52 protein-coding genes and 1 pseudogene (1 of these 53 running past the window's edge) are annotated in these 56,798 nt (G+C 63.7%); 26 read left to right on the forward strand and 27 right to left on the reverse strand.

Features of this window, described 5'->3' with window-relative positions:
* Positions 1-99: 99 nt before the first annotated feature.
* Positions 100-1,092, reverse strand: coding sequence for an adenosine kinase (locus FJV77_RS20350; RefSeq protein WP_142868426.1), 993 nt, complete (start codon positions 1,090-1,092; stop codon positions 100-102).
* A gap of 308 nt (positions 1,093-1,400) precedes the next feature.
* Between FJV77_RS20350 and FJV77_RS20355 the strand changes: the two genes are divergently transcribed.
* The gene (locus tag FJV77_RS20355; RefSeq protein WP_142868427.1) at positions 1,401-2,303 is read left to right on the forward strand and encodes an EamA family transporter; all 903 of its coding nucleotides are present in this window, start codon (positions 1,401-1,403) and stop codon (positions 2,301-2,303) included.
* A 97-nt stretch (positions 2,304-2,400) separates the two neighbouring features.
* Complete coding sequence (locus FJV77_RS20360) at positions 2,401-3,102, forward strand: sulfate transporter family protein (RefSeq protein WP_142868428.1); 702 nt, start codon at positions 2,401-2,403, stop codon at positions 3,100-3,102.
* Positions 3,103-3,107: 5 nt separating this feature from the next.
* On the opposite strand, the pseudogene FJV77_RS20365 reads toward FJV77_RS20360, so the two are convergent.
* The 6 genes and pseudogenes from FJV77_RS20365 to FJV77_RS20390 all read right to left on the reverse strand — a co-directional run bounded on the left by FJV77_RS20365 (position 3,108) and on the right by FJV77_RS20390 (position 7,629).
* A pseudogene (locus FJV77_RS20365) lies at positions 3,108-4,105 on the reverse strand (proline racemase family protein).
* Positions 4,106-4,116: 11 nt separating this feature from the next.
* Positions 4,117-4,920: an oxaloacetate decarboxylase gene (locus FJV77_RS20370; RefSeq protein ID WP_142868429.1), complete on the reverse strand. Its 804-nt coding sequence runs from the start codon at positions 4,918-4,920 to the stop codon at positions 4,117-4,119.
* 78 nt (positions 4,921-4,998) lie between these two features.
* Entirely contained in the window at positions 4,999-5,853 is an 855-nt protein-coding gene (locus tag FJV77_RS20375; protein WP_142868430.1) for a hypothetical protein, read from the reverse strand.
* Between the two features lie 74 nt (positions 5,854-5,927).
* Positions 5,928-6,587, reverse strand: coding sequence for an HAD family phosphatase (locus FJV77_RS20380; protein WP_142868431.1), 660 nt, complete (start codon positions 6,585-6,587; stop codon positions 5,928-5,930).
* Entirely contained in the window at positions 6,588-7,073 is a 486-nt protein-coding gene (dut, locus tag FJV77_RS20385) for a dUTP diphosphatase (protein WP_142868432.1), read from the reverse strand.
* A gap of 85 nt (positions 7,074-7,158) precedes the next feature.
* On the reverse strand, positions 7,159-7,629 hold the full coding sequence (locus FJV77_RS20390) for an Lrp/AsnC family transcriptional regulator (RefSeq protein WP_142868433.1): 471 nt from the start codon (positions 7,627-7,629) through the stop codon (positions 7,159-7,161).
* A 115-nt stretch (positions 7,630-7,744) separates the two neighbouring features.
* Between FJV77_RS20390 and FJV77_RS20395 the strand changes: the two genes are divergently transcribed.
* From FJV77_RS20395 to FJV77_RS20405, 3 genes are all read left to right on the forward strand, one after another.
* A complete protein-coding gene (locus FJV77_RS20395) occupies positions 7,745-7,999 on the forward strand; it encodes a DUF6356 family protein (protein ID WP_142868434.1) in 255 nt (84 codons plus the stop codon).
* A 15-nt stretch (positions 8,000-8,014) separates the two neighbouring features.
* Complete coding sequence (locus FJV77_RS20400; RefSeq protein ID WP_142868435.1) at positions 8,015-8,809, forward strand: class II glutamine amidotransferase; 795 nt, start codon at positions 8,015-8,017, stop codon at positions 8,807-8,809.
* 303 nt (positions 8,810-9,112) lie between these two features.
* Complete coding sequence (locus tag FJV77_RS20405; protein ID WP_142868436.1) at positions 9,113-10,486, forward strand: amidase; 1,374 nt, start codon at positions 9,113-9,115, stop codon at positions 10,484-10,486.
* Here the strand turns inward: FJV77_RS20405 and FJV77_RS20410 are convergent.
* Positions 10,480-11,547 (reverse strand): FAD-binding oxidoreductase, encoded by a 1,068-nt coding sequence (locus tag FJV77_RS20410; protein WP_142868437.1) that lies wholly within the window; start codon positions 11,545-11,547, stop codon positions 10,480-10,482. The two genes, FJV77_RS20405 and FJV77_RS20410, sit on opposite strands and share 7 nt — an antisense overlap.
* Before the next feature lie 112 nt (positions 11,548-11,659).
* Here FJV77_RS20410 and FJV77_RS20415 point away from each other — a divergent pair, with 112 nt between their 5' ends.
* From FJV77_RS20415 to FJV77_RS20425, 3 genes are all read left to right on the forward strand, one after another.
* Positions 11,660-12,253 carry a TetR/AcrR family transcriptional regulator gene (locus FJV77_RS20415; protein WP_142868438.1) on the forward strand — a complete coding sequence of 198 codons (594 nt, stop codon included), beginning with the start codon at positions 11,660-11,662 and terminating at the stop codon, positions 12,251-12,253.
* A complete protein-coding gene (locus tag FJV77_RS20420) occupies positions 12,253-13,173 on the forward strand; it encodes a haloalkane dehalogenase (RefSeq protein WP_142868439.1) in 921 nt (306 codons plus the stop codon). Before FJV77_RS20415 ends, FJV77_RS20420 begins: the two co-directional genes overlap by 1 nt.
* Before the next feature lie 93 nt (positions 13,174-13,266).
* The gene (locus tag FJV77_RS20425) at positions 13,267-14,859 is read left to right on the forward strand and encodes a peptide chain release factor 3 (protein ID WP_142868440.1); all 1,593 of its coding nucleotides are present in this window, start codon (positions 13,267-13,269) and stop codon (positions 14,857-14,859) included.
* A gap of 178 nt (positions 14,860-15,037) precedes the next feature.
* Here FJV77_RS20425 and FJV77_RS20430 read toward each other — a convergent pair whose 3' ends face one another.
* Positions 15,038-15,505, reverse strand: a complete 468-nt coding sequence (locus tag FJV77_RS20430) for a VOC family protein (protein WP_142868441.1) — start codon at positions 15,503-15,505, stop codon at positions 15,038-15,040.
* A 271-nt stretch (positions 15,506-15,776) separates the two neighbouring features.
* Here FJV77_RS20430 and ilvD point away from each other — a divergent pair, with 271 nt between their 5' ends.
* On the forward strand, positions 15,777-17,621 hold the full coding sequence (gene ilvD, locus FJV77_RS20435) for a dihydroxy-acid dehydratase (protein WP_142868442.1): 1,845 nt from the start codon (positions 15,777-15,779) through the stop codon (positions 17,619-17,621).
* 190 nt (positions 17,622-17,811) lie between these two features.
* Here ilvD and FJV77_RS20440 read toward each other — a convergent pair whose 3' ends face one another.
* Positions 17,812-19,566 (reverse strand): ABC transporter ATP-binding protein, encoded by a 1,755-nt coding sequence (locus FJV77_RS20440; RefSeq protein ID WP_142868443.1) that lies wholly within the window; start codon positions 19,564-19,566, stop codon positions 17,812-17,814.
* Positions 19,567-19,718: 152 nt separating this feature from the next.
* On the opposite strand from FJV77_RS20440, the gene FJV77_RS20445 reads away from it, so the two are divergent.
* Positions 19,719-20,999: an amidohydrolase family protein gene (locus FJV77_RS20445; protein WP_142868444.1), complete on the forward strand. Its 1,281-nt coding sequence runs from the start codon at positions 19,719-19,721 to the stop codon at positions 20,997-20,999.
* Between the two features lie 72 nt (positions 21,000-21,071).
* Entirely contained in the window at positions 21,072-21,995 is a 924-nt protein-coding gene (locus FJV77_RS20450; RefSeq protein ID WP_142868445.1) for a DMT family transporter, read from the forward strand.
* 1 nt (position 21,996) lies between these two features.
* Here FJV77_RS20450 and FJV77_RS20455 read toward each other — a convergent pair whose 3' ends face one another.
* A complete protein-coding gene (locus FJV77_RS20455) occupies positions 21,997-22,899 on the reverse strand; it encodes a phosphotransferase family protein (protein ID WP_142868446.1) in 903 nt (300 codons plus the stop codon).
* Between the two features lie 106 nt (positions 22,900-23,005).
* Between FJV77_RS20455 and FJV77_RS20460 the strand changes: the two genes are divergently transcribed.
* Entirely contained in the window at positions 23,006-23,638 is a 633-nt protein-coding gene (locus FJV77_RS20460; protein ID WP_142868447.1) for a class I SAM-dependent methyltransferase, read from the forward strand.
* A gap of 8 nt (positions 23,639-23,646) precedes the next feature.
* Here FJV77_RS20460 and FJV77_RS20465 read toward each other — a convergent pair whose 3' ends face one another.
* Together FJV77_RS20465 and FJV77_RS20470 are read right to left on the reverse strand one after the other, a co-directional pair.
* On the reverse strand, positions 23,647-26,100 hold the full coding sequence (locus tag FJV77_RS20465; protein ID WP_142868448.1) for an FAD-dependent oxidoreductase: 2,454 nt from the start codon (positions 26,098-26,100) through the stop codon (positions 23,647-23,649).
* On the reverse strand, positions 26,097-26,981 hold the full coding sequence (locus FJV77_RS20470) for a phosphotransferase family protein (protein ID WP_142868449.1): 885 nt from the start codon (positions 26,979-26,981) through the stop codon (positions 26,097-26,099). The genes FJV77_RS20465 and FJV77_RS20470 overlap by 4 nt, the downstream gene beginning before the upstream one ends.
* Positions 26,982-27,406: 425 nt before the next feature.
* On the opposite strand from FJV77_RS20470, the gene FJV77_RS20475 reads away from it, so the two are divergent.
* The 10 genes from FJV77_RS20475 (at position 27,407) to FJV77_RS20530 (ending at position 37,380) form a co-directional block, all read left to right on the forward strand.
* Positions 27,407-28,171 (forward strand): DeoR/GlpR family DNA-binding transcription regulator, encoded by a 765-nt coding sequence (locus FJV77_RS20475; protein WP_142868450.1) that lies wholly within the window; start codon positions 27,407-27,409, stop codon positions 28,169-28,171.
* Between the two features lie 266 nt (positions 28,172-28,437).
* Positions 28,438-29,037, forward strand: a complete 600-nt coding sequence (locus tag FJV77_RS20485) for an rRNA adenine N-6-methyltransferase family protein (protein ID WP_142868452.1) — start codon at positions 28,438-28,440, stop codon at positions 29,035-29,037.
* A complete protein-coding gene (locus FJV77_RS20490) occupies positions 29,034-29,645 on the forward strand; it encodes a DedA family protein (protein ID WP_142868453.1) in 612 nt (203 codons plus the stop codon). The genes FJV77_RS20485 and FJV77_RS20490 overlap by 4 nt, the downstream gene beginning before the upstream one ends.
* 81 nt (positions 29,646-29,726) lie before the next feature.
* Positions 29,727-30,638 carry a LysR substrate-binding domain-containing protein gene (locus tag FJV77_RS20495; protein WP_142868454.1) on the forward strand — a complete coding sequence of 304 codons (912 nt, stop codon included), beginning with the start codon at positions 29,727-29,729 and terminating at the stop codon, positions 30,636-30,638.
* A gap of 267 nt (positions 30,639-30,905) precedes the next feature.
* Positions 30,906-32,060, forward strand: a complete 1,155-nt coding sequence (locus FJV77_RS20500) for an ABC transporter substrate-binding protein (protein WP_142868455.1) — start codon at positions 30,906-30,908, stop codon at positions 32,058-32,060.
* Positions 32,061-32,235: 175 nt separating this feature from the next.
* Positions 32,236-33,234: an ABC transporter ATP-binding protein gene (locus tag FJV77_RS20505; RefSeq protein ID WP_142868456.1), complete on the forward strand. Its 999-nt coding sequence runs from the start codon at positions 32,236-32,238 to the stop codon at positions 33,232-33,234.
* A gap of 247 nt (positions 33,235-33,481) precedes the next feature.
* Entirely contained in the window at positions 33,482-34,444 is a 963-nt protein-coding gene (locus FJV77_RS20515) for an ABC transporter permease (protein WP_142868457.1), read from the forward strand.
* The gene (locus tag FJV77_RS20520) at positions 34,434-35,249 is read left to right on the forward strand and encodes an ABC transporter permease (protein ID WP_142868458.1); all 816 of its coding nucleotides are present in this window, start codon (positions 34,434-34,436) and stop codon (positions 35,247-35,249) included. The genes FJV77_RS20515 and FJV77_RS20520 overlap by 11 nt, the downstream gene beginning before the upstream one ends.
* Positions 35,250-35,421: 172 nt before the next feature.
* Complete coding sequence (locus tag FJV77_RS20525; RefSeq protein ID WP_142868459.1) at positions 35,422-36,849, forward strand: gamma-aminobutyraldehyde dehydrogenase; 1,428 nt, start codon at positions 35,422-35,424, stop codon at positions 36,847-36,849.
* 45 nt (positions 36,850-36,894) lie between these two features.
* Positions 36,895-37,380 carry an ester cyclase gene (locus tag FJV77_RS20530; RefSeq protein WP_142868460.1) on the forward strand — a complete coding sequence of 162 codons (486 nt, stop codon included), beginning with the start codon at positions 36,895-36,897 and terminating at the stop codon, positions 37,378-37,380.
* A 183-nt stretch (positions 37,381-37,563) separates the two neighbouring features.
* Here FJV77_RS20530 and FJV77_RS20535 read toward each other — a convergent pair whose 3' ends face one another.
* The 11 genes from FJV77_RS20535 to FJV77_RS20585 form a co-directional block, all read right to left on the reverse strand.
* Positions 37,564-37,878 carry a hypothetical protein gene (locus FJV77_RS20535; protein ID WP_142868461.1) on the reverse strand — a complete coding sequence of 105 codons (315 nt, stop codon included), beginning with the start codon at positions 37,876-37,878 and terminating at the stop codon, positions 37,564-37,566.
* Between the two features lie 10 nt (positions 37,879-37,888).
* Entirely contained in the window at positions 37,889-38,251 is a 363-nt protein-coding gene (locus FJV77_RS20540) for a nuclear transport factor 2 family protein (protein WP_023688799.1), read from the reverse strand.
* 77 nt (positions 38,252-38,328) lie between these two features.
* On the reverse strand, positions 38,329-38,808 hold the full coding sequence (locus FJV77_RS20545; RefSeq protein WP_142868462.1) for a carboxymuconolactone decarboxylase family protein: 480 nt from the start codon (positions 38,806-38,808) through the stop codon (positions 38,329-38,331).
* A 109-nt stretch (positions 38,809-38,917) separates the two neighbouring features.
* Positions 38,918-40,471: an alpha/beta fold hydrolase gene (locus FJV77_RS20550; protein ID WP_142868463.1), complete on the reverse strand. Its 1,554-nt coding sequence runs from the start codon at positions 40,469-40,471 to the stop codon at positions 38,918-38,920.
* A 189-nt stretch (positions 40,472-40,660) separates the two neighbouring features.
* Positions 40,661-40,975, reverse strand: coding sequence for a formate dehydrogenase subunit delta (locus FJV77_RS20555; protein ID WP_142868464.1), 315 nt, complete (start codon positions 40,973-40,975; stop codon positions 40,661-40,663).
* Entirely contained in the window at positions 40,965-41,795 is an 831-nt protein-coding gene (gene fdhD, locus FJV77_RS20560) for a formate dehydrogenase accessory sulfurtransferase FdhD (protein WP_142868465.1), read from the reverse strand. The genes FJV77_RS20555 and fdhD overlap by 11 nt, the downstream gene beginning before the upstream one ends.
* A 2-nt stretch (positions 41,796-41,797) precedes the next feature.
* Positions 41,798-44,710, reverse strand: coding sequence for a formate dehydrogenase subunit alpha (gene fdhF, locus FJV77_RS20565; protein WP_142868466.1), 2,913 nt, complete (start codon positions 44,708-44,710; stop codon positions 41,798-41,800).
* 10 nt (positions 44,711-44,720) lie between these two features.
* Positions 44,721-46,277, reverse strand: coding sequence for an NADH-quinone oxidoreductase subunit NuoF (locus tag FJV77_RS20570; RefSeq protein WP_142868467.1), 1,557 nt, complete (start codon positions 46,275-46,277; stop codon positions 44,721-44,723).
* Positions 46,274-46,753 carry a formate dehydrogenase subunit gamma gene (locus FJV77_RS20575; RefSeq protein ID WP_142868468.1) on the reverse strand — a complete coding sequence of 160 codons (480 nt, stop codon included), beginning with the start codon at positions 46,751-46,753 and terminating at the stop codon, positions 46,274-46,276. Before FJV77_RS20575 ends, FJV77_RS20570 begins: the two co-directional genes overlap by 4 nt.
* A gap of 135 nt (positions 46,754-46,888) precedes the next feature.
* Entirely contained in the window at positions 46,889-47,788 is a 900-nt protein-coding gene (locus FJV77_RS20580) for a LysR family transcriptional regulator (RefSeq protein WP_142868469.1), read from the reverse strand.
* Positions 47,789-47,849: 61 nt separating this feature from the next.
* Positions 47,850-48,227: a VOC family protein gene (locus FJV77_RS20585; RefSeq protein ID WP_142868470.1), complete on the reverse strand. Its 378-nt coding sequence runs from the start codon at positions 48,225-48,227 to the stop codon at positions 47,850-47,852.
* Positions 48,228-48,407: 180 nt separating this feature from the next.
* On the opposite strand from FJV77_RS20585, the gene FJV77_RS20590 reads away from it, so the two are divergent.
* Positions 48,408-49,583, forward strand: coding sequence for an Mrp/NBP35 family ATP-binding protein (locus FJV77_RS20590; protein WP_142868471.1), 1,176 nt, complete (start codon positions 48,408-48,410; stop codon positions 49,581-49,583).
* Between the two features lie 177 nt (positions 49,584-49,760).
* Here the strand turns inward: FJV77_RS20590 and FJV77_RS20595 are convergent, their stop codons facing one another.
* Positions 49,761-50,210, reverse strand: a complete 450-nt coding sequence (locus tag FJV77_RS20595; RefSeq protein ID WP_142868472.1) for a carbon monoxide dehydrogenase subunit G — start codon at positions 50,208-50,210, stop codon at positions 49,761-49,763.
* Between the two features lie 145 nt (positions 50,211-50,355).
* On the opposite strand from FJV77_RS20595, the gene FJV77_RS20600 reads away from it, so the two are divergent.
* Both FJV77_RS20600 and FJV77_RS20605 read left to right on the forward strand, forming a co-directional pair.
* Complete coding sequence (locus FJV77_RS20600) at positions 50,356-52,161, forward strand: IlvD/Edd family dehydratase (protein WP_142868473.1); 1,806 nt, start codon at positions 50,356-50,358, stop codon at positions 52,159-52,161.
* Between the two features lie 136 nt (positions 52,162-52,297).
* Positions 52,298-52,696, forward strand: coding sequence for a hypothetical protein (locus FJV77_RS20605; RefSeq protein WP_142868474.1), 399 nt, complete (start codon positions 52,298-52,300; stop codon positions 52,694-52,696).
* A gap of 16 nt (positions 52,697-52,712) precedes the next feature.
* On the opposite strand, the gene FJV77_RS20610 is transcribed toward FJV77_RS20605, so the two are convergent.
* Positions 52,713-54,317, reverse strand: a complete 1,605-nt coding sequence (locus FJV77_RS20610) for a trimethylamine methyltransferase family protein (RefSeq protein WP_142868475.1) — start codon at positions 54,315-54,317, stop codon at positions 52,713-52,715.
* A 218-nt stretch (positions 54,318-54,535) separates the two neighbouring features.
* Positions 54,536-56,029, reverse strand: coding sequence for a PLP-dependent aminotransferase family protein (locus FJV77_RS20615; RefSeq protein WP_142868476.1), 1,494 nt, complete (start codon positions 56,027-56,029; stop codon positions 54,536-54,538).
* A 436-nt stretch (positions 56,030-56,465) separates the two neighbouring features.
* Between FJV77_RS20615 and pgi the strand changes: the two genes are divergently transcribed.
* Positions 56,466-56,798, forward strand: partial view of a glucose-6-phosphate isomerase gene (gene pgi / locus FJV77_RS20620; RefSeq protein WP_246691316.1) — the beginning only. Its footprint extends 1,275 nt past the window's final position; only the first 333 of its 1,608 coding nucleotides appear in the window; the start codon lies at positions 56,466-56,468; its stop codon lies off the right edge, out of view.

Genomic DNA, 56,798 nt, shown 5'->3' on the forward strand with positions numbered 1-56,798 from the left:
TCTGCTTCACAGCCATTGTGATTCCCTCCGAACTTCCGTCTCAGAGAATCACAACCAGCCAACTACGCAACAGGCCCACAAGGGGAGAGGTAAGAGGCGCTACAGCAGCCCGGCCAGTTGGGCCGCGCTGCGCAGATTCTGCCGCGGCCGCGGACCGAGCTGCTGGATCACCAGCCCGGCTGCCAGCGAGCCAAGGTCGCCGCAATCCTTCAGGCTGCGCCCGGCCGTATAGCCGTAGAGGAAGCCGGCGGCGTAGAGGTCGCCGGCGCCGGTGGTGTCGACCAGTTCGCGGATATTCGTCGCCTGGATGGTGACGGTCTCGTCGCCGCGCACGATGACCGAACCTTTTTCAGAGCGGGTGACTGCGGCTATTCTGCAGTCCTTGCGGATAGCCTCCAGCGCTTCGTCGAAGGACTTGGTCTGGTAGAGCGATTTGATCTCGTGGCTGTTGGCAAAGACGATGTCGACGGTGCCCGACCGCATCAGCTCGAGGAACTCGTCCCGGTAGCGGTCGACGCAGAACGAGTCCGACAGCGTCATCGACACTTCGCGTCCGGCGGCGTGCGCCAGCTTCGCGGTCTGCCGGATCGCCTCCTTGGCGCGCGGCGGATCCCACAGATAGCCCTCGAAATAGGTCACCTTGGCGCCGGATGCCTTGTCGGCCTCGACGTCTTCCGGCCCGAGTTCGACGCAGGCGCCGAGATAGGTGTTCATCGAACGCTCGCCGTCGGGGGTGACGAAGATCATCGAGCGCGCCGTCGGCGGCTGGCCTTCGAGCGGTCTGGTGTCGAAGGCAACGCCCTGGGCATGGATGTCATGGGCATAGATTTCGCCGAGCGGATCGTTCGACACCTTGCCGAAGAAGGCGGCGCGGCCGCCGAAACTGGCGACGCCCGCCGCCGTGTTGCCGGCGCTGCCGCCGGAGGCCTCGATCGCCGGGCCCATGCGGCTGTAGAGCAGCTCGGCGCGCCTGGTGTCGATGAGGTTCATCGCACCCTTGATGATGCCGTTGGTTTCGAGAAAAGCGTCGTCGCACTGGGCGATGATGTCGACAATGGCATTGCCGATGCAAAGCACGTCATAATCCGGCATCAATGTCTCCGCCTTGGAATCTGCCGGCTTTCTGCCACGCCGGCCGGGCGCGGGTCTAGACCATGATCCCGAAAAGTGGAACCCGGTTTTCGGACAAGATCATGGTCAAACAAAAATAGGACCCCCGTCCCGATGTGATCGGGACGTATCAGGCTTCTCGATTTGGAAGGGTTTTGCCTAGCCGTCAAATCGAACTGGACCATGCGCACTGCCGTGATGTGCGGCTACAGTTGTGTCGTCATCGAAGCATTCCTCCCCTCAGCGGATTAGAGGAACTTCGATCACAGCAGCTGAGGGCGCTCACAGACATGCAAGCAAAGACCGACATGACCACCGAACTGGCGCTGCTTGGCCTGCTGGCCGCTCTGTGGGGCGCGTCCTATACGTTCATCAAGATCGGCGTCGAGACGATCCCGCCGATAACCTTCATCGCCGCCCGGACCCTTGTCGCCGGCGGCATCCTGCTCGCGCTGATCCGCTGGCGCGGCCTCGCCATGCCGAAGGACGGTGCGACCTGGTGGCGTTTCATGGTCCAGGCCTGCCTCAACAGCGTCGTGCCGTTCACGCTGATCGCCGCCGCCGAGCGCTCCATTGACGCCGGCCTTGCCACCATCCTCAACGCGACGTCGCCGATTTTCACCTTCCTGCTGACCGCGCTCATCACCCGCCACGAGCAGGTGACCGCACGCAAGCTGTTCGGCGTGGGCGCAGGCATTGCCGGCATTTGCCTGATCGTCGGCACACAGGCGCTTGGCGGGCTCGGCCATCAATTGTGGGCGCAGCTTGCGGTTGTCGCGGCGACCGTCTGCTATGCCGGCGCCGCCATTTTCGGCCGCGGCTTCAGGGGACTCGACCCGATGCTGCCGGCCGCCGGCTCGATGCTGTGCGGCGCGGTCATCCTCGTCCCCTTGAGCCTGGTCTTCGACCGCCCCTGGACGCTGTCGCCGTCGATGGCTTCGATCGTGGCCTTGCTGGCATTGTCGGTGTTCTCGACGGCGCTGGCCTTCTGCATCTTCTTCCGCCTCATCCACACGCTGGGTTCGGTAGGCACCACGTCACAGGCCTATCTGCGCGTGCCAATCGGCGTCGGCATCGGCGTCGTGTTCCTCGGAGAAAGCCTGGGGCCGACGGCGTTCTGGGGCATGGGCTTCGTCGTCGCCGGCGTTGCGGCGATGACCATCCCCGCCCGTTCGCCGGCGCTGGCGCGCTAGTTTCTGTCCGGAATTGCGTCCGCTCCAGCAGGCTTGCGGCTGGCCGGGTCTCCGCCTATGTCGGAGATATCAGTTTGTCCCCGGGGGTGGAAACGCCGTGATCTCCAACGCTGCCCACGCCGCCTTCAGCCGGCTGTTCTCTCCCGAATTCCGCGCGGTTTTCCTGAAAACGCTGGGCTTGACCGTGCTGGCGCTCGTGGCCGTGTGGTTTGCTCTCACCGGGCTTGTCGATTGGCTGGCCCTGCCGTGGATTCACTCCCTTTTACCCGGCCTGCCGTCCTGGGCCGGATGGCTGAGCGGCACCATCGCGGCCCTCGCGCTTGCCTTTGGGATGGCGCTGCTGATCGCGCCGGTGACGGCAATCGTAGCTGGCCTGTTTCTAGACGACATCGCCGAAGTGGTCGAGCGCACCGACTTTCCTGGCGACCCGGCCGGCAGGGCCATGCCGGCGCTGCGCTCGCTGGTGCTGTCGGTGAAGTTCCTCGGCGTCGTCATCCTGGGCAACATCGTCGCCCTGCTGCTGCTTCTGGTGCCGGGCATCAACATCGCCGCCTTCTTCATCGTCAACGGCTACCTGCTGGGCCGCGAATTCTTCGAATTCGCCGCCATGCGCTTCCGCCCGGAAGGCGAGGCGAGAGCGTTGCGCAGGAAATATGCCGGCACGGTGTTTCTGGCCGGACTGCTCATCGCCGCCTTCCTCGCCGTGCCGCTGCTCAACCTTTTGACGCCGCTCTTCGCCGCCGCCATGATGGTCCATCTGCACAAGGCGATCGGCGCGCGGGAGAGCGCCAGGCGATAGGCCTTTCAACGCAGAAGAAAACCCCGCCCCAATTCGTCATCCGGCTCGACAGTGAACTCGGCTCGCCCCGAATAATAGGCGCGGCCGCCGACACGGGCGATGATGGCGTCATGCGGGCCGGCCTTGGTCGTGCGCGCTACCGCGCCGGAGAAGCGCGAACCGGCGATGCTTTCGAATGTCCGCTCCTGACCAAGATCGATCTTGCCCCTGGCGCACATCGCCGCCAGCCGCGCGGTGACGCCGGAGCCGGTCGGCGAACGGTCGACCTCGGCATCGGCAAAGACGCAGACATTTTTCGTCGCTTCGCCGGAAAACGCATCGCGCCCGTCGGTCAGGATGGTGCCGTAAAGGAAAGCGAGATCGGGATGATCGGGATGCGACAGCGGGAACTCGGCCTTCAGCTGCTCGGTCAGCGCCGTTGCCGCGTCGACGAAATCGCGCACCCGGCTGCGGCCGAATTCCAGCCCGAATTGATGCAATCGGCCAGCGCATAGAAGGCGCCGCCATAGGCAACGTCGAAACGGATCTTGCCGTATCCTGCCAATTCGATTTTCTGGTCGCGGGCAAACAGGAAGGCCGGCACGCTTTCGAACGACACTGAGCCGGCCTTGCCATCCCTGACCTCGACTGAGGCGACGACCAGCCCGCACGGCGCCTCGATGTTGACGGTCGTGATTGGCTCCTGTTTCGCCACCAGCCCTTCATCGACGGCGTAACGGCCAAGCGCGATGATGGCGTGGCCGCACATCGTCGAGTAGCCCTCATTGTGCATGAACAGAACGGCGAGGTCGGCGCCGGGCAGGTCGGGCTCCACCAGCAGCGCGCCATACATGTCGTAATGGCCGCGCGGCTCGAATATCAGCAGCTTTCGCAAATGGTCGAGGTGGTCGCGCACATAGCCGCGCTTTTCCAGGATCGTACCCTTGGGGATCTCGGGATAACCGCCGGTGACGATCCTGAGCGGCTCGCCGCCGGTGTGCATGTCGACGACGGTGAGCGTCATACGCAGGCCCTTTACTCGGAGGGTTTTGAAAACAGCGCCTGCAGCTTGCTGAACGGCATGGCGGCGCGGGTGAAGCCGAACGTGCCGTCCTGCTGGATCTCGTGCGCCGCTGTTTCCAGCATGCCGAAGGCGAAATTGGTCAGCCACGGCCCAAGCGAGATGCGCTTGACCCCGGCCATGGCGAGGTCGGCGATGGTGAAATCCGGCAGTGCCATGACATTGACCGGCCGGCTCACCGCCGAGCAGACTTTCCGGATCGTTTCGACATCGTTGAGGCCAGGCGCATAGAGCACATCGGCGCCGGCCTTCTCGAAAGCCTGCAGCCGCTTGATCGTGTCGTCAAGGTCCGGCTTGTCCCACAGGAAATTCTCGGCCCGGGCGGTGAAGACGAAATCATGCTTGAGCGCGCGCGCCGCCTCCGCTGCCGCGGCGACGCGCTCGACGGCATGCGAAAACTCATAGATCGGCTTGTCCGGATCGCCCGTGTGGTCCTCGATCGAGCAGCCGGCAAGGCCGGCGGCCTCAGCGGCGAAAATGGTCTCGGCGGCACTGGTTGCGCTGTCGCCCTTGCCTTTCTCGAGATCGGCGGAGACTGGCAGGCAGGTTGCCGCCGTCACCTCGCGGCAATGGTGGATCATCGCCTCGAATGTCACCGCGCCGTCGGGCAGGCCGCGCGAAAAGGCAAAGCCGGCGCTGGTCGTCGCCAGCGCCTTGAAGCCGAAGGACGCCAGAAGCTTGGTCGTGCCGACGTCCCAGGGATTGGGCAGGACGAAGGTCGAGGCGTGCAGGTCGCGAAAGATCTTGCCCTTGTCCATGGTGCTTCCCTTCAGATGCGGAGATGTCAGCGAGATTCTATCGTGCCGATTTGCGCCGGGCAAACGAATGCGGTTGGCTCAGAAGCGTTTGGCGTTCTCTCCTGCCAATTTGTCCAGCGCGTCGGAATCCTTGGCGTAGTGTGACGTCTTCTTGTCCCAATGATAGGTGACGGAAATCGCGTGAGATTCAGGCTCGGGCGACGGGTCGTCGCAGCTTTCACCGTTCGGCGCGGTGGCGTCGGTGACCGTCACCTTGATCGCGGCATACGGCTGCCCGTCAGCGATCGTCTGGAAAGCAACGTCCTGCTTGCGGCTGTAGGCGCAGAGGTTCTCGTCGAACGTATAGATCATGTCGACCAGTTCGAACTTGTCGTCGCGCACCATTATCAGCGGCGTGATCACATAGCCTTGGCTCGAATTGAAATGGGTGCTCATGGTGGTGAGGACATCATCGTTTGCACCGACGGAAAGCTTGCCCGGATCGCGAAAGTAGGTGCTGCGGTCGACGGCGACATTGACCGCGTCGAGCAGTTTCAGCTTGCCGGTGACGTCGTAGAGCGCCAGCACGGCATAGCCTTCGGCGCTGTCGGGAGAGTCGCCGAGGTCATAGAGCATCACCAGCCGGTCCTTGCCGCCGGCTTTGACCGCAAGCACGCCGGCGTTGGAGAGGCCTGACGTTTCGGGTGGCGAGCCGCCGCTATCCGGGCCCTCGATGTGGCGCATCTCGATCGGCAACCCGCCCTTATAGAAGCCGTCACTGTCACCGGTCAGGTCGGGAATGGCCATCCTGGCGAGGTCGAGATAAGTGACATCCTTGTGGTCAGGGATGGCACTGCCGAACTCCGGGAAGCTGACGGCCTGCGCGCCCGCCGCAGTCCACAGCCATGGCAGCAACACTAGGGCGAGGATGAAGCGAAGCAGGTTGGTTGGCATGGACGCCTCAGGCTGTCGGGCGCGCGGACCGTAGCACAGCCTCCCAAAGCGTCCAGCCTGGCAAACTGCCCGCTTCAGTGGATCGGCACCAGCCCCGCCAGTTCGCGCATGTCGTCGAACAGGACGCCGCCGGCATTGGCCAGGCCATCGCGGTCGGAATAGGGATCGCCATGATAGGAATAGACGCGCATGCCGGCGGCAATGCCGGCCTGCGTGCCGGCGACGCTGTCCTCGATGACGATGCAGTCGGCGGGCGCAAAACCCATGGTCTTTGCCGCATGCAGGAACAGGTCCGGGAACGGCTTGCCGCGGGCGACCATGGTTGCGGAGAACATTGCATGCTCGAACAGCGGCAGCAGCCCGGTCTGGCCGAGCGTGATGTGCATCTTCGAGATGCGCGCCGACGTGGCGACGCAATAGGCGACGCCGGCCGCGCGCACCACTTCGATGAAGTCACGGACGTAAGGGATCGCCTCGACGCCGTGCGAGAACAAATCCGGCAGGCCGGCGTTCCAGCGATCGACGAAATCGGCGCCGAGCCGGGCATCGGTCGAAGCTTCGATCTCTTTCTGCACCGAGGTCATGCTGCGGCCGGAGAAATGCTTGCGGCAATATTCGAATGTGGTGGGATAACCGGCGGCAGTCAGCCACTCGGCAAGCCGCCGGTTGGCAAGGTTCTCGGTGTCGACCAGAATCCCGTCGCAGTCGAAGATGACCAGTTTTGGTATGCTCATTCAGGCGGTGCCGGTCGATCCGAATCCGCCCGCGCCGCGCGCTGTGCCGCCGGCCAGGCTGCGCTCCTCGACCGTCGCCTGCGTTACCGTGGCAAACACGATCTGGGCAACGCGCATGCCGCGCGTCACCGCGAAATCCTCGTCGCCAAGGTTGACCAGCAGCACCTTGACCTCGCCGCGATAATCGCTGTCGACCGTGCCTGGTGAATTGAGAACGGTCAGCCCGTGCTTGAAGGCTAGGCCGGAACGCGGCCGCACCTGGCCTTCCATCCCCTCGGGTATTTCCAGGATCAGCCCGGTCGGCACCAAGGCGCGCTTGCCCGGCAGGATCAGCAGCGGCCGGTCGTCCGGGACCGCGGCGCGCAAATCCATGCCGGCGGCGCCGGTGCTTTCATAGGCGGGGAGGGGAAGTCCTTCACCATGCGGCAACCTGACGAAGCCGACAGTGGGACCAATGACGGAGGAGGTGTGGAAGGCTGCGCGCATAAAATCGATCCTATCGGCGCGAACCGCGATTCGGTCAACTCGCCCGCCACGCTATTAACGGCTTTCTTTGCGGCGTCACGATGACCTAGCGCAGTTCCACGGGCACGACCGTCGTCTCCTTGATCTCTTCCATGACGAATGAGGCCGAAACATCGGACAGCGCCACCTTGGCGATCAGCCGCTGGTAGAGCCGGTCATAGGCCTTCACATCGGCGACGCGGGCGCGCAGCACATAGTCGAGGTCGCCGGACATGCGGTAGACCCCGGTGATCTCGGGAAAACCGGTCACCGCCGCGCGGAATTTCTGCAGCCAGTCTGGATCGTGGTTGGAGGTGCGGATCAGGATGAACACCGAAAGCCCAAGCCCGAGCTTGTCGGCATCGACCAGCGCCACCCGGCCGGTGATGACGCCGTCCTCCTCCAGCCGCTTGACGCGCCGCCAGCAGGCGTTGCGCGACAGCGCCACTTTTTCCGAGAGCTGGTCGACCGACAGCGTGCCGTCGCGTTGCAGCTCGGCCAGCAATCTTCGGTCTATTTCATCGAATTCAAGCGCCATGTTGGGATGAATGTCCCGAACTACAGCGTTAGGCAAGGACAAATTGAGACCGATGAACCTTTCCCCTGTGGCAAGATACCCAGCATCGGGGCTTATCCCGGCTGGAGGGATCATCATGACGACGCTGTTTTCGAAGCTTTTCACCTCGCACCCGGCCAAGGTCGGCGAAACCTATTTCAGCCACATGGCTTTTGCCGCCTGGTTCTCCTCGCGCCTCCTGATGGCTGCCGGAGCCGCGCTTGTTCACGCTTTCTTGCCATTTCTCTTCGAGACTACGGCAAGCCGAATCGTTCGCGAACTCTATGAGCGGACGCACAACAGAGGCTCACACGCGGCCAAAGAGCCCCAGGCTCTCTTGGATCGCGCCTAAGGAACGGTCAAAGCGATGTGCCGTTGGGCGGCCTATCTTGGTGAATCAGTCTTCCTCGAAGACATCGTCACCGCGCCCTGTCATTCGCTGATCGCCCAGAGCCATTGCGCCCAGGAAGCCAAGTCGCCGACCAATGGCGACGGCTTCGGCCTCGCCTGGTATGGCGACCGGCCCGAACCCGGCCTTTACCGCGACATCCTGCCGGCCTGGTCGGACCCCAATCTGAAAAGCCTGTGCCGGCAGATCAAATCCGGCCTGTTCCTCGCCCATGTCAGGGCATCGACCGGCGGCGCCACCAGCCGCATGAACTGCCATCCCTTCATCTCCGGCAACTGGTCGTTCATGCACAACGGCCAGATCGGCGGTTTTGAAAAAATCCGCCGCGCGCTTGAGAATTCGCTTTCCGATGCCGTCTTCGACCAGCGCGAAGGCACCACCGATTCCGAACTGTTTTTCCTGCTGATGATCGACGAGGGTCTCACCAGTGACCCGCAAGGTGCCGTGTCGCGCGCCACGGCCCGCGTCATCGAGGCTTCACGCCGCGCTGGCCTTGAGCCGGCTTTGAAACTCACCGCCGCCTTTTCCGATGGGCAGGCGCTGTATGCCGTGCGCTACGCGAGCGACGCCCACGCACCGACGCTTTACACCTCGATCCGCATCGGCGGCCGCTGCATCGTTTCGGAGCCCTTCGACCGCGAAGGCGGCGACTGGCAAGCGATCCCGCCGGCGAGTTTCGTTACTATTACAGGTGATGGCATGGCGATTCGGCCGTTCATGCCGGCGTCGACAAGGTTGGCGCTGGTCGTCTAAGCCAATCTATGCCGCATTCCTTCGCGCCCCCCTCTGTCCTGCCGGACATCTCCCCCACGAGGGGGGAGATTGGACGTCGCCGCGGCTTTCGCCAGTTTCCAACGTTTGACAGCGAGCGCCGTCAGCGAAGCTGCTGATCTCCCCCCTCGTGGGGGAGATGTCCGGCAGGACAGAGGGGGGCGCCATAGAGCGCCGACCTCTACCGAACCGGCAAGCGCAATTCCGATCAAGCGCTACCTGTCCTAGAAATGCTGAACTTGACTTGAAACCGTCATACCCGTGGCAGCAGCCGGAGCATTCGTCATGGACCTCGTCTTCTCCTCGACCACCGACCTCGTGGCCGCAATCGCTGCGCGAAAAATATCCGCCGTCGAAGCGCTTGACGCGCATCTGGCGCAGATCGACCGGCACAACGAAGCCGTCAACGCGGTCGTCAATCTCGACCGGGAAGACGCCCGCGGGCGCGCAAAAGAGGCCGACGCGGCATTGGCGCGCGGTGATGTGCTCGGCCCGCTGCATGGCGTGCCCTTCACCTTGAAGGACATGCACGAAACGGCAGGCATGAAGACCACCGTCGGGTTTCCGCCTTTCGCCGACTATGTCGCGCGGCACGACAGCCCGGTTGTGGCACGGCTCAAGGCTGCCGGCGGCATTCTGGTCGGCAAGACCAATGTCGCGACCATGCTGGGCGACTGGCAGTCGGACAATCCGCTGTTCGGCCGCACCAGCAATCCGTGGGATCTCTCGCTCACGCCCGGCGGCTCCAGCGGTGGCGCCGCGGCAGCGGTGGCGACCGGGATGACGCCGTTCGATGTAGGCACCGACATGCAGGCTTCGATCCGCCTGCCGGCAGCCTTTTGTGGCGTCTATGGCTTGAAGCCGACCGAGCACCGTGTGTCGCTGGCCGGCGCCTTTCCCGATCCGGGCGGCGCGGCGCGCAGCGTGCGGCTGATGTCCTGCCTCGGCCCGCTGGCGCGCTCCGTGGACGATCTGGCGCTGATCTACAAAATCATCGCCGGCCAGGATGGCGTCGACACCGATCTCGCGCCGGTGCCGGTCGAGGCCATGCCAGAAATCAATCTCAAGACATTGCGCATCGCCGTTGCGCCGTCCTTTCCCGGCTTTCCTGTGGCCCGAGACATCAGCACTGCCCTCGACGCTCTGGCGAAGCGACTTCAGGCGGCAGGCGCGACCGTTGAGCCGGCAAAACTACCGAAGCTCGAGCTGCACGACGATCTGGAGCAGGGCGGCGCGTTGATCGGCATGATGTTGGAGGCCGCGCAGCCAGAGCCGCCTGAAAACCCGACACCGGTCTCCCTCTGGTTCGAGGCGCTCGCCCGCCGTGACGTGTCCATCCTCGCCTGGGACAGGTTCTTCGAAAATTGCGATGCCTTGCTGTGCCCGGTCGCCATGACCACGGCCTTCCCGCATTGCGAACCCGGCGCGCCGATCGAGGTCGACGGCCAGGAGCAAAGCTACTGGATGCTGCCGGCCTATGGCGCGGTCTTCAACTATTCCGGCCACCCGGCGCTGACGATGCCCTGCGGACAAGATCGCGACGGCCTGCCCATCGGCTTGCAACTGGTCGGCGCGCGCTGGTCGGAATCACGGCTGCTCGGTATCGCCAGAGCAATCGAACCGCTCACCGGTGGCTTTCGCCGGCCGCCGGGCTATTGAGCGAAACGCTCCAGCCCGTAGGGCGCCAGCAGCGGGTCGCGCTCGCCATCGAGGATTTCGCGTGTGGTGAAAAGTCCAACCGCCGGCGCCAGCGTGATGCCCGAATGCATGACCGCGACGTAAAGGCCATCCATGCCCTCGGCGCGGCTGACGATCGGAAAGCCATCGGTCGGCGTCGGCCGGTAGCCGACCGTGTGGAAATCAAGCTCCAGCCCATCGCCGCCGCGCAAGGCTGCCTTCGCTGCCGCAAACAGTTCGCGCGCCGTGAGGTCAGGGTTCTCGCCTGGATCGCCGCCGGCAAAATCCGAGCCGGCGATGATGCGGCCCTCGGCGGTCTGGCGCATATGCAGCTTTTCGGCATGCACCAGCCCGCTGAGCAGCTTTTTGTATGGCCGCGAGTGGACAATCAGACCGGGCGGCGCCTCGAGCGGCAGTTTGATGCCGGCGGTGGCGGCAATGGCCGGGGCGCCGGTGCCGGCCGCGATCACCACTTCGTCGGCGACAATCGTCTCACCCGAAACAACCACGCCGGTCACCTTGCCGTTGACCAGAGCGAGCCTGTCGACCGTGCCCGCAACCACCGTCGCGCCGTGCCGTTCAGCATCGGCCAGCAGCGCCTTGGCCGCCGCAACCGGCTCGGCCACGCCTTCCTCAGCGACATAGACAGCGAATTCAGGCGGCTCGACCAGATTGGGCTCGATTCGCGCGGCTCGCTCGCGGCCTACGCGTTCGATGCTGTAACCCCATAAGGAGTGCTCGGTGGCATAGGCTTCGAGCCTGTCGGCAGGCAGATCCCAACATAGCCCGCCGCACCAGCTGAGCGGCAGCCCCGGCAGATCGTTTGCCAGTCGCTTCCACTCGACCATGGCGCGGGTGCGCAGCCGGAAATAGATTTCGGGATTGCCCCAGCTTGCGTTGATCCAGGCAAAGGAATTGGGTGTGGCGACACCGCCGGCGCCGCTCTCGGAAACGATGGTTACTCGTGCGCCGGCCTTTGTCAGATGCCAGGCGATCGAAGCGCCGATAATGCCCGCGCCGATGACGACGACTTGCTTCGCCACGCTAACCTCCGTGCTGTTGCCGATGAGATCTCCCACCTGCCATTTTGTGGCGGCTTTTGCCAATGCAAACTTGCGTGCTTGACATAAATACGTACGTACGTATTATATCGCTATGGCTAGACAATCACTCCGCGAAAACCTCCTCCAAGCCGGCTTTCAGACCATCTGGAATGCGGGCTATACCGCAGCCGGCGTCCGTGACATCGTCGCGGCGGCCGGCGCAAGGCCGGGTTCCTTCACCAACCATTTCGCCTCGAAGGAAAACTTCGCCGGCGAGGTGCTGGAACGCTACTTCGCCTATGTCGGCGGCTTGGTGGAAAATGCGCTGGCGCAGGACGGCACGCCGCCTGTCGGCAGGCTGCGCCGCTATCTCGATGTCATCACCTCGAAGCTCGAGGCGCATGACTGGGCGCGCGGCTGCATGATCGGTAATCTCAGCCTGGAAACGGCTGTCCACAGCGAGCCGCTGCGGCTCAGGCTGGTCGATATTTTCGAGCGCTGGCGCCGGCCCTTCGCGGCCTGCATCGCCGAGGGCCAGGCGACGGGCGAGATCACAAAAGCCTTCGATGCCGAGGACCTTGCCGATTTCCTGCTGTCGTCCTGGCAGGGCGCGATGCTGCGCATGAAGGTCGAGCGCAGTCCGGAGCCGCTCGAGCGGTTCAAGAAAGTCATCTTCAGCACGGTATTTGCGAAGGAGACAGCGTGATGAATACGACGACCGACGGACAACAGGCCACCTTGCGGCGTTCAGAGGCGGCGGTACTGGATTCCACCATGTCCTATCTGGAGGCCGGATCGCATGGCCCGACCGTGCTGTTCCTGCACGGCAACCCGACCTCCTCCTACATATGGCGCAACATCATCCCGCATGTCGCGCCGTTGGGTCGCTGCATCGCGCCCGATCTGATCGGCTATGGCCAATCGGGCAAGCCGGATATCGATTATCGCTTCTTCGATCAGGTCCGTTATCTCGACGCCTTCATCGACGCGCTCGACCTCCAGGACATGGTGATCGTCGCTCAGGACTGGGGCACCGCGCTCGCGTTCCATTTCGCGGCGCGCCGGCCGCGGCGGGTTCTGGGCCTTGCCTTCATGGAATTCATCCGGCCCTTCGAGCGCTGGGAGGACTTCCACCAGCGGTCGCAGGCGCGCGAGCTGTTCAAGGCGTTGCGCACGCCGGGCGCCGGCGAGAAGCTGGTGCTGGAGGACAATATCTTCGTCGAAAAGATCCTGCCGGCCTCGGTCCTGCGACCGATCAGCGAGGAGGAAATGGCCGCTTACCGGGCGCCGTTCCCGACGCCGCAGTCGCGCAAGCCGGCGCTGCGCCTGCCGAGGGAATTGCCGATCGAAGGCCTGCCGGCCGATGTTGCCGCAATCAGCGCGCACGACCACCGGGCGCTGCGGCTCTCGACCTATCCGAAACTGCTGTTTGCCGGCGATCCAGGCGCTCTGATTTCAGCGCAGGCGGCAAAGGAATTCGCGGCGGGGCTGAAGAACTGCGGCTTCATCGATCTGGGGCCGGGCGCCCATTATCTGCAGGAAGACCATCCCGACACGATAGGCGCCGCCATTGCCGGCTGGCTTCCGCAGGTCGTTGCAGCAAGCAGCGTGAGGGAATTGGCCTGAGCGAGCCATCGGCGGCTCCTGAGCCGCCGCACCGGTCGACAGCCCGACACTGCGCTGCTAGAAGCCCGGCCTGTCACACGGAAATCCCAGAGAATGCCTGAAGCAATACAAGAGGAAGTGGCGCGCCGCCGCACCTTCGCGATCATCGCGCACCCTGACGCCGGCAAGACCACGCTCACCGAAAAGCTGCTGCTCTTCGGCGGCGCCATCCAGCTTGCCGGCGAGGTCAAGGCCAAGAAGGACCGCATCCAGACGCGCTCCGACTGGATGAAGATCGAGCGCGAGCGCGGCATCTCGGTCGTCACCTCAGTGATGACCTTCGAATATGAGGACAATGTCTTCAACCTGCTCGACACGCCCGGCCACGAGGATTTCGCCGACGACACTTATCGCACGCTGTCGGCGGTGGACTCGGCTGTCATGGTCATTGACGCCGCCAAAGGCATCGAGCCGCGCACGCTGAAACTGTTCGAGGTCTGCCGGCTGCGCGACATCCCGATCATCACCTTCATCAACAAGATGGACCGCGAAAGCCGCGACCCTTTCGAGATTCTCGACGAGATCGAGCAGAAGCTGGCGCTGGACACCGCCCCCATCACCTGGCCGATCGGCCGCGGCAAGACGTTTGCCGGCACCTATCACCTGGCGCTGAATGCGGTGCGCAAGGGCGACGCGGAGAAAGAGCGCACGCCGGTCAACGGTCCCGATTCCAACCGCGTCGCCGGTCTGCTGTCGGAAAACGAGCGCGAGGCCTTCATCGAGGAACTGGAGCTGGCGCGGGAGGCATGCCGACCTCTTGATATTGACGCGTTCCGCGAGGGCCATCTGACGCCGGTCTATTTCGGCTCGGCGTTGCGCAATTACGGCGTCCGCGACCTCATCGAGGCGCTTGGGGCCTTCGGCCCGCCGCCGCGCGCGCAGGAGGCGGATGTCAGGAAAGTTGAGGCGACCGAGGAGAAGATGACCTCCTTCGTCTTCAAGATCCAGGCCAATATGGATCCCAATCACCGCGACCGCATCGCTTTCGTGCGCGTCTGTTCGGGCAAGCTCGAGCGCGGCATGAAGGCCAAGCTGGTGCGCACCGGCAAGCCGATGAGCCTGTCGGCGCCGCAATTCTTCTTCGCCCGCACCCGCGTCACCGCAGACGAGGCCTTTGCCGGCGATGTCGTCGGCATCCCCAACCACGGCACGTTGCGCATCGGCGACACGCTGACCGAGGGCGAGGAGATTCTTTTCGGAGGCGTGCCGAACTTCGCCCCGGAAATACTGCGTCGTGTGCGCCTCGGCGACGCGATGAAGGCGAAAAAACTTAAGGAAGCGCTGCACCAGATGGCCGAGGAGGGCGTCGTGCAGCTGTTTTCGCCCGAAGACGGCTCGCCGGCCATCGTCGGCGTCGTCGGCGCGCTGCAACTCGACGTTTTGAAAGAGCGGCTGAACTTCGAATACACGCTGCCGGTCGAATTCGAGATGTCGCGCTTTTCGGTCTGCCGCTGGATATCGGCTGACGACAAGGCCGAGACGCTTCGCTTCATCGAGGCGCATCGCGGCGACATCGCCCGCGACCTCGACAACGACCCGGTGTTTCTGGCCCAGCACGCCTTCTCACTGAACTACGAAGCCGAACGCTGGAAAGCCATCCGCTTCGCCACCATCAAGGACTATCAGGTTCGCGACAAGGCGGCGTAGGTTCCGCTTTTTCCTTCTCCCCGTTCACGGGGAGAAGGTGCCCGAAGGGCGGATGAGGGGCGGCGCCGACCTTGTAGAATCAATGAGCTCCAACGTGTCCCGGCCCTTCGCAGGCTCAGGGCGTTCGAAGCTCGAAAAGCCAAGCAATTGGCTTTTCGTCCGCTACGCGGACCGCTTCTCACCCCTTGGCCGCCGCTTCGATCTTGGCGATGTCGATCTTGCTCATCTGCATCATCGCCGACATCACCCGACCGGCCTTGGCCCGGTCCGGATCCAGAAGCAGGCGCGGCAGTTGCTCCGGCACGACCTGCCAGGAGACGCCGAATTTGTCTTTCAGCCAGCTGCAGGCTCCGGGCTCGCCGCCCTCGGTGAGCTTCTCCCAGAAATAATCGACCTCTTCCTGCGTCTTGCAATCGATCGACTGTGACATCGCCTCGTTGAACTTGAATTGCGGTCCGCCATTGAGCGCCTGGAACGGCACACCGTCGAGCTCGAACGTGGTCAACAGCACTTTGCCCGCATCGGCGTGGCCTTCGGGCCAGCGCAGGACGCTCGTAACCTTCGAATTCTTGAAGATGGAGACGTAGAAATTCATCGCCTCTTCGGCCTGGCCGTCGAACCACAGGCAGGTGGTGATCTTTTGCATGTCTCGCTCCTCGGGGTGTTTTGGTTGCGGTTACGGATGAAACGGCTGACTCTAGAAATGGTGCCATTCCCTTGCCGTTGACCCAAGGACGCGCGTCCAGCAGACGATCCGACACTGGCCACAATTTTTTTCGCAAGCTCCGATTTTTACGAGAATCTGGTGCATTGCAAAAATGTGGCCAGACCATACTTGGCGGTCTATAAACCCTGCGATCCAAATTCAGCGCTGCCACGCTCCGCACTGGGCGCAGCCAGCCAGCTAAGGAATATCCATGCCAGCCTATCGTTCCCGCACCACCACCCATGGCCGCAACATGGCCGGCGCCCGCGGCCTGTGGCGCGCCACCGGCATGAAGGACAGCGACTTCGGCAAGCCGATTATCGCGGTGGTCAACTCTTTCACCCAGTTCGTGCCCGGCCATGTCCATCTCAAGGACCTCGGCCAGCTGGTGGCGCGCGAGATCGAGAAGGCCGGCGGCGTCGCCAAGGAATTCAACACCATCGCCGTCGATGACGGCATCGCCATGGGCCATGACGGCATGCTCTATTCGTTGCCGTCGCGCGAGCTGATCGCCGATTCCGTCGAATACATGGTCAATGCACACTGCGCCGACGCCATGGTCTGCATCTCCAATTGCGACAAAATCACACCCGGCATGCTGATGGCCTCGCTGCGCCTCAACATCCCCACCGTCTTTGTGTCAGGCGGGCCGATGGAAGCCGGCAAGGTGGTGCTGGCCGGCAAGACGCAGGCGCTCGACCTGGTCGATGCCATGGTCGCGGCTGCCGACGACAAGATCTCCGACGAGGACGTCAAGGTCATCGAACGCTCCGCCTGCCCGACCTGCGGTTCCTGCTCGGGCATGTTCACCGCCAATTCGATGAACTGCCTGACCGAGGCGCTCGGCCTGTCCCTGCCCGGCAATGGCTCGACCTTGGCGACCCACGCCGACCGCAAGCGGCTGTTCGTCGAGGCAGGCCATCTCATCGTCGATCTTGCCCAGCGCTACTACGAGCAGGATGACGAGACGGCACTGCCGCGCAGCATCGCCTCCAAGGGCGCCTTCGAAAATGCCATGACGCTCGACATCGCCATGGGCGGCTCGACCAACACCGTGCTGCACATCCTGGCCGCGGCCCATGAGGGCGAGGTCGACTTCACAATGGAAGACATCGACCGGCTGTCACGGCGGGTTCCGGTGCTCTGCAAGGTCGCACCGGCCAAATCCGACGTGCATATGGAAGACGTCCACCGCGCCGGCGGCATCATGGCCATCCTTGGCCAACTCGACAATGCCGGGCTGCTGAACCGCGACCTGCCGACGGTGCATACGGCGAGCCTTGGTGAAGCGCTCGACCATTGGGATATTTCCCGCACGACGAGCCAGAACGTTCGCGACTTCTTCCTCGCCGCCCCCGGCGGCGTGCCGACGCAGGTCGCCTTCAGCCAGGATCGCCGCTGGGACGAGCTCGATCTTGACCGCGAGAAAGGCGCCATTCGCTCGGCCGAGACGCCGTTCTCGAAGGACGGTGGCCTTGCGGTTCTGAAGGGCAATCTGGCGCTCGACGGCTGCATCGTGAAGACGGCGGGCGTCGACGAATCAATTCTGAAGTTCACCGGCCCGGCGCGCGTGTTCGAAAGCCAGGATGCTTCGGTGAAGGCGATCCTGGGGAACGAGATCAAGGCCGGCGACGTCGTCGTCATCCGCTATGAAGGACCGCGCGGCGGCCCCGGCATGCAGGAAATGCTCTATCCCACCAGCTATCTGAAGTCGAAGGGACTGGGCAAGGCCTGCGCGCTGGTCACCGACGGCCGCTTCTCCGGCGGCACATCCGGCCTGTCCATCGGCCATGCCTCGCCGGAAGCGGCGGAAGGCGGCACGATCGGACTGGTGCAGGAAGGCGATACGATCGAGATCGACATCCCCAACCGCACCATCCATCTGGCGGTCAGCGAGGCAGAACTGGCCGCGCGGCGCACTGCCATGGAGGCGAAGGGAGCCCTGGCCTGGAAGCCCGAGGAAAAGCGCAAGCGCAAGGTGACGACGGCGCTGCGCGCCTACGCCGCCTTCGCCACCAGCGCCGACAAGGGCGCGGTGAGGCACGTGCCGGAGTGAGTTAAGCTGTGACCCTTACCTCCCCCTTGTGGGGAGGTCGGACCGAAGGTCCGGGTGGGGGACAGCGCCGCGCTGTCACCCTCCCCCCCCCGTGGGGGGGTGGGCGCCCCGAGGGGCGGGGGGGGGCACAGCGCCGACCCCACCCCGCTGCTTCGCAGCGACCCTCCCCACAAGGGGGAGGGTAAGAGCCTCACGGCATCAGCTGATACTCATAAAGCTTCTGATACAGCCCGCCCTGATTGAGCAGCGTGCGATGCGCGCCGCTTTCCACCACCTTGCCGGCTTCCAGCACCACGATCGTGTCGGCCTGGTGCACGGTCGACAGGCGGTGCGCGATGACGATCGTGGTGCGCCCGACCGTCAGCTGCTGCAGCGCATCGCGGAACAGCGCCTCGGATTCGGCGTCGAGCGCGCTGGTCGCTTCGTCGAGCAGCAGGATCTCCGCATTGCGCAGCATGGCGCGCGCGATCGAGATGCGCTGGCGCTGGCCGCCTGAAAGCAGCGCGCCGTTCTCGCCGACCTCCGTGTCATAACCCTTGGCCATGGCGCTGATGAAGTCGTGCGCATTGGCGGCCTTGGCGGCGGCAATCACCTCTTCGTCTGTCGCGTCCTGGCGACCGAGGCGGATGTTGTGCATCACCGTGCCGGCAAACAGGAACGTGTCCTGGCTGACATAGGCGATCTTCTCCCGGACCGAGGCGAGCGTGGCGTCGGAGATGTCCTGGCCATCGAACATCACCCTGCCGGTCTGCGGGTCGTACATGCGCATGATCAGGTTGAGGATGGTTGACTTGCCGCTGCCCGAGGGCCCTACAAGAGCCGTCATCTGGCCGGCGGCAAGCGTCAGGTCCAGTCCCCCGAACACTGGCGGGCTTTCGGGGTAGGCGAAGCTCACATTGTCGAAACGGATCTCGCCTGGCCCCGCTTGCAGCGGCTTTGCATCGGGCTTCTCGGCTAGCGTCAGCGGCCTGTCGGCAAGCTGGAACATCATGCGCACGCCGACAATGCCGGTTTCCAGCGAGATGCGCACGCGCGCCAGGCGCTTGGCGGGTTCGTAGGCCAAGAGCAGCGCTGCGATAAAGGCCATGATGTTGCCCGGCATCTGGCCGCCACCCAGAACCAGGAAGCCGCTGACCAGGACGGAGCCGGAGATTGCCAGCCCGGCGAGGGTCTCCATCACCGGGCTGGTAGCGGCTTCCAGCGTCGCGATGTTGTTGGCGCGGTTTTCCACGTCCGACACGGCCTTGTACATGCGCTTGCGCATCGCGCCTTCGAGGCCGAAGGACTTCACCACGCGCACGCCCACCGCGGTTTCCTGCATCACCTGCACGATCTGGCCGAGCGAGCGGAATTCCTGCGCGGCGATCTTGCGCACGCGCTTCAGGATGTGGTTGACGCCGTAAATGGCTATGGGACCGATGACGAAGCAGATCAGGGACAGGGCCGGCTGCTGCCAGACCATCACCCCCACCAGGACAATCATCGTCACCAGATCGCGCACATAGGATGTGACGACGAGGTCGAGCACGTTGCGCGCTGCCTGCGCGTTGTTGGTCATGCGGGTGATCAGCTCCGACGACGAGGTCGAATGGTAGAACTCGATGCCTTGCGCCAGGATGCGGTCGTAGATCTTGCGTTGCCGGTCGGCGATGATGCTGTTGCCGACGCGGCTCATAAAGTAGGCCTGCACGAAGTTGGCGATGCCCTTGAAGACGAAGATCGCGGCGACCCCTCCGGCAATCAGGTTGACGCGGTCGAGCCTCTTGTAGATCACGAACTCATTGGTGATCTCGCGCAGGATCCAGGCGCTGGCGCCCGTCATGGCGGCCACCACCAGCATCGACGCGATCGCGGCGGCATAGCCAAACTTGTGCTCTTGGAAGGATTCCCTGACCAGCCTCGCGATGAGGCGCTGGTTTTCCGTCGAACGGAAGAAGCGAAACAATGGTTGATCCCATGCCTGACTGAGACGAATTTCGGATTCGCCACGGGGGCGACTGGCGGCTTATAGAGCGAGTTGCCGCCGGATGGAACCTTTGGAAAAGAGGGGTGCCCATCGCGACGATGGGCGCTCAATCTGCAGGGAGATGACGACAGATGGATTTCGACCTTGTTGTGCGCGGCGGAACGCTGCCCGATGGCACCGTCGCCGACCTCGGCATTGTCGGCGAGACGATCGTCGCCATCGAGCCCAAGTTGAACGTCAGCGCCGGCACGGCGATCGACGCCCATGGCAATCTGATCTCGCCGCCCTTCGTCGACCCGCATTTCCACATGGATGCTACGCTGTCCTACGGCATTCCGCGCATCAACGCCTCGGGCACGCTGCTCGAAGGCATTTCGCTGTGGGGCGAGCTGAAGCCGCTGCTGACGCATGATGCCGTGCGTGAGCGGGCGCTTGCCTATTGCGACTGGGCGGTCTCGATGGGCCTGCTCGCCATCCGCACCCATGTCGATGTCTGCGACGACCGCTTGCTGGCGGTCGAGGCGCTGCTCGACGTCAAGAAGATTGTCGCGCCCTATATCGATCTGCAACTGGTCGCTTTCCCGCAGGACGGCTTGTACCGCTCGCCGACGGCGCGGCAGAACACGCTGCGCGCGCTCGACATGGGCGTCGACATCGTCGGCGGCATCCCGCATTTCGAACGCACCATGGCCGACGGCACGCGCTCGGTGACCGAACTTTGCGAAATTGCGGCAAAGCGCGGGCTGATGGTCGACCTGCATTGCGACGAGACCGACGATCCGCTGTCACGCCACATCGAGCAGCTTGCCTATGAGACGCAGCGCCTCGGCCTGCAGGGCAGAGTGGCCGGCTCGCACCTCACCTCCATGCACTCGATGGACAATTATTACGTCTCCAAGCTCCTGCCGCTGATCGCCGAGGCTGGTGTGTCGGCGATCCCCAATCCGCTGATCAACATCATGCTGCAGGGCCGCCACGATACGTTTCCCAAGCGCCGTGGCCTGACCCGGGTCAAAGAGATGCTGGCGCTCGGCATCCGTGTCGGCTGGGGCCAGGATTGCGTGCTCGACCCCTGGTATTCGCTGGGCACCGCCGACATGCTCGACGTCGCCTTCATGGGCCTGCACGTCGCGCAAATGTCGAGCCCGGCCGACATGGCACGCTGCTTCGACATGGTCACCAATGTCAACGCTGCCATTATGGGCCTCGACCATCTCGGCCTCGCCGTGGGCAAGCGCGCCAGCTTCGTCATCCTCGACGCCGGCAACCCGATAGAGGCCTTGCGCCTGCGCGCCGAACGGCTCTGCGTCGTTGCTAGAGGCAAGGTGGTGGCCGAGCGCACGAAGCAGGGGACGCGGCTGTCGATAGCCGGGCGGCCGGGCCAGGTGAACCGCCGGCACAAAACTGCATAGAGACAGCCGATTCTCGCCGCTGGTCTTACCGATTTGCCTCGTCAAAGCGGCGACTTGCAGCTACGGAGCCGCATGGCCCAGTCGCTTGCCCGCAACTTCACGATCAGGAACGTGCTTCTGGCCGGCATTCTCTTGATGCTGGCCGGCGACTTCATGTTCGCGTTGAACGACGCGATGGGCAAATGGCTGGTTGCCTCTTTCTCGGTTGGCCAGGTGGTGTTTATCCGCTCGATCGGCGCGTTCATCGTGCTTGGCCCGATGATCGCCAACCAGGGCACTGCGAAGCTGTTCCAGATGGAGCGGCCTGTCCTCCAGTCTCTGCGCGTGGTTGCGACAACGGTCGATACCGCTCTGTTCTATGCCGCCGTTGTCTATCTGCCGCTTGCCGACGTGATGAGTTTCTACATGGCCGGGCCGATCTATGTGGCGGCGCTGTCGCATTTTCTGCTCGGCGAAAAGGTCGGATGGCGCCGCTGGGCCGCCATCCTGGTCGGCTTCTGCGGCGTGCTGATCATACTGAAGCCGTCCTCGGCGGCGTTTTCGCTCTCCTCAATGTTCGCGCTGGTCGGCAGCATTGCCTTCGCTTTCGCCATCATTCTCAGCCGTCGCCTGCGCGGCACCAGCGACACCACACTGGTCACCTGGCAGACGATCGGCACGTTGCTCGTCGGCGCGGTGATGACCATCGGCGCCTGGCGCACGCCCTCGGCGCTCGATTTCGGCGCCATGCTTCTGCTCGGCATCGTCTCCTGCAGCGCCCATCTGATGATCACCAGGGCGCTGAAGCTGGCGCCTGCCTCGACGCTGGCGCCGCTGCACTACAGCCTGCTTCTATGGGCGGTGATCTTCGGCCTGGCTTTCTTCGGCGACGTGCCGGGCCCGCGCATCCTGATCGGCTCGGCCATCGTCGTCCTCGCCGGCCTGTTCATCTTCCACCGCCAGAAGGTGGTGGAGACCGTGGTGCCGCCGGAGAACGTGCCGAAGGGCGTGAACTGACCTAGCCCCTGCGCACCGCCGCCAGATGCCTTGAAAACTCTGGTGTCTCCATCAGCGCCTTGCAGCGGGCGAAACGGCCGTCAGCATAGGCACGGAAATCCTCGACTGGGTTGTTGTTGGCAAGCTGGATCAACCCCCACAGCGTCCACAACAGATCGCACATCGCCTTGTAGATGACGACGCGGCCACGCTCGGCCGGCTTTGCCTCGCCGCCGAAATAGGCACGCATCATCTCTTCCTCTTGCGCAGTGTCGAAGTTGCCTTCGACGCTGAGATCGCCGAGATCCCAAAGCGGGTCGTTCATCCCCGAATACTCCCAGTCGACGATCCACATCCGCTCGCCCGTATCGAGAAAATTCTCGCACAGCGGGTCGCAATGGCAGGCGGCAAGCGGCAGCTTGTGAACGGCAAGGGCAGAACGCACGGTTTCGGATTCGCGCACGACGTCGTGGTAGCCGGGCGGCAAGGCGACGTCCTTGGTCGACAAAACCTTGAGATAGTCGTCGATCATCGCAAACAGTTCGAAGCGGAACGGAAACACCGCGCCGGACGTGTGCAGCTTGCGGAAGGCCTCACCGGCGCGGGCCGAGCTTCCCGTCCGGGTCTTGAACTTCTCCGGCGACATCGTCTCGGCACCTGCAATGAAGCGGCTCGCCAGCACGCCTGTCGAGGCGTCGACATACAGCACCTCGGGACTGACGCCGGCTTTGGCCGCCTCACGCGCCGCCACCGCTTCATTGGCGCGGTTGATGTATTCGTCGGTGCCTTTGCCAGGGATACGCAGGCAGATATCGCCGGCCCGGAAGACCAGATTGGTCATCCCGCCCAATCGCTCCAGCGGCCCGTCGTAGCCGGCCAATGCCGGAATCGCCGCAAGTATTGCGCGTGCCTCGTCCGTCGCCATGCCTGTTGCCCCTGGCGTGTTATTTCTTTCGATAACGGTTCCACAGTTTTCGCCGTTTGGCTATCATCGGTTCGAGGGTGAGCATCGAGCTGGCGGAGAAACAGCGATGGCGGGAAACAAGGATCATGGCGGGCTTGGCGCCGCCTATGCGGCGCAACGGCCCGAGGACGTGGCCGCGATCTATGACAACTGGTCGGAAACCTACGATGCCGACATGTCGGCCGCCGGCTATCGCCACCCAACGATCTGCCTGGCCCTTCTTGCCCGCCATCTGCCGCGCGGCGCTGCCCCGCTTCTCGATGCCGGCGCCGGCACCGGACTGATCGGCGAATGGCTGGCCATTACCGGCTACCCCCAGGTCGAGGCGCTCGACATTTCGCAAGGCATGCTCACCAAGGCGGCAGCAAAGGGCGTCTATTCGGCGCTGCATTGCCTGGCGCTCGGCGGCCCGCTGCCCTTTGCCGACAATGCCTATGCCGGTATCGTATCGGCCGGCGTGTTCACCTCCGGCCATGTCGGCGCCGAGGGGCTGGACGAACTGATCCGCATCTGCCGGCCGGGTGGCATTATCGTGCTGACGGTCAAGAACACACTGTGGAACGCCGGCTTTGCCGACCGCATCGCTGCGCTCGAGGCTGAAGGCAGGGTCGTTCGTGTCGAGGAGACAGCGCCCTATGTCTCGATGCCCGGCGAGGCGGATACGGTGCCCAGCCGCGGTCTTGTGCTGCGCATGAGCTGATCCAGGATCTATACCTTGATCTTGCTCATCGCCGGATCGTACATCGGCTCGAGATGGATTTTGGCCGGCGTCCGCTCCATCGCCACCACCAGCTCATAGTCTCCGGAGGCGAGGAAATCGTCGCTGACGCCATCGGCGTTGCGCACATAGCCGTAGCCGATGTTCTTGCCCACCGTGTAGCCATAGCCGCCGCTGGTGAGATAACCGACCGGCTCGCCATTGCGCAAAATCGTCTCGCGCCCGACGAGAACGATATCGGGATCGTCGACAGTGAAGCCGGCAAAGCGTTTTTTCAGTTCGGCGCCGCTGATCTTTTCGAGTGCCCGGCGGCCGACGAAATCTGTGTTTTTCCGAAGCTTCACCGCCCAGCCGAGGCCAGCCTCCTGCGGCGTGTCGTTGGGCGTGATGTCGGAACCCCAGGCGCGATAGCCTTTCTCTAGCCGCAGCGATTCCAGCGCCCGGTAGCCGACCGGGCGGATGCCATGCGGCTTGCCCGCCGCCATCAGCACGTCGAAGATTTCGCCGGTGGCGGCGATCGGCACATGCAGCTCCCAGCCAAGCTCGCCGACATAGGTGACGCGCAGCGCCCGGATTGTGTGATTAGCGATCCCGATCTCGCGCACATGGCCGAATGGGAAGGCGGCATTCGAGACATCCGCCTCGGTGACCGCCGCAAGCACGTCGCGGGCGCGCGGCCCCATCAGCGACAGCGTGCCGAAATCCTCGGTGACATCTTTCAACGTCACGTCGAGTTCCTTGCCGACATGGTCGCCGATCCACGACAGGTCGTGCGTACGGAAGCCGGTGCCGGTGACGATGTAGAATTTGTCTTCGGCAAGCCTGGCCACCGTAAGATCGGCCTCGATGCCGCCGCGTGTGTTGAGGAGCTGCGTGTAGGTCAGCCGTCCGACCGCCTTGGCGACATCGTTGGCGCAGATCCAGTCCAGCGCTTTTTGTGCGTCCGCGCCCGTCATCTCGTATTTGGCAAAGGAGGACTGGTCGAAAATACCGACCTTTTCGCGCACATGCCGGTGCTCATCACCGACGGGCGCGAACCAGTTTTGACGGCCCATCGAATAGATGTCTTCAGGCTCGGTGCCCTGCGGCGCGAACCAGTTCGGCCGCTCCCAGCCGAGCTTGGAGCCGAACACCGCGCGATGCTGCTTCAGCCGGTCATAGAGCGGCGAGACGATGCGCGGCCGACCCGAGACATACTCCTCATGCGGAAAGCCGATCGTGTAGTGCTTGCCATAGGCTTCCAGCGTGCGGTCGCTGACCCATTGCCGGTCGCGGTGCAGGCCGGAAAAGCGCCTGATGTCGACCACCCAGAGGTCTAGCGGCGCCTCGCCGTCGACCACCCATTGCGCCAGCACCCAGCCGGCGCCGCCACCCGACGCAATACCGAAGGCGTTGAAGCCGGCGCCGACGAACATGTTGGCGCATTCGGGCGCGACGCCGAGGATGAAATTGCCGTCCGGCGTGAAACTCTCCGGCCCGTTGATCATCTGCTTGACGCCGACTGTCTCCAACGCCGGCACGCGCGCGATCGCCTGGCTCATATGCTGCTCGAAGTGATCGTAGTCGTCGTCGAACAGGCTAAATTCCCAATCATTGGGCACATCGCCGCCGGGCAGGCCGGTCGCCCAGGCCTGCGGGTTCGGCTCATAGCCGCCCATCACCAGCCCGCCGACCTCTTCCTTGAAATAAGTGCGTCGGTCGGGGTCGCGGATGGTCGGCGCGTCGGTCGCCAACCCTTCGATCTTTTCGGTGATGATGTACTGGTGCTTGACCGGTTGCAGCGGCACAGAAATGCCGGCCATGGCGCCGACCTGGCGCGCCCATTGCCCAGCGCAGTTCACCACCTTGTCGCAGGCGATGTCGCCCCTGTTGGTCTTCACCGCGGTGACGCGCCCGTCCTTCATGTCGAAGCCGGTAACGCGCACATCCTCGAACAGTTTGGCGCCATGCATGCGCGCGCCCTTGGCCAGCGACTGCGTGATGTCGGAAGGGCTGGCCTGGCCGTCGGTCGGCAGCCAACTCGCGCCGACGAGGTCGCTGGTCTCCAGCAGCGGCCACATCTTCTTCACCTCGTCCGGCGACAGCAACTGCATGTCCATGCCGAAGCTCCTGGCTGTCGTCGCAAGCCTTTTGTACTCCGTCCACCGGTCGGAGTTGGTGGCAAGCCTGAGGCACCCAGTCATCTTCCAGCCGGTGGCCAGCCCAGTCTCGGCCTCCAGCCCCTTGTAGAGCTCGACCGAATATTTGAGCACCCGGGTGATCGAGGCCGACGAGCGCAGCTGTCCGACCAGCCCGGCCGCATGCCAGGTCGAACCGGAGGTCAATTTGCCCTGCTCCAGCAGCACGACATCGGCCTTGTGGTCTCGCGCCAGATGATAGGCCGTCGAACAGCCGATAATGCCACCGCCGATGACGACGATGCCGGCTTGCGTTGGCAAGGTCATGGCTGTGTTCCGTATTTCGTGCGGTAATTGTCCAGCGCTGCGTCGAGCCGCGTCAGGTTCTCTGCGGTATAGGCGACGTAGTCGATGCCCGGCGCATCGAGATAGAGCTCGGAGACCATGCTCCACATCGCCTCGCGCAGCAGCGACGCGCATTGCATGGCGGCATGCGAGCGACGGATCGCCTCATCGGGCTCGCGCATGAAATAGGCGGTGAGGAAGGCGAAGGACTCGGCGTCGCTCATCTCGGCATTGGAGGCAACGCCGGCAAGATCGAACATCGCGGTGTTGAAGCCGGCATATTCGAAGTCGATCAGCCATAGCCTGTCGCCGTCGTCAAGAATATTTGCCGGCAAAAGATCGTTATGGCCGAACACGATCGGCAGCAGCTTCTGTGCCCGCTCCAACTCGTCGGCCAGCGCCAAAAGCCGTGGCAGCTCGTCGCGCTTGCGGCTGCCGCCTTCGCTCAGTGTGCGCGCATAGTCGCGGATGACATGGAAGACCCAGAACATGAAGCCGGCGCCGGAGATGTGATTGGGCATCTCGCGATGGAACCCGCGCATCAATGCAGCGACGCGGCCGATATTGGCGCGCACGTCTGCGGCGACATAGGTCTTTGCGCCGAGGAATTCCGTGACCATGATGCCAGGTTCGGAATATCGAACCGCCGGCGCGAAGCCCGCTTCATGCGCAGCCCGCGATGTCATCACCTCGCGATCGCGAAAGACGTGGTGGAACGGATAGTCTTGGCCGAAGCGCACGACGTGCCGCCCGGCCGCGTCCTTGACCAGGTAGTTGGCGTTGCTGAGGCCGCCCGGCAGCGGTGCAATGTCGACGCTGCCATTCCAGCAGGGCAAGGCCCGGATGCGGTCTTCAGCAGTCACGAGACCATCCCTGATTTGGCGAAGCTTCGACAAGGCGCCCTGCGCCGCGCAAAGAGGGCGGGGGAAACGCAAAAATCTCGTCGGTGCGGGATGCCGGGACTTTCCCATCCCGCGCCGCACCGACGAGCCCCTTTGGCCAGGTTTTGATACCCGGTCTCCGCCCCCGCGGATTTGAAAAGCCTTTGTGCCAGATCAATCCCAGACGGTCTGGCCAGACGGTCCGGTCCGTGAAATTGCGGCTCTGCCATCACCCTCCCGTGGCAGTTCCGAAGCCTGTCACGCGATCAATGTCATGCCAGTGCCGCCCGACTGTCAATAAAATGTTGTGACTTTTTTTGGGTGTTTTGCCCGAAACCGCCTGCAATTCCTTTAAAAACGTCTGTATTGCCCTAAAACCGGGCAGATCGCAGAATTCGGGAGGCCACATGATCCATTCGAAACGGCATGGCGAAATCCTCCGCCTCCTGAAGGAAGAGGGTACCGTCACCATCGCTAGCCTCGCGGACAGGCTGGGGGTCTCGCTTGAAACCGTGCGCCGTGATGTCAAGCCGCTCACTGGTAACGGCTCGGTGCTGAAGATGCACGGCGCCATCGGCCTGCCGTCGATGACCGGCGAAGCGCCGTTCGAGCGGCGCATGCGCGACAATGCCGAGGCAAAGCGGCTGATCGCCCGCATGGTCGCCGCCACCATCCGCGACGGTGAATCGGTGATGCTGGACACCGGCACCACGACCTCGTTCCTGGCGCGCGAGCTGCTCGGCCACCGGCGGCTGACGGTGGTCACCAACTCGTCCGACATCGCCCGCACGCTGGCCACCGTCAACGGCAACAAGGTCTATATGGCCGGCGGCGAGCTGCGCAGCGATTCCGGTGCAGCCTTCGGCGCCTCGGCGATCGACTTCGTCAGCCGCTTCTCGGTCAGCCACGCGGTGATTTCGATCGGCGCGGTGGACGCCGTCGCGGGGCTGGCGGACTATGATCTGGAAGAGGCGGAGTTCGCCCGCATGGTACTGTCGCGCGGCCAGCGCTCGCTGGTCATCACCGACCACACCAAATTCGGTCGCCAGGGGCTGGTCCAGGTCTGCGGCTTCGACGGTTTTTCCGAACTCGCCACAGACCAGCCGCCGCCGCGCGACATTGCCACAGCACTCGCCGAGGCGGGAGCGCGCCTCAGCATCGCTGCGGCGTAGCACAATTTCAGTGGACCAGTTCTAGGCCAAACACCAGCGACTGGTGCGCCGCAATCCCGGCCATGCCGCCACCCGATACGGCGAAGGCTATGTTGTGCATCATGCGGGCGCATATGTTGCGTGGCGCGGTGTCAAACCCATGTGGTGAGGAATTTCTTTTTCGCTCAAGCCTGCGGTTCGCAATGTTCATGCAACCCGGTCGCTGCAAACAGCGCCTCATCGAAGTGCGGGTCAGGCGAATCGCCCGCATCATCAGTGAGGACAACATGCCTGCAAACGACGCCTTGTCTTTCCTTATGGCCTGGACGCTGGCGCCGGTCCGGCTTGGCTCGGTCACGCCCTCCAGTTCCAGCCTTGCGGCCCTGATCACGCGCGAGATCGGTCCCGAAACCGGTCAGGTGTTAGAACTTGGACCCGGCACCGGTCCGTTCACGCGGGCGTTGCTCGCGCGTGGTGTCAGGGAGCAGGATTTGACCTTGGTCGAAGCCGACCCAGACTTTGCCTCGCTTCTGGCGCGGCGATTTCCCGCCGCGCGCATCTTCGAAATGGATGCGGCCGGTCTGGGCCATCCGCCTCTGTTTGACAGCCCGGTGGCGGGAGCCGCCATAAGCGGCTTGCCGTTTCGGCTGATGTCGCCGCGCAAGGCTTTCGCTATACTGGAAGGCGTGTTCGACGCTCTGCGGCCGGGCGCGGCCCTTTACCAGTACACATTGGGCAGCCGCTGCCCCTTCGACCAGACATTGCTCGACAGGCTCGACCTGGAAGCGACCCGGCTTGGCCGGACCTTCCGCAACTTCCCGCCGGCGACGGTGTATAAGGTGTCCAGGATCAAGAACCTCAAAACCTATGACTGGCGCTTTTCATGACCGATCCGCTGTCGGCGATCCTGGGCCTCGGCCTGGTCGGCGTCGCCTGCCTCGCCTTTACCGAAAAGATTCTGCCGCTGCCGCCCTCGCATGTGCTGCTGCTGTTCCTTGGCATGACGGCAGCGCCTGATCTGTCGAGGCTGGCGATCCTGCTCCTGGTGACGACGCTCTCAGCCATCACAGGCTGCCTTGTCTGGTATGCGGTGGGATGGCGGATTGGATTGGATCGCGCTGACAGGCTGGTAGAGCGTTTCGGCAAATATGTCTGCCTGCGCTATGCGACCTATTCCAGGCTCGGCGAGGCCTATCGCCGCCATCATGTGCAGGTCTCCTTGCTGGCGCAGTTCATCCCGACGGTTCGCAACTACCTGCCGATCGCGGCCGGCGCACTCCGCCTGCCGCGACTACCCTTCGCGGCAGCGACGCTGCTCGGTGCCACGCTGTGGAATACGGGTTTTCTGGTCACCGGCTATCTCATGCGCGGCAGCGGCCGGGATTCCTATTCCATAGGCTTTCGTATCATCGTTATCGTCCTGGCCCTGGAGACGGCGTTCATGCTCGCGCTGCGCTACGGTCCGGCACTGCGGCGGCGTCTCAGGCTCAGCTAAGCGCGAGGCACCAGACAGCCGCCACGGGATAAGCTCCGCCTTCGGCTTTCCTTCGCCGCCGGGCCGGTGTTTAGTCCGGCCATGGCCTTCACCATCCGCCAGTTGCAGTTCTTCATTGCCGTCGCCGAGCAAGGCACGGTGTCAGGTGCCGCACAAAACCTCTCCATCTCGCAATCTTCGGTTACCGAAGCGATCAAGGAGCTGGAAAGCGATCTCGGCGTTGAACTGTTCGAGCGCCATCCACGGGGCCTCAACATCACCCACAAAGGCCACCAGTTCTTGCGCCATGCCACCAAGATCCTGGCCGATGTCTCCGACGCGCGCCGCGCTTTCTCCGACGACCAGGTGGTGGCCGGCGGGCGCCTGCAGCTCGGCGTCACCTCGCTGGTCGCCGGCTATGTGCTGTCCGATCTTCTGGCGCGCTACCGCCGCGCCTATCCGGGCGTCGATGTCTCGGCCATCGAAGACAATGGTGACTATCTCGAGCACCTGCTGATCGGCGGCAAGCTCGATATCGCCGTCATGGTCACCTCCAATTTGCGCGACCGCACGGCGCTGCAGTCGGAAATCCTCGAAGTCTCGGCCTACCGGCTGTGGGTGCCGCTCAGCCACAAACTGGCCAGCGCCGACATTATCGGCATTGGCGACATTGCCGGCGAACCGCTGATCATGCTCACCGTCGACGAGATCGAGGAAAGCACCGGCAAGCTTCTGGCCGCGATCGGCGCCAAGCCGCATGTCGCCTTCCGCACCCGCTCCGTGGAAGCTGTGCGCAGCCTCGTCGCCACCGGCGCCGGCGTGGCGCTGCTGCCCGACCTTGTCTATCGGCCCTGGTCGCTGGAAGGCGACCGCATAGAATCGCGTGATATTTCCGGCACTTTGCCGGTCGTCCAGGTCGGCATGGTCTGGCGCCGCGGCTCCGGCCTGCCGCAGGCGGCGCGCGACTTCATCGGCCTTGCCCAATCGCAGCGTACGGTACGCCAGCAGCGTTGACAGTCTTTGTTTTGATGCATGTCGTTCTCTCAAAACCGGGGCCACTTTTGAGCGACATGCATTCGGTATCTATCTATCGGAAAAACCGATATCGTGTTTCTGATAAATCAATTTGCGAAACCGGAATTTTCCAAGCACTTTTCATTTCAGGGACCGGACCGCCGCTAGAGCGGTAAGTGTCCATCGGATGAACTGACACTTTTCAGCCTGCGGCTGACCGCAGCGAAGACCGGCTTCGCAGTCAGGCGCCAAAATGGGAGATTGACGATGAATTCATTTCTGAAGACGTGCACGGCTTTGACGGTCGCGCTGACCTTTTCCGGTCAGGCCGTCGCCCAGGTCAAGGAGCTTGGCAAGGGCGAAGGCGAGGTCAGCATCGTTGCCTGGCCCGGCTACATCGAGCGCGGCGAAACCGACAAGGGCTATGACTGGGTGACCTCCTTCGAGAAGGAGAGCGGCTGCAAGGTCAACGTCAAGACCGCCAACACGTCCGACGAGATGGTGTCGCTGATGAATGAGGGCGGCTTCGACCTGGTTACCGCCTCGGGTGACGCCTCGCTGCGCCTCGTCGCCGGCAAGCGCGTGCAGCCCATCAACACCGATCTCATCCCGAGCTGGAAGAGCGTCGACGACCGGCTGAAGGATGCGCCCTGGTTCACCGTCGACAAGGTGCACTACGGCGTCCCCTATCAGTGGGGCCCGAACGTCCTGATGTACAACACCGATGTCTTCAAGGAAGCGCCCAAGAGCTGGAACATCGTCTTCGAGGAAATGAACCTGCCGGACGGCAAGTCCAACAAGGGCCGCGTCCAGGCCTATGACGGCCCGATCCACATTGCCGATGCCGCCAACTATCTGATGTTCCACAAGCCGGAACTCGGCATCAAGGATCCCTACGAGCTGAACGAAGACCAGTACAAGGCGGCGCTCGAATTGCTGCGCGTCCAGCGCACGCTGGTCGGCCGCTACTGGCATGACGCCGCAATCCAGGTCGACGATTTCCAGAACGAAGGCGTCGTCGCTTCCGGCTCGTGGCCCTACCAGGTCAACACGCTGATCGCCGCCAAGAAGCCGGTCGCCTCGACCGTGCCGGAAGAAGGCGTCACCGGCTGGGCCGACACCACCATGATGGAGGCCGACGCCGCGCACCCGAACTGCGCCTATATGTGGCTCGAGCATTCGCTGTCGCCCAAGGTGCAGGGCGATGTCTCGGCCTGGTTTGGTTCGTTGCCGGTCGTGCCCGCTGCCTGCAAGGGCAACGAGCTTCTGACCGACGAAGGCTGCAAGACCAACGGCTACGACAATTTCGACAAGATCAAGTTCTGGAAGACCCCGGTCTCGAAGTGCGCCACTCAGAACGACCAGTGCGTGCCCTATTACCGCTGGGTGTCGGACTATATCGGCGTCATCGGCGGACGGTAATTTCGCCTTTACCCTCCCCCTTGTGGGGAGGGTCGACGCGCAGCGTCGGGGTGGGGGCCTGTCCGATAGGCCACGCCATCACCCCCACCCGCGGCTTCGCCGCGACCTCCCCCACAAGGGGAGGGAGGGTCGCGCGCGACATCAGAAGATCAACCAGGCAACAGACTGGCAACCCATGACCTCGGCCGTTTCCTTCCACAAAGTCTCACGCCATTTCGGCAGCGTGCGCGCCGTCGACGCCGTCGATCTCGACATCGTGCCGGGCGAATTCTTCGCCATGCTCGGTCCGTCGGGGTCCGGCAAGACGACGTGCCTGCGCCTTATTGCCGGTTTCGAGCAACCGACCTCGGGCTCGATCTCGATCTTCGGCGAGCGCGCCGAGGGCGTGCCGCCCTATCGTCGCAACGTCAACACCGTGTTCCAGGACTACGCGCTGTTCCCGCATCTCAACGTCCTCGACAATGTCGCCTACGGGCTGATGGTCAAGGGCGTCGCCAAGGCCGAGCGCCAGAAGGCGGCGGAAGAGGCGCTGTCGCTGGTACGGCTTCCCGGCTATGGCGGCCGCCGTCCCGGCCAGCTCTCCGGCGGCCAGCGCCAGCGCGTCGCGCTTGCCCGTGCGCTGGTCAACCAGCCCAAGGTGCTGTTGCTCGACGAGCCGCTCGGCGCGCTCGACCTCAAGCTGCGCGAGAACATGCAAGAAGAGCTGAAGTCGCTGCAGAAGGCGCTCGGCATCACTTTCGTCTTCGTCACCCACGACCAGGGCGAAGCGCTGTCGATGGCCGACCGCGTCGCCGTCTTCAATGACGGCAAGATCATGCAGATCGGCACGCCGGAAGACATCTACCAGCGGCCGAAGACACGCTTCGTCGCCGATTTCGTCGGCTCGTCCAACGTGCTGCCGCCGGATTTCGTCCAGCGTTACTCCGGCCAGCACCGCTGGGGCAGCTTGCGCCCTGAATCCATCCGCATAGGCCGAGCTGCGAAAGGCGATGGCGTTGCCGCGCGCCTGGTCGGAACCAATTATCTCGGCGCCACGACAAAGCTGGCGCTCGACGCAGACGGGCTCAGGCTGCACGCCATCGTGCCGGCCGGCACGAAACTGCCGGCGGAAGGCGAAGCGGTGGTGCTCACCTTCAACCGCGAGCATCTGAATTTGATGGACGAGCCGGCATGACGGTGGCGCGCGGAATTTGGGCAGGCATTGCGCTCTACGGCGCCCCCCTCTGTCCTGCCGGACATCTCCCCCACGAGGGGGGAGATCAGCAGTTCGGCCGCCGGCTCTCCCTTTCCAACGGGGGTGATTGGCGAAAGCATCCGCGACATCCAATCTCCCCCCTGGTGGGGGAGATGTCCGGCAGGACAGAGGGGGGCGCGAAGGATCGCAACGTTGCGGATGTTGATCTAACCACCGCGGTGGCCTCATGACCATCGCCGCGCTCAACAACCCCGCCCCTGCCATCCTGCCGGGCAGCGGTGGCATGCGCGGTGCGCTCTCCGACCTGTTCTGGCGCCGGCCGCGATTGCTACTGTTCCTCATGCTGGCGCCGCCGGTGCTGTGGCTGGGCGTCGTCTATATCGGCTCGCTGTTCGCGCTCTTGGCGCAGAGCTTTTTTTCGATCGATGAATTCTCCGGCCTGATCAACCATGAGTTCACACTGAAGACCTATGGCGACCTGTTCCAGGCCGCCAATCTCGACATCATCCTGCGCACGGTGACGATGGCGGCGCTGGTCACGCTGGCCTCTGCCATCATCGCCTTCCCCATCGCCTACTACGCGGCGCGATATGCGCGCGGCCGCTGGAAGGCGCTGTTCTATCTCGGCGTCATGCTGCCGCTGTGGTCGAGCTACCTGGTCAAGATCTATGCCTGGAAACTGATCCTCGCCAAGGAAGGCATTCTGACCTGGCTGCTCGCCAAGCTGCATCTGCTCTGGGTGCTCGATGGCTGGTTGTCGCTGCCGGTCGTCGGCGGCAATTCGCTGTCGGTCTCGGCCACCGGCACCTTCATCGCTTTTGTCTATGTCTGGCTGCCGTTCATGATCCTGCCGGTGCAGGCCGCATTGGAACGCGTGCCCGGCAATCTGGTCGAGGCGTCCTCCGATCTTGGGGCGTCGCCGGGCCAGACCTTCCGCAACGTGCTGTTCCCGCTGGCACTGCCCGGCATCGTCGCCGGCTCGATCTTCACCTTCTCGCTGACGCTGGGCGACTACATCATCCCGCAGATCATCGGCACGTCGCGGCTGTTCATCGGCCAGGCCGTCTATTCGCAGCAAGGCACCGCCGGCAACATTCCGCTCGCCGCCGCCTTCACCGTCGTGCCCATCGTCATCATGGGTTTCTACCTCTGGGGCGCCAAGCGCATGGGGGCGTTCGATGCGCTCTGACGGCTCGCAATCCGCCCCGCCTGGCCTCAAGATCGCAGCAGCTTGCGGCCTGCTCTTCCTGCATCTGCCTATCCTGCTGATCTTCGTCTACGCCTTCACCACGGAGGAAAAGAGCTTCGTCTGGCCGCCGCCCGGACTGACCACGCAATGGTTCGCCGTCACCTGGAACCGACCGGATGTGTGGGAAGCGCTGTCACTCTCGGTGCGTGTCGCCGCGATCTCGACGGCGATTGCGCTGGTGCTGGGCACGCTGTGCGCCGCCGCCGTGTCGCGGACAAAATTCTTCGGCCGCGAGACCATCTCGCTGCTGGTCATCTTGCCGATCGCGCTGCCCGGCATCATCACCGGCATCGCGCTGCGCTCGGCTTTCTCGCTGGCTGACATACCTTTCTCGTTCTGGACGATCGTGCTCGGCCATGCCACCTTCTGCGTGGTCGTCGTCTACAACAATGCGGTCGCCCGCTTTCGTCGCACCTCTGGCTCGATGATCGAGGCTTCGATGGATCTCGGCGCCGACGGTTTCCAGACTTTCAGGCACGTCGTGCTGCCCAATATCGCCACTGCACTGCTTGCCGGCGGCATGCTCGCCTTCGCGCTGTCCTTCGATGAGGTCATCGTCACCACCTTCACCGCCGGCCAGCAGCAGACCGTGCCGATCTGGATGCTGGAGGAACTGATCCGGCCGCGCCAGCGCCCCGTCACCAATGTCGTGGCCATGGTCGTCGTGCTCATGACGCTGCTGCCCATCCTGTTTGCCTATTACCTCACCCGCGACGGCGATCAGATTGCGGGCAGTGGAAAATGAAACGGGTGAGTAGTGAGTATTGAGTAGTGAGTAGTGAGTAGTGAGTAGTGAATAGTAAGTAGTGAATGGTGAATGGAAGAACAGCGGATGAATTCTGATCGCTACTAACTACTAACTACTCACTATTCACTACTGACCATTCACCATTCACTTCCTTTCAAGGAGGAACCCAATGGACACCCAGATGCTAATCGGCTCGAAATTCGAGAAGGGTACCGAAACCGAGGAGCCGATCCTCAATCCGAAGACCGGAGCGACGATCCTCAACCTGCCCGAAGCCAGCCAGGCGCAGATCGAGGCGGCGGTGTTCGCGGCCGAGAAGGCGTTCGTCACCTGGTCGCGCACCACGCCGGCTCAGCGCTCCGGCTATCTCCTGAAGATCGCCGACCGCATCGAGGCCGATGCCAAGGAGTTCGCCACGCTCGAGGCGCTCAACTGCGGCAAGCCGATCAATGCCGTGCTCAATGACGAAATCCCGGCGATCGTCGACTGCTACCGCTTCTTTGCTGGCGCCGTCCGCTCGATGCCGGGCGTCGTTGCAGGCGAATACATTCCCGGCCACACCTCGATGGTGCGCCGGGATGCCATCGGCATCGTCGCCTCGATCGCGCCGTGGAACTATCCGCTGATGATGATGGCCTGGAAGCTGGCGCCGGCGATCGCCGGCGGCAACACCGTCGTCTTCAAGCCGTCGGAACAGACGCCGCTGACTTCGCTCAAGCTGGCGAAGATCCTTGCCGACATCCTTCCCGAAGGCGTCGTCAATGTCGTGCTCGGCCGTGGCGACAGCGTCGGCAACACGCTGATCAACCATCCCAAGGTCAACATGATCTCGATCACCGGTGACGTCGCCACCGGCAAGAAGGTGCTGCAGGCCGCCGCCAAGTCGGTCAAGCGCACCCATCTCGAACTCGGCGGCAAGGCGCCGGTCATCGTCTTCGACGATGCCGACCTGGGAGCGGTGGTCAAAGGCCTGCGCGCCTTCGGCTATTACAATGCCGGCCAGGACTGCACCGCCGCTTGCCGCATCTATGCCGGCAAGAAAATCTACGACAAGCTCGTCGCCGATCTCTCCTCCGCCGTCTCGACCATCAAGTACAATCTGCCAGACGACGCCGAAAACGAGATCGGACCTCTGATCTCGCGCCGCCAGCGCGACCGCGTCTCGAGCTTCGTCGAGCGCGCCTCGGAGCTGAAGCACATCGAAATCACCACCGGCGGCAAGCCGGGCGAGGGCTCCGGCTTCTATTATCAGCCGACCGTCGTTGCCGGGGCGCTGCAAGAAGACGAAATCGTGCGCCGCGAAGTGTTCGGCCCGGTCGTCTCGATCACCCGCTTCTCGGAAGTCGATGAGGCCGTCAACTGGGCCAATGACAGCGACTACGGCCTCGCATCCTCGGTGTGGACAAAGGACGTCTCGCGCGCCATGGCGACGGCCGCTCGTCTTCAGTACGGCTGCACCTGGATCAACACCCATTTCATGCTGACCAACGAGATGCCGCATGGCGGGCTGAAACAGTCCGGCTACGGCAAGGACATGTCCCTTTATGCGCTGGAGGATTACACCGCTGTCAGGCATGTGATGGTGGCCCACGGGTAGCGCTTGAGCGCGCAATACAAGCATTCAACCAGGGAGGAAATAACCATGCATCGCCGCCAGTTTCTGACAACCGCAGCCATCGCCGCGACGCTTTTCGCCACGGCGCCGTCCTTAGCCGCCGATACTGCGCAATCGGTGGTCGAAGCCTATCTCGCCGCCTGGAATGCGCATGACTCGGCCAAGGCCGCCGGCTACTTCGCCGACGACGTCACCTATTACGACGCCTCGGTCGGCAAACCGGTCAAAGGCAAGGAGGCCGCCAAGACCGGCGTCATCGACAATTTCCTCAAGGCCGTTCCAGATGCCGTCTGGACGATGAAGGGTGCGCCCGTCGTGGAGGGCGATCGCGTCTCGTTCGAATGGGAGTTTTCCGGCACCAATACCGGCGCCTGGGCCGACGGCACCGCCGCCACCGGCAAGAAGTTCTCCTTCACCGGCGCTTCGATGTTTTCGATCAAGGACGGCAAGATCGCTACCCAGAGCGATTATTACGACGCGCTCGGCTTCTACAAGCAGCTTGGCTTGATGTAGGCGGGCTGGTGTTCCCTTCTCCTCTTGTGGGAGAAGGTCGATCGGCGCGTAGCGCCGAGCCGGATGAGGGGTGTTCCAGCCTGACGCCAACTTACCCCTCACCCGGATTACCAGCCGATTTGTGAAGGACAAATCGCGGCAATCGTACCTCTCCCACAAGGGGAGAGGTACGAACGCTGGCCACTACTCCACAATGCGATAGATGTTCCACAGACTGGTGCCCGACACGACATAGGGCTCCATTTCCTTGCCCCATTTGGCGTGCGCGTCGATCTTGCCGATCTTGGCGAAAAACTCCTCGAGCTGGGCGAGGCTTTCGACCTGGTGATGTGATTCGACCGTCGCCTCGCGCGCTCCGATCGATCCGGTCATGATCTGGAACTCCAGCTCGGCGAGGCCGACCTGCGAGCCGATTTCGCGTTCCCATTTCTTGAGCAGTTCAAGCACGGTCTGCTTGTGCCCGAATTTGGCGTCAATCTGCCATCTGGCGCTGAACATGTCGGCCTCCTCACTCGTCCCAGGCTTGCACGACGGTCTGTCGTGCAATGCGGCCGTTCTTCAACTCCAGCATCGCTGCGCAGAACACTTTCGTTCCGTCCGGATAGGCGCAGGCCTGTGTGAAGGCGAGGTTGTCGCCATCGGCGATGGTGGTGTCGACCTTGTGGGTCATTGCCCGGCTGCAGATATCGTCCCAGAACGTGCTGATCGCCGCCCGGCCGCGGATCTCGCGCGGCTTGCTCGGCGGGTTGTTGCGATCGATCACCCGCACCAGCGCATCGTCGGCATAGAAGCTCGCAAGCATCCTGCCGTCCCGTCCTTCGATCGCTTTCTTGATCGCCGCGCCGTCCACGCTTTGCGTCTTGGTCAGCATTTTTTCCTCCATGGCCCGTCGATCGGGCGGTTGATGATCAGAAGCACCGCCCGGCGCTCATCGTCGGGCAGGGTCTTTCACTGCGACTTGGCCTTGACGGCCGCGAACACGCCGTCGGTCTGCTGTTTGAAGGTCGCGAAATCGACCTGGCTGCCGTTGAGCATCGTCGACCAGTGGCGCACGATGGCCGCCATCGTGATCGCCTCCTTGATCTCCTCATCTGTCGCGCCATTGAGCTTGGCCGCCTCGGTGTGGAAATAGATGCAGTACTGGCAGGGGATCTGCGAGGCGACGGCCAGCCCCATCAGCTCCTTGGTCTTGCCGTCGAGCGCGGTCTTGGGGTTGAGCTGCACGCCCTTGATCTCGGCCCAGGCGCCGGCAACCGCGACATCCGGCAGCGTCTTGAACATGTCCGGCACCGAGCCCAGCGTCGCCTCGATGTCCTTGTAAGCGGCGGCCGCCGAGGCATCCTCGGCCTTGGCAGGGGCGATGGTGAACAGCACGCCAACGCTTGCCGCTATCATCAGCGATTTGATCGACCTGTTTGACTTCAGCATTGCATCCTCCGTTCGCAGCGCCTTCCCGGCGACATCCGCCTGGCCTGCATGGAGAGAATTGGTAGCGCCGAGGCTGCCTTGGCCGCTTCGCCCGAAAGCGCCATGGCTGCTATGGCCCGTCCGGGCCAGTGTGCCTGGCGGAAAATGCCGCTGCCGCCGCCCGTGACGGCAGGTCGAGCTTCAGCAATATGTTGGCCACATGACGCTTGACCGTATGCTCGCTCAGCCTCAACTCGGCAGCGATTGCGGCATTGCTCTTGCCGTCGGCGATCAGGCCAACCACCTCGCTTTCGCGCGCCGTCAGTTGAGCCGGCTCGGCAGGCCTGGCCTTGGGACGGCAGGCCGGTTCGAGATGCTGTTCCGACGTCGCCTGGACCATCGCCAGCGGCTCGTCCAGCTCATCCACCGTGACGCGCCCGGCGTCAATGAAATGCAGGCCGGAACCGGCCGCCAGGTCGGCGACCAGCCGCGACGCCAGAATATCGCCGCGCCCGGCATGGGCGGCGATCTGCATCGTCACCCGGGCCATCAGCCCCACCGGCGGCCCGCGCATTTCGACCTCGCCGACATGTGCGCCCTGGGCGCTTGCAATGCCCATATGCTGCGCCGCATCGCGCAGCGCCGCCGCGCAGCGTATGGCCCGCGCCGGCCCGTCGAAGCGCGAGATCATCAACTCGCCCTGGATGCCGGCGATGCGTCCGCCATGACGGCCGACCAGCTGCCGCCAGGTCTCCTGGAAGCGCTGGCTGCGTTCGTTCCACATGCGGTCGCCCACCCGCGCCGTGTCGTAGATACGTGTCGCCAGAAGAGCGGCAAGCACGCGCTCCGCTTCGGCCACGGCGCGCTCGCCGGTCAGGAACTCCTCGATCAGGTCGGCCACTCGGTCGACATCGCCGGTCCAGATCGGATGGTCGCGCCCGGGGATTTCAACCAGTCGCGCATTCGCGATCTTTTTCGCCAGGAAGCGGCTGGCGTCGGGGTCGACCCGCACATCGTTGCGGCGATGGATGAGCAGCGTCGGTGCGCGGATCGCCGAAAGCACATCGCGCACGTCGATGTCGGCATTCATCCGTGCCAGGGCCGCCGCTGCCGTCGGGCTGGCCGACAGCCGTTCGAAGCGCGCCCACCACTGGGTGAAATGCGCGTCATCGACCCGGCCCGGCGCAAAGTTCGGCAGAGTGGCGCCGGTGCCCCAGGCCGTGCCGGCGGTCGCGATGAAGGCCTCCAGGCGATCCGGCGGCATCACCCATTTGTGGAAATGTGCATAGCCGCCATAGAGCGCCAGCGCCCGTGTCCGTTCCGGATAAGTGGCGGCGAACAGCATTGCCATCGGCGCGCCTTCCGAGGCGCCGAGCAGTGCCGCACGGCCGCTGCCGGTGGCATCCATCACCGCGCGCACATCGTCCATGCGGGTCTCCAAGCTGGGCAGATGGCGTGGGTCGACCCGGTCGGACAGGCCGGTGCCGCGCTTGTCGAACAGGATCAGCCGCGAGAACGCCGAGAGCCGTTTCAACAGCCTGGTGTAACCTTCGTCTTCCCAATGCAGGTCGAGATTGGAAATGAAGCCCGGCACGAAAACCAGGTCGAACGATCCCTGGCCGACCACCTGATAGGCGATCCGCACGTCGCCGCTGAGGGCATATCGCGTCTCGATCGGCCTCACGACTGCATCCGCCCGGCCAGACGATTTCTGATCGCCGACCATAGCAGACGCCTACTGCTTGCGGCAGTCAAACTTTAGAAGGCAGAAATATAGCCTGGCGGCCCGAACCGCATTCGCCCGGTTATTTCTGGCGCCCGGCTATTTCTGGCGCCCGGCTATTTCTGGCGCCCGGCTATTTCTAGCGATCGGCTATTTCTGGGGAGCTGCGCTCTCCGTACCCGTGGGTTGGACGTAGCCGATGCTCATATCGGCCTGCTCCGCGCTCTTTGGCCGCTTGATCCGGGCCGAGGCCTCGACGACGAGTTCGTCGAAATCTTCGCCGCCGCCGTCCAGCATCTCGAAGAACTGGCGCCGCATCCTCGGCTCCCAGAACTTGTTGATATGCTCGGCCACACCCACCACGCCCTCTTCGCGCGGCCTGGAATGGAAGAAGGCGGCGATCTGATTGGCCATCCGCACCAGCTTTTCCCTGGTGCTCGTGATGTGGTCTTCGTCATGCGACATGCTGGGCAACTCCCAAGACCACCCGTTCCGGGTGGGTGAAAACATCGAAATCGTCGCCGCGCACCAGCGCCACCAGCGTCATGCCGGCCTCATCAGCGGTATGGATGGCAAGCGCGGTCGGCGCCGACACGGCCATGATGAAGGAAGAGCCGATGGCCGCCGTCTTCTGCACCATCTCGACCGAAACGCGGCTGGTCACGACGACAGCACCGGAGGCACCGTAAATGCCGGCCTTCGCCAGCGCGCCGGCCAGCTTGTCCAGCGCATTGTGGCGGCCGACATCCTCGCGCGCCATGACGATGCCTTTGCCCGGTACATAGAAGCCCGCAGCGTGCACGGCGCCGGTTTCCGAATGCAGAGGCTGCACCTTCGACAGCAGCCTGACCGAACGAACAATGTCATCGGCTTCAAGCGTAAGCTTGGACGCACCGACCTTGTCGACCGAGCGCATCGCTTCTTCAATGGACTCGATGCCGCACAACCCGCAGCCGACCGGTCCTGCCAAGCGCCTGCGCCGCGCCTCGAAGCGGGTGTTGGCTTGGTCCTTGAGCCGGATCTGGATGTCGATGCCGGCGCCGTGGTCCTCGACCTCGATCGCCTCGATCTCCCGGGGATCTGCGATGATGCCTTCGGTCAGCGAGAAGCCGAGCGCGAAATCCTCGAAATCGGCCGGGCTCGCCATCATCACCGCATGGGTGGTGCCAGCAAAGGAGAACGCCACCGGCGTCTCCTCCGGCACCATTCGGTTGGCCGAGGTCGTGCCGCTGGCGCGGTGCGCCAGCCGCGAGGTCTGCGTCGTCGCTTTGCGGCGCGCGGCCAAGACTACTCGGCCGCCTGCAGCCGAGCGATGCGGCGGCTCTGCTCGGCTTGCTCGTTGTAGTCGCGCTGCCAGTCCGAAGGCCCGTTCGACGCGCCGACCTGCACCGCGGTCACCTTGTACTCCGGACAATTGGTCGCCCAGTCGGAGAAGTCGGTGGTGATGACGTTGGCCTGCGTGTCCGGATGGTGGAACGTAGTGTAGACCACACCCGGCGACACGCGGTCGGTGATCAGCGCACGCAGCGTCGTCTCACCCGAGCGGCTGGTCAACCGCACCCAGTCGCCATCGCGCAGGCCGCGGTTCTCGGCGTCGTGCGGATGGATTTCCAACCGGTCTTCCGAGTGCCACATGACGTTTTCGGTACGCCTTGTCTGTGCACCGACATTGTACTGGCTGAGGATGCGGCCGGTGGTCAGCAGCAACGGGAAACGCGGCCCGGTCCGCTCGTCGGTCGCCACATACTCGGTGCGGATGAATTTGCCCTTGCCGCGCACGAAGCCGTCGATATGCATAATCGGCGTGCCGAGCGGGGCCTTCTCGTTGCAGGGCCATTGCACCGATCCGACACGGTCGAGCAGATCGAAGGAGACGCCGGCGAAGCTTGGCGTCGTCTTGGCGATCTCGTCCATGATCTCGGAGGGATGCTGGTAGTTCCAGTCAAGCCCGATCGCACGGGCAAGCTCCTGCGTCGCTTCCCAGTCCGCGTACCGCGCATTCGGCTCCAGGACCTTGCGCACCATGTTGATGCGGCGCTCGGCATTGGTGAAGGTGCCGTCCTTCTCCAGGAAGGTCGAGCCCGGCAGGAAGACATGCGCGTAGTTCGCTGTCTCGTTGAGGAACAGGTCGTGCACCACTACGCATTCCATCGCCGCCAGGCCGGCCGCGACATGCTTGGTGTCGGGGTCGGACTGCAGGATATCCTCGCCCTGGATGTAGATGCCTTTGAAGGAGCCGTCGACAGCGGCATCCAGCATGTTGGGGATGCGCAGGCCCGGTTCGTCGTCGAGCTTCACGCCCCACAAAGTCTCGTAGATGTCGCGCACCGCCTCGCCGGAGATGTGGCGGTAGCCCGGCAGTTCATGCGGGAACGAGCCCATGTCGCACGAGCCCTGCACATTGTTCTGGCCGCGCAGCGGGTTCACGCCGACGCCCGGGCGGCCGATATTGCCGGTCGCCATGGCAAGGTTGGCGATCGCCATAACCGTGGTCGAGCCCTGGCTGTGTTCGGTGACGCCGAGGCCGTAATAAATCGCGCCGTTGCCGCCCTTGGCATAAAGCCGCGCAGCACCCCGGATCAGCTCCGGGTCGACGCCGGACAGCTTGCCGACGGTCTCGGGGCTGTTCTCCGGCAAAGCGACGAAGGAGGCCCAGTCCTGGAACTCCGTCCAGTCGCAGCGTTCACGGATGAAGGCTTCGTCGAAAAGCCCTTCGGTGACGATGACATGTGCGAGCGACGTCAGCACCGCCACGTTGGTGCCGGGCTTCAGCGGCAGGTGGTAGTCGGCCTCGATATGCGGCGACTTGACCATTTCGGTACGGCGCGGATCGAGCACGATCAGCTTGGCGCCCTGGCGCAGGCGCTTCTTCAGCCGTGAAGCAAACACAGGATGCGCGGAAGCCGGATTGGCGCCGATGATGACGGCGACATCGGTGAAGTCGACGGAATCGAAATCCTGGGTGCCGGCCGAGGTGCCATAGGTCTGGCCGAGGCCGTAGCCGGTCGGCGAGTGGCAGACGCGGGCGCAGGTGTCGACATTGTTGTTTCGGAACCCTTGGCGCACCAGCTTCTGCACCAGATAGGTCTCCTCATTCGTGCAGCGCGAGGACGTGATACCGCCGATCGAGGTGCGTCCGTATTGATATTGGATACGGCGGAATTCCTTGGCGGTATGGGCGATCGCCTCTTCCCAGCTCACCTCGCGCCAGGGATCGCTGACCTTTTCCCGAATCATCGGCGACAGGATGCGGTCCTTGTGGGTCGCGTAGCCATAGGCGAAACGGCCCTTCACGCAGGAGTGGCCGTGGTTCGCCTTGCCGTCCTTGTAGGGCATCATGCGAATGACTTCGTCGCCCTTCACTTCGGCCTTGAAAGAGCAGCCGACGCCGCAATAGGCACAGGTGGTGACCGCGGAGCGCTCGGGCATGCCTTTCTCAAGCACGGTCTTTTCACGCAGCGCATCGGTCGGACAGGCCTGCACGCAGGCGCCGCAGGACACGCATTCGGAGGCGATGAAATCCTCATGCATGCCGGCGACCATGCGCGATTCGAAACCGCGGCCCTCGATCGTCAGCGCGAAGGTGCCTTGCACCTCCTCACAGGCCCGCACGCAGCGCGAGCAGACGATGCATTGCGCCGGATCATAGGTGAAATAAGGGTTGGACTCATCGCGGGCGATGTAGTCGACCGCCAGCGAGCCATGGCCCGGCGCCACGCCGTTTTCCTGCTTGACGTGGTTTCGGCCCTCGATGCCGAAGCGGTTCTCGGTCAGGCCGACCGACTTCGCCACAACGTCGAACTCGCTGGCGCCGGTACCGGCCTTCTCGTTCCAGCCGGTCGGATGGTCGGAGACGTAAAGCTCCATGACGCCGCGGCGGATGGCGTCGAGCCGCTCGGACTGCGTGCGCACCACCATGCCTTCGCCGACCGGCGTCGTGCAGGATGCCGGCGTGCCGCCGCGCCCTTCGATCTCAACGAGGCAAACGCGGCAGGAGCCGAACGAGTCCAACATGTCCGTGGCGCAGAGTTTTGGGATCTCGACCCCGCCTTCCATCGCCGCGCGCATGATCGACGTACCCTCCGGCACGCTGATGCTGCGGCCGTCGACGATCAGCGTGACTTGCTTTTGCGCCTTCGATTCCGGGGTTCCGTAGTCGAGTTCTTCGATGAGTGTCGGGAAGTCGGCCTTGATATTCATCCGCCAGCTCCTATTCAGCAGCCACGCGCGCCGGCGCGGGCTTGAAATCTTCGGGGAAGTGGGTGATCGAGCTCATCACCGGGTAGGGCGTGAAGCCGCCCAGCGCGCAGAGCGATCCGAACTTCATCGTGTTGCAGAGATCGGTGACCAGAGCCAGATTCTTTTCCGGCTCGATGCCGGCGGCAAGCCTGTCGATGGTCTCCACCCCACGTGTCGAGCCTATGCGGCAGGGCGTGCACTTGCCGCAGCTTTCGATGGCGCAGAATTCCATGGCGAAGCGCGCCTGCTTCAGCATGTCGGCCGTATCGTCGAACACGGTGATGCCGGCATGGCCGATCAGCCCGTCACGCTTCGCAAACTCTTCGTAGTCGAACGGCGTGTCGAACAGCGCGCGCGGGAAATAGGCACCGAGCGGGCCGCCGACCTGCACTGCCTTCACCGGCCGGCCAGTCGCTGTGCCGCCGCCGATGTCGTCGACGATTTCGCCGAGCGTCAGGCCGAAAGCAGTTTCGAACAGGCCACCCTGCTTGACGTTGCCGGCAATCTGGATCGGGATGGTGCCGCGCGAGCGGCCCATGCCGAAATCCTTGTAGAAGGCGGCACCCTTGTCCATGATGATCGGCACCGAAGCCAGCGAGATGACGTTGTTGATCACCGTCGGCTTGCCGAACAATCCCTGGATCGCCGGCAGCGGTGGCTTGGCGCGCACCACACCGCGCTTGCCTTCAAGGCTGTTCAGCAGCGAAGTTTCCTCGCCGCAGACATAGGCGCCGGCGCCGACCCGGATTTCCATGTCGAAGGCGTTGGGCGAACCCAGCACGTTGACGCCCAGCACGCCTGCCTTGCGGGCGACCTCGACAGCCTTGTTCATGACAGCCACCGCATGCGGATATTCCGAGCGGATATAGACGAAGCCTTTGGTTGCGCCCGTGGCGATGCCGGCAATCGTCATGCCTTCGATGAGCACGAAGGGGTCGCCCTCCATGATCATGCGGTCGGCAAAGGTGGCGCTGTCGCCTTCGTCGGCGTTGCAAACGATGTATTTGCGCTCGCCGGCGGTATCAAGCACCGTCTTCCACTTGATGCCGGTCAGGAAGCCAGCGCCGCCGCGACCGCGCAAGCCCGATTCCGTGACCTGTTTGACGATGTCGAGCGGCGCCATAGCCACCGCGTTCTGCAGGCCCTTCAGTCCGCCGAGCGACTTGTAGGCGTCGAGCGACAGCGGGTCGTTGATGCCGCAACGCGCGAAGGTCAGGCGCGTCTGCTTGGCCAGGAACGGGATCTTGTCTGGCGCGCCCAGCCAGCGCTTGTGATGGCCACCCTTGAGGAAGCCGCTGTCGAACAGGCTCTTGACATCGGAAGGCTTCACCGGCCCGTAAGCGACGCGGCCCTCGGCGGTCGCGACCTCGACCATCGGTTCGAGGAAATAGGCGCCGCGCGAGCCGTTGCGCACGATCTTGGCCTCGATGCCCCGTTCGGCCAGTTCCGCACGAATCGCCTTGGCGACCTTTTCGGCGCCGAGCGCCAGCGCGCCGGAGTCACCTGGAATGTAGATGCGCGGGATCATGAGCGTACCTCCGCGACGATCTCTTCGATCTTCTCGTCATCGAGCCGCCCGATCACCTCACCATCCAGCATCGCCGACGGTGAACAGGCGCAAAGCCCGAGGCAATAGACAGGCTCAAGTGTAACCGATCCGTCGCGGGTGGTCTCATGGAAATCGATGCCGAGCAGCTGCTTGACCTTTGCGGCGATCGCATCCGAACCCATCGACTGGCAGGCTTCCGCCTGGCAGAGCTTGAGCACGTGCCGGCCGGCCGGGCTGGCGCGAAAATCATGATAGAAGGTCACGACACCGTGCACCTCGGCCCTCGACAGGTTCAACCCATCGGCGATGACCGGCACGGCGTCCTGCGGTACGTGGCCAAATTCTTCCTGGATGCCGTGGAGGATCGGCAGCAGTGGACCCTCGAGGTCCTTCAGCTCCTGGATGATCGCGGCCGTGCGCGACTGGATCTCGGTACTTGCAGGCTGCATCGTCATGCAGCGCCCTCCCTGGTCGATAGCGGTCTCGCGCTAAGTGCTTACGAAATCAGAGGAAACCCCCGAAATCAATAAAGCTGATCCGTTGCTTGATAGAAATTTTCTATCGAAACCCGTCAGCCTGCATTGTCTAGCCTAGCGGTGGTTGCGGAAATCGTCTGCCAGCGCCATCGCCTCGTCCAGCAGCGCCTGCACCAGCGGCGTGTGCGGCTCGCGCGGCGCGGCCACCAGCCCGACGGTGTGCCTGGCATCCGGCTCGACGATCGGGATGGCCCGGATCGGCTCGGAAAAGCCGAATGTTTCCGCAAGGTTGAGCGGCATGATCGACGACCATTTGCCGGTCCTTATATGCGAGAACAGCACGATCATTGAATTGGATTCCAGCGTGGGCCGCATCTCGACGCCGGCCTCGGCCAGATGCTGGTCGATGATGCGGCGGTTCTGCATGTCCGGCGTCAACAGGCAGAGCGGCAGCTGGCTGAGTTCGGCCCACGTCACTTTGTCGCGGTCGGAGTACGGATTTCCGACAGCGGTGATCAGCTGGTAGCGCTCGTCATAGAGCGGCACGCTGATGACGCGGCCGAGCGGCTCGTTGTCGAGGTAGGTGATGCCGGCATCGACGTCGAAATTGCCAAGCAGCGACAGCACCTCGATCGAGGTGCGCGACAGGATCGAGAAGGTGACGCCGGGGTGCTTTGCCCGGAATGGCGTCGTCAGCCGCGCCACCATCGCCAAAGCGGTGGGGATCGCCGCGATGCGGATGCGCCCCGAAAGGCCGTGGCGTGCCGCCCGCATCTCTTCCTTCATGGCACGGCTGTCGCCGACGATGCGGCGCGCCCACGCCAGCACCTGCTTGCCTTCCGGCGTCAGCCCCTGGAAGCGCGAGCCGCGCAGCACCAGCATAACGCCGAGCTGCTCCTCCAGCTGCTTGATCGCCGCCGAAAGCGTCGGCTGGGTGACGCCGCACACATCAGCCGCGCGACCGAAATGCTCCTCCTTGGCCAGCGCGATGAAGAATTCCAGCTTGTCGATCATTGGCGCAAGCTAGCCGGTGCCGGGCACGGGCGCCAGACGGCGTGAGCGCCGGGAATGCGGGCTATCGGTCCACCAGGTTCAGGATGTTGCCGTCCGGGTCCTTGAACCACGCGACTTTCATATCGTGGCCGACATGGACATCATCGACGATCGTCAGGCCCGGCATCTCGTAATGTTCGAAGGCGACGCCCTTCGATCTCAACGCCTTGACGATATTGCCGATCTCGTCGCCGACCATCCAGGTCACCGCCGTCGCTTTGTTGGTCCCGGCGAACTTCGAATGATAGACGTTGAGGCTGGTATCGCCGCTTTTGTAGACGATCAGTTCGCCACCTTCGCTGTGAACTTCCGTCAAACCCAGAATGTCTTCATAGAAAGCCCTCGCCCGGGCCAGATCCTTGACCGCGAGGTTGGCGGCTGCATTGCTGTTTGCGAGCATGATTGTCTCCTTCCCGGTTTGCGCCTTGATCCTCAAAATAGGGTCGCGCGGCCAGTTGGCGACCCGTCGCCTGTCGAGTGCCGGTTTCCGGGGCAGGTCGACGCAGCTGTTGCTCCACGCCTTGGTTCCGTTCGGAAACTGCATTATCTGAAGCGCAAGCCGCATAAGGAAAGAATTGTCATGTCCGTCACCAAGGAAATCGTCACCGAGCGTCTGAAGACGGTCAATGGGCCGGACTTCACCGGCAACATCGTCGACCTCGGCATGGTTTCGGAGATTTTCATCGCCGATTCAAAAGTGTTCTTCTCGATCACCGTTCCAGCTGCCCGTGCGCAGGAGATGGAGCCGCTGCGCGCCGCCGCCGAGCGCGTCGTCAAGGCGATTCCCGGTGTCGCCGGCGCCGTCGTCGCGCTGACGGCTGAAAGGAAGGGCGGCGGCATGGAGGCGCCGGTGCCGGCGCGCGCCGCGCCCAGGCCCGCACCGCCGGCTCCGCCAGTTGCGCCACGCGCGGCTCCGCACGCCCCGGCATCTCAAAGCTCGGGCAAGCGTGGCGTGCCCGGCATCGAGGCGATTATCGCGGTTGCGTCCGGCAAGGGCGGCGTCGGCAAGTCGACCACCGCCGTCAACATCGCGCTCGGGCTCGCCGCCAACGGTCTGCGCGTCGGCGTGCTCGATGCCGACATCTATGGCCCGTCCATGCCCAGGCTGCTCAACATCCATGGCCGGCCGCAGACGGTCGACGGCAAAATCCTGAAACCGATGGAGAATTACGGCCTCAAGGTGATGTCGATGGGCTTCCTCGTCGACGAGGAGACGCCAATGATCTGGCGCGGCCCGATGGTGATGTCGGCGCTGACGCAGATGCTGCGCGAAGTAGAATGGGGCCGGCTCGACGTGCTCGTCGTCGACATGCCGCCCGGCACCGGCGACGCCCAGCTGACCATGGCCCAGCAGGTGCCGCTGGCCGGCGCCGTCATCGTCTCGACGCCGCAGGATCTGGCCCTGATCGACGCCCGCAAGGGGTTGAACATGTTCAAGAAGGTCGACGTGCCGCTGCTCGGCATAGTCGAGAATATGAGCTATTTCGTCGCTCCCGATACCGGCAAGCGCTACGACATCTTTGGCCATGGCGGGGCGCGGCGCGAGGCCGAGCGCCTCGGCGTGACCTTCCTTGGCGAAGTGCCGCTGGAAATGGGCATTCGCGAAAGCTCGGATGAAGGCGCACCGGTGGTGGCGTCGAAGCCCGATAGCCCCGAGGCGAAGATCTATCGCGATATCGCGTCGAAGGTCTGGGAGCGGGTCAACGAAGAGCGCGGCGCGGTCGAAGCAGCGGTGCCGAGCATCATTTTCGAGTAGCGCTGATATCCCTCCCCCTTGAGGGGAGGGTGGCCCGAAGGGGCGGGTGGGGTCCGCGGTGAAGCGCTCGGGCGCTATTTCTTTATGAGTTCGAGGCAACCCAATTCAGGCTGAGGCAGCTGAGGCGACCCCCCCCCCCGCGCTTCGCGCGGCACCCTCCCCTCAAGGGGGAGGGATCTAGCCGCCCACCTTCTCCCCAAAATTCGAAAAGAACTGTCCCGCCAGTTTCTTCGACGTCGATTCGATGAGACGGCTGCCGAGCTGGGCGATCTTGCCGCCGACATCGGCCTTGGCGGCGTATTTCAGCACCGTCGCATCCGGCCCGTCGGCCGTCAGCGTCACGTCGGCGCCGCCCTTGGCGAAGCCGGCAATGCCGCCCTTGCCTTCGCCCTGTATGGTGTAGGCGTGCGGCGGCTTCAAATTCTTCAACGTCACCTCGCCGTTGAAGGTCGCCTTGATCGGGCCGATCTTCACCACGACCGTCGCCGCCATTTCGGTCGGCGATTTCATCTCCAGGTTCTGACACCCGGGAATGCTTTCCCGCAGCACGTCAGGATCGTTCAGCGCTTCCCAGACTTTCTGCAGGGCGGCGGCAATGCGTTCCTCGCCTTCGATCACCAAAGCCATCGATACCCTCCCGCGTTGCTCCGAAAAGGCCTAACTCAGGGTCCGACGCCTGTCTATCGCACCAAAGTCTGGGTGCGCTCGCGTGACCTCTTGCCTGCCACGGCGCGTTGCCATATCGATTTGTCTTACAAATACGGAGACCACGATGGCAGGCGCCCCCACCAAGAAGAAGAAATTTCGCTCGCAGGAGTGGTTCGACAATCCCGACAATCCGGGCATGACCGCGCTCTATCTCGAGCGATACCTGAATTACGGGCTGACGCGGGCCGAGCTGATGTCGGGCAAGCCGCTGATCGGCATCGCCCAGACCGGTTCGGATCTGTCGCCCTGTAATCGCCACCATATCGAACTGGCCAAGCGCGTGCGCGAAGGCATCGTCTCGATGGGCGGCATCCCCTTCGAATTCCCTTGCCATCCGATCCAGGAGACCGGCAAGCGCCCGACGGCAGCCCTTGACCGCAACCTTGCCTATCTCAGCCTGGTCGAGGTGCTCTACGGCTATCCGCTCGACGGCGTCGTGCTCACCATCGGTTGCGACAAGACCACGCCGGCGCTTTTGATGGCGGCCGCCACCGTCAACATTCCGGCAATCGCGCTCTCGGTCGGCCCGATGCTCAATGGCTGGCACAAGGGCAAGCGCACGGGGTCCGGCACCATCGTCTGGGAATCGCGTCAGCGCCTCTCGGCCGGCGAGATCGACTATGACGAGTTCATGGACATCGTTGCCTCCTCGGCGCCGTCGACCGGCTATTGCAATACCATGGGCACCGCCACCACGATGAATTCGCTGGCCGAGGCGCTCGGCATGCAACTGCCGGGTTCGGCCGCCATTCCGGCGCCATACCGCGAACGTGGCCAGATTTCCTACGAGACAGGCAAGCGCATCGTCGAGATGGTGCATGAGGATCTGAAGCCCTCCGACATCATGACGCGTCAGGCGTTCGAGAATGCTATCGTCGTCAATTCGGCGATAGGCGGCTCGACCAATGCGCCGATCCATCTCAATGCGATCGCCCGCCATCTCGGCGTGCCGCTCAACAATGACGACTGGCAGAAAATTGGCCTCAACGTGCCGCTGCTCGTCAATCTGCAGCCGACCGGCGAGTATCTCGGCGAGGACTACCACCATGCCGGTGGCGTGCCGGCGGTGATCGCCGAGTTGATGAAGGCCGGCGTGCTGCCGCATCCCGACGCCGTGACCGTGAATGGCAAATCGATCGGCGACAACTGCAAGGGTGTCGCCAACGAGAATTCCGACGTCATCCGCAGCGTCGACAAGCCGCTGAAAGTCAATGCCGGCTTCATCAACCTCAGCGGCAATCTGTTCGAGTCGGCGATCATGAAGACCAGCGGCATCTCGCCGGAATTCCGCGAACGCTATCTGTCCAACCCGAAGGACCCGGAAGCCTTTGAAGGTAATGCCATGGTCTTCGACGGGCCGGAAGACTATCACGCCCGAATCGACGATCCGGCGCAAGGCATCGACGAGCACACCATCCTGTTCATGCGTGGCGCCGGCCCGATCGGCTATCCCGGCGGCGCCGAAGTCGTCAACATGCAGCCGCCCGCCTATCTCATCAAGAAGGGCATCCACGCTCTGGCCTGCATCGGGGACGGCCGCCAGTCGGGCACATCGGGCTCGCCGTCGATCCTCAACGCCTCGCCGGAAGCCGCCATCGGCGGCGGCCTGGCACTCCTCAAGACCGGCGACCGCGTGCGCATCGACCTACGCAAAGGCACCGCCAACATCCTCGTCAGCGACGACGAGATCGCCAAGCGGCGCGCAGCACTGCAGGGCAATGGCGGCTTCCACTATCCGCAGCACCAGACGCCGTGGCAGGAGATCCAGCGCGGCATGGTTGACCAGTTCGACCAGGGAATGGTGCTCAAGCCGGCGGTGAAATACCAGGATGTGGCGCACACCAGGGGCGTGCCGAGGGACAATCACTGAGCAACGGTGCTTGGCAAAATCAAAGGCGGCTTGCCATCGGGCAGGCCGCCTTTTCTCTTGGCGGCGCTCTTGTATCGGTCGGACCGGACCTACAGATACGTCATCTTGAAGCGTCCTGCACAGGGATGAGACCATCATGGCAAAACGGCGCTCTTCCCTCGGTTTCCTCGGCATCTTCGGCCGCTCGGGTGATTTGCGGGAACTCGACAACGCGCTACGCGCGGCCGACCTTCATCCGGCGCTTGTTCCCGAGGGCGTGAAACTCACCATCGTCAATCTGATGAAAGACCATTGGCCGGACGAACCGCCCCCGGAGGCCTATCGGTCCGTGGCGCAGCTGTTCGGCTATTGTATCGCCGGGCCGCAAACATTCGAGCAGGCCAACGGGCCGGAGCGACGGCTGGACGCGGAGCGCCGCATCGAAGCAGCGCTTGAAACCGGCGACAGTCTGGATGCGCAGGTCGTGCTGATGGCGCTGCATGGCAAATTGATCAGCGCCGGGGTCGTCGAGCGATTTGGGCTAAGCGCGGACTGATTTCGTAAGGCTAGGCTTACCCACCCATGCCACTGCGCGGCAGCTTGATCATCTCGCCGAAGCGGGCGCGCAGTTTGTCGTCGAGCGGCTTCGGCACATGACGGGGAAAGCGCTCGGCCAGCACACGCTTCTTCTCGATGATCGCCCGCTGCAGGATGTCGGGCCGACCCTTCTCGTTCCATTCCTTCGGCGAAAAGCGGTCGCCGACGGCTGGATAGAAATACTCGGTCTGCATCAGCCGCAGCGTCTGCTCATTGCCGAGATAGTGGCCCGGGCCATTCAGGCAGACTTCAGTGATGGTGTCGATCGACAGCGCCTCATCGGTCACCTCGATGCCGCGCACGCAGCGCAGGCAGTGGCCCAGCATGTCGTTGTCGATGATCAGGCTTTCCAGGCAGAAGCCGAGCAGCGAGGCATGCATGCCGGCCGATTCATAGACGAGGTTGAGGCCGGCCAGGCCAGCCATCACATCGGTAATGCCTTTTTCATAGCCGGACTGGATGTCGGGCAGTTTCGAATCCGTCATGCCGGCGGCCGAACCGCCCGGCAGGTCGTAGAATTGCGCCATCTGCGCACAGGCCGAAGTCAGCACCGCCTGCTCGGCCGAACCGCCCGACATCGCACCGGTCCTAAGGTCGGAGACGAATGGCCATGTGCCGAAGATCGCCGGATGCCCCGGCTTGATGGCGTTGACATAGACGAGGCCGACCAGCACCTCGGCCACTGCCTGGACCACCGCGCCGGCAATCGCCGCCGGGGCGGTGGCGCCGGCCTGGCCGGCCGACAGCAAAAGAATCGGAATGCCGCCCTCGACGCAAGCCTCGAGCACGCCGCAGGCATCCTCGGCGAATTTCATCGGCGGCACGACGAAGCAGTTGGAGTTGGAGACGAAGGGCCGGGCGCGGAAATTCTCCTCGCCGCCGGCGATCGCATACAGCATTTCCAGCGCCGGCTGCACGTTCTCGCGCACTGTGAACGAGGTGCCGACATGCTTCGACGTTCCCATCACGCAGGCGTAGAGCGTGTTGAAGTCCATTTCGAGCGGATCGGGAATGTCGCGCGGCACCATCGGCCGCTGGAAGAAATGGATGTTGTCGAGCCCTTCGACAAGCCGGGCGGCGTCATAGATGTCCTGCACCAGCGACTCGCGGTATTCGCGCTTTTCGACATCGACCAGATGCACGGCGGCACCAGCCGTGCCGTAATGCACGCGTTTGCCCTGGATCAGCATGTCATGCCGGGGGTCCTGGCCGTGCAGCGTGAAATTCCGCGCCGCTTTCTTGATTGTGTCCAGCACGAGGCCGCGCGGGAAACGGACACGCCCGTCATCGCCATAGGTCGCGCCGACAGTGGTCAGCGCCTCGATGCAGGAGGGAATGGCATTGGCGAAGCCGACGGTCTCCATCAGCGTCAGCACCGCTTCATGGATGCGCTCCTTGTCATTCTGGCTCAGCGGCCCGTAGCTGCCGCCTTCAAGGCCGGCGCGCACCGGCCTGATGTCGTCGGCCAAGGGTGCAGCCCGCATCGCGCGGCGCGCTTCGCGCCCGCCGGATCGGCGCGAACGCTGGTCGGCTGACGCCTCTTTAAGAGCCTCATCCTGCTTCTCAACAGCCACTGACATGGGAGGCACTCCACCTTCATCTTGCGAAACCGGACGCGGTGGTTGGTCCACCGTCGGCCTGCTTCGTCCCTCTGTCAGCCGACTATGCCGCCGGTATTGGCACAGCCTATGGGCCAGCTACTATGGTCGAATATGCCAGAGAGCTAAAGCGGGGGGCGATGGCGCCAAGCGAAAGGGAGCCGGCTTGCGCCGGCTCCCTTCACAAATCAACCAATGTATTAGGCTGCTGCCGGCCTGCGTCCGGCCGCCGTCGCAAGCTCGCGAATGCCCGGCTCGATGTGCTGCAGGGCGATCGAGGAGATGCCCAACCGCATGAAACGCGACGGCTTTTCGGTGCGGTCGAAGAAGCGATCGCCGGGCTCGATAATAACGCTGCGCGACGCCGCGGCCTCGGCCAGCCCGCGCGAATCGGTGCCGCGCGGCCCTTCCAGCCAGAGCGATGTGCCGCCGGCCGAGTCGGTCGAACGCCACTCCGGCAGGAATGCGGAAATCGCATGGACCAGACGCTTGCGCCGCTCATCGAAGGCCGTCGACAGTCGACGCACCAGCGCCTCGTGATGGCCGAGCGACAGGAAGAGCGCTACGGCGCGCTGGTTGTTGGCCGGCGGATGCCTGAGCATGAAGCGGCGCAGCGCGCGCAGTTCGGAGATCAGCCCGGCGGAGGCGACGATGTAGCCAAGCCGCAGCCCCGGAGCCAGCGTCTTCGACATAGAGCCGACATAGACGACGCGGCCCGAGCGATCGAGACTCTTCAGCGCCTGCTGCGGCGCCTCGTCGAGAAGCTGGCTGTCATAGCCGTCCTCGATGATGATCTGGTTGTGGCGGTTGGCGCGCGCCAGCAGGTCCTGCCGCCGCTCCGCCGACAGCGGCACCATTGTCGGGCAATGGTGGCTCGGTGTGACGAAGACAAAGCCCGAATCTTGCGGGATAGACGAGGTAACGATGCCGGACTGGTCGACCGGGACTGGCTGGATATCGGCGCCCGCCAGCCGGAAGATCGAGCGGGCGTCGGGATAACCCGGGTCTTCCATCGCCACTTTCGAACCCTTGGTCATCAGCAGCGTCGCCAGCATATAGAGCGCGTTCTGCGCGCCGAGCGTGACGATGATCTCGTCCGGATTGGCGAAAATGCCGCGCCGCGGCAAGAGCCGCGCCTGGATCTGCTCGATCAGCAGCGGATCGTCGCGATCGACCATGTCGGAGGCCCAGTTACGGATCTCGAGCACCGCCAGCGCCATGCGGTTGCACTCGCGCCATTCGGCGGTCGGGAACAGCGCCGGGTCGAACTGGCCGTAGACGAAGGGGTAGGATGACTTGATCCAGTTGTCGTGCTTGGCCGGCGGCGGCATGTCGCTGGCGGCGATCTGTCGGCGCGCCTTCCAGTCGATCTCGTTCTGCTGGTCCGGCGCCTTCTGGTGCGGCTTGGCGGGGGTGGCCAGCACATCGGGATTGACGAAATGGCCGCGCCGTTCGCGCGCCACCAGGAAACCCTGGTCTACCAATTGCTGGAACGCCAGCACCACGGTGCCGCGCGCGACGCCGAGTTTTTCTGCCAGGATGCGGCAGGACGGAAGCGGCATAGAAGCGGCGATCTGCCGGTCGAGGATGGCGGCGACGATCGCCTGGCGGATCTGCGCCTGCAGGGTCTGACCCGATTCCGCCGAAATCCGGAACAGGCCGGACCATATGGCCGTGTCGTTACGCTGTGGCATGGAAGATGTTCCTCGATGGCCAAACTTTTTTGCTTGGCTGGACCAGCGGAAGGTAACCGTGGCACAAGGGGTTGCGCCAATCAATTTTTCTGATCGCTGGGATTTATGCCAGTGATCTATGCGCGACGCGAAGCGTCGTCGCATCGCTGGGATAATGCGGAGTGTCCATCCCCACGCGACGCCAGCGCGACGCGAAGCGTCGTCGCGTGGCGTTTTCCCGGGTGACGCTTGCGTTCATCCCGCCAGCGCGACGCGCAGCGTCGTCGCGCCACCCCGCTATGTTGCACTGCGTCATCCCCACGCATTGAAAGAAATGGAATTCGGCTCAATAACTCCAGCGCGACACGCGCCGGAAACATCCGGTCTGATAAGATGTCATGAAAAGTATCAGGAGCCGGCAGTGGATCATTCCTCCTTCGACAAACAGCTTGTCGCCTTGCATGCTGCGCGCGCGGCGGCATCGGGCACGATGCGCGAGGCTTTTGCCGCCGACCCCAAGCGCTTCGAGACATTCTCGGCCAGCGACGACGACCTTCTGCTCGACTGGTCGAAATGCGCGGTCGACCAGCACACCATGGAGCTGCTTGAAAAGCTCGCCGGCGCCGCCGACCTCGAAGGGCGCCGCGCGGCAATGTTTTCCGGCAAGAAGATCAACATCACCGAGGACCGCGCCGTGCTGCACACGGCGCTGCGCAACCTCTCGGGCAAGGGCGTCACCGTCGACGGCCAGGACGTCAAGGCGGATGTGCTTGCCGTGCTCGACGCCATG

The organism is Mesorhizobium sp. WSM4306 (assembly GCF_007003975.1).
GTDB lineage: Bacteria > Pseudomonadota > Alphaproteobacteria > Rhizobiales > Rhizobiaceae > Mesorhizobium.

Excerpts from the sequence above, each read along its gene's own strand:
- ilvD (WP_142868442.1), top strand. The coding sequence starts at position 15,777 with ATGCCAGCCTATCGTTCCCGCACCACCACCCATGGCCGCAACATGGCC.
- FJV77_RS20515 (WP_142868457.1), top strand. The coding sequence starts at position 33,482 with ATGACCATCGCCGCGCTCAACAACCCCGCCCCTGCCATCCTGCCGGGC.
- dut (WP_142868432.1), bottom strand. The coding sequence starts at position 7,073 with ATGCGCGCAGCCTTCCACACCTCCTCCGTCATTGGTCCCACTGTCGGC.
- FJV77_RS20605 (WP_142868474.1), top strand. The coding sequence starts at position 52,298 with ATGGCAAAACGGCGCTCTTCCCTCGGTTTCCTCGGCATCTTCGGCCGC.
- FJV77_RS20405 (WP_142868436.1), top strand. The coding sequence starts at position 9,113 with ATGGACCTCGTCTTCTCCTCGACCACCGACCTCGTGGCCGCAATCGCT.
- FJV77_RS20460 (WP_142868447.1), top strand. The coding sequence starts at position 23,006 with ATGGCGGGAAACAAGGATCATGGCGGGCTTGGCGCCGCCTATGCGGCG.
- FJV77_RS20420 (WP_142868439.1), top strand. The coding sequence starts at position 12,253 with ATGAATACGACGACCGACGGACAACAGGCCACCTTGCGGCGTTCAGAG.
- FJV77_RS20355 (WP_142868427.1), top strand. The coding sequence starts at position 1,401 with ATGCAAGCAAAGACCGACATGACCACCGAACTGGCGCTGCTTGGCCTG.
- FJV77_RS20505 (WP_142868456.1), top strand. The coding sequence starts at position 32,236 with ATGACCTCGGCCGTTTCCTTCCACAAAGTCTCACGCCATTTCGGCAGC.
- FJV77_RS20600 (WP_142868473.1), top strand. The coding sequence starts at position 50,356 with ATGGCAGGCGCCCCCACCAAGAAGAAGAAATTTCGCTCGCAGGAGTGG.
- FJV77_RS20580 (WP_142868469.1), bottom strand. The coding sequence starts at position 47,788 with ATGATCGACAAGCTGGAATTCTTCATCGCGCTGGCCAAGGAGGAGCAT.
- FJV77_RS20375 (WP_142868430.1), bottom strand. The coding sequence starts at position 5,853 with ATGCCAACCAACCTGCTTCGCTTCATCCTCGCCCTAGTGTTGCTGCCA.
- FJV77_RS20465 (WP_142868448.1), bottom strand. The coding sequence starts at position 26,100 with ATGACCTTGCCAACGCAAGCCGGCATCGTCGTCATCGGCGGTGGCATT.
- FJV77_RS20350 (WP_142868426.1), bottom strand. The coding sequence starts at position 1,092 with ATGCCGGATTATGACGTGCTTTGCATCGGCAATGCCATTGTCGACATC.
- FJV77_RS20370 (WP_142868429.1), bottom strand. The coding sequence starts at position 4,920 with ATGGACAAGGGCAAGATCTTTCGCGACCTGCACGCCTCGACCTTCGTC.
- FJV77_RS20495 (WP_142868454.1), top strand. The coding sequence starts at position 29,727 with ATGGCCTTCACCATCCGCCAGTTGCAGTTCTTCATTGCCGTCGCCGAG.
- FJV77_RS20540 (WP_023688799.1), bottom strand. The coding sequence starts at position 38,251 with ATGCTGACCAAGACGCAAAGCGTGGACGGCGCGGCGATCAAGAAAGCG.
- FJV77_RS20445 (WP_142868444.1), top strand. The coding sequence starts at position 19,719 with ATGGATTTCGACCTTGTTGTGCGCGGCGGAACGCTGCCCGATGGCACC.
- fdhF (WP_142868466.1), bottom strand. The coding sequence starts at position 44,710 with ATGAATATCAAGGCCGACTTCCCGACACTCATCGAAGAACTCGACTAC.
- FJV77_RS20450 (WP_142868445.1), top strand. The coding sequence starts at position 21,072 with ATGGCCCAGTCGCTTGCCCGCAACTTCACGATCAGGAACGTGCTTCTG.
- FJV77_RS20555 (WP_142868464.1), bottom strand. The coding sequence starts at position 40,975 with ATGTCGCATGACGAAGACCACATCACGAGCACCAGGGAAAAGCTGGTG.
- FJV77_RS20590 (WP_142868471.1), top strand. The coding sequence starts at position 48,408 with ATGTCCGTCACCAAGGAAATCGTCACCGAGCGTCTGAAGACGGTCAAT.
- FJV77_RS20400 (WP_142868435.1), top strand. The coding sequence starts at position 8,015 with ATGTGCCGTTGGGCGGCCTATCTTGGTGAATCAGTCTTCCTCGAAGAC.
- FJV77_RS20530 (WP_142868460.1), top strand. The coding sequence starts at position 36,895 with ATGCATCGCCGCCAGTTTCTGACAACCGCAGCCATCGCCGCGACGCTT.
- FJV77_RS20475 (WP_142868450.1), top strand. The coding sequence starts at position 27,407 with ATGATCCATTCGAAACGGCATGGCGAAATCCTCCGCCTCCTGAAGGAA.
- FJV77_RS20525 (WP_142868459.1), top strand. The coding sequence starts at position 35,422 with ATGGACACCCAGATGCTAATCGGCTCGAAATTCGAGAAGGGTACCGAA.
- FJV77_RS20485 (WP_142868452.1), top strand. The coding sequence starts at position 28,438 with ATGCCTGCAAACGACGCCTTGTCTTTCCTTATGGCCTGGACGCTGGCG.
- FJV77_RS20430 (WP_142868441.1), bottom strand. The coding sequence starts at position 15,505 with ATGCAAAAGATCACCACCTGCCTGTGGTTCGACGGCCAGGCCGAAGAG.
- FJV77_RS20610 (WP_142868475.1), bottom strand. The coding sequence starts at position 54,317 with ATGTCAGTGGCTGTTGAGAAGCAGGATGAGGCTCTTAAAGAGGCGTCA.
- FJV77_RS20520 (WP_142868458.1), top strand. The coding sequence starts at position 34,434 with ATGCGCTCTGACGGCTCGCAATCCGCCCCGCCTGGCCTCAAGATCGCA.
- FJV77_RS20425 (WP_142868440.1), top strand. The coding sequence starts at position 13,267 with ATGCCTGAAGCAATACAAGAGGAAGTGGCGCGCCGCCGCACCTTCGCG.
- FJV77_RS20585 (WP_142868470.1), bottom strand. The coding sequence starts at position 48,227 with ATGCTCGCAAACAGCAATGCAGCCGCCAACCTCGCGGTCAAGGATCTG.
- FJV77_RS20455 (WP_142868446.1), bottom strand. The coding sequence starts at position 22,899 with ATGGCGACGGACGAGGCACGCGCAATACTTGCGGCGATTCCGGCATTG.
- FJV77_RS20595 (WP_142868472.1), bottom strand. The coding sequence starts at position 50,210 with ATGGCTTTGGTGATCGAAGGCGAGGAACGCATTGCCGCCGCCCTGCAG.
- FJV77_RS20380 (WP_142868431.1), bottom strand. The coding sequence starts at position 6,587 with ATGAGCATACCAAAACTGGTCATCTTCGACTGCGACGGGATTCTGGTC.
- FJV77_RS20535 (WP_142868461.1), bottom strand. The coding sequence starts at position 37,878 with ATGTTCAGCGCCAGATGGCAGATTGACGCCAAATTCGGGCACAAGCAG.
- FJV77_RS20570 (WP_142868467.1), bottom strand. The coding sequence starts at position 46,277 with ATGATCCCGCGCATCTACATTCCAGGTGACTCCGGCGCGCTGGCGCTC.
- FJV77_RS20545 (WP_142868462.1), bottom strand. The coding sequence starts at position 38,808 with ATGCTGAAGTCAAACAGGTCGATCAAATCGCTGATGATAGCGGCAAGC.
- FJV77_RS20500 (WP_142868455.1), top strand. The coding sequence starts at position 30,906 with ATGAATTCATTTCTGAAGACGTGCACGGCTTTGACGGTCGCGCTGACC.
- FJV77_RS20490 (WP_142868453.1), top strand. The coding sequence starts at position 29,034 with ATGACCGATCCGCTGTCGGCGATCCTGGGCCTCGGCCTGGTCGGCGTC.
- FJV77_RS20615 (WP_142868476.1), bottom strand. The coding sequence starts at position 56,029 with ATGCCACAGCGTAACGACACGGCCATATGGTCCGGCCTGTTCCGGATT.
- FJV77_RS20415 (WP_142868438.1), top strand. The coding sequence starts at position 11,660 with ATGGCTAGACAATCACTCCGCGAAAACCTCCTCCAAGCCGGCTTTCAG.
- FJV77_RS20395 (WP_142868434.1), top strand. The coding sequence starts at position 7,745 with ATGACGACGCTGTTTTCGAAGCTTTTCACCTCGCACCCGGCCAAGGTC.
- FJV77_RS20390 (WP_142868433.1), bottom strand. The coding sequence starts at position 7,629 with ATGGCGCTTGAATTCGATGAAATAGACCGAAGATTGCTGGCCGAGCTG.
- FJV77_RS20575 (WP_142868468.1), bottom strand. The coding sequence starts at position 46,753 with ATGACGATGCAGCCTGCAAGTACCGAGATCCAGTCGCGCACGGCCGCG.